54 protein-coding genes, 2 tRNA genes, 1 rRNA gene and 2 pseudogenes are annotated in these 57671 nt (G+C 53.4%); 34 read left to right on the top strand and 25 right to left on the bottom strand.

Going from position 1 to position 57671, the window contains the following annotated elements:
* Positions 1-36: 36 nt before the first annotated feature.
* Positions 37-894, bottom strand: a complete 858-nt coding sequence (locus AYI96_RS11445) for a 23S rRNA (adenine(2030)-N(6))-methyltransferase RlmJ (RefSeq protein ID WP_101096259.1) — start codon at positions 892-894, stop codon at positions 37-39.
* 152 nt (positions 895-1046) lie between these two features.
* Here AYI96_RS11445 and AYI96_RS11440 point away from each other — a divergent pair, with 152 nt between their 5' ends.
* The 3 genes and pseudogenes from AYI96_RS11440 (at position 1047) to AYI96_RS11430 (ending at position 2995) form a co-directional block, all read left to right on the top strand.
* Positions 1047-1784, top strand: a complete 738-nt coding sequence (locus AYI96_RS11440; RefSeq protein ID WP_373297508.1) for a class I SAM-dependent methyltransferase — start codon at positions 1047-1049, stop codon at positions 1782-1784.
* A gap of 130 nt (positions 1785-1914) precedes the next feature.
* The gene (locus AYI96_RS11435) at positions 1915-2439 is read left to right on the top strand and encodes a DUF2937 family protein (protein ID WP_144361640.1); all 525 of its coding nucleotides are present in this window, start codon (positions 1915-1917) and stop codon (positions 2437-2439) included.
* A gap of 81 nt (positions 2440-2520) precedes the next feature.
* A pseudogene (locus AYI96_RS11430) lies at positions 2521-2995 on the top strand (peroxiredoxin).
* 7 nt (positions 2996-3002) lie between these two features.
* Here AYI96_RS11430 and AYI96_RS11425 read toward each other — a convergent pair.
* From AYI96_RS11425 to modA, 6 genes are all read right to left on the bottom strand, one after another.
* Positions 3003-4928 (bottom strand): methyl-accepting chemotaxis protein, encoded by a 1926-nt coding sequence (locus tag AYI96_RS11425; RefSeq protein WP_144361639.1) that lies wholly within the window; start codon positions 4926-4928, stop codon positions 3003-3005.
* An 80-nt stretch (positions 4929-5008) separates the two neighbouring features.
* Entirely contained in the window at positions 5009-6325 is a 1317-nt protein-coding gene (gene envZ, locus AYI96_RS11420; RefSeq protein WP_100143228.1) for a two-component system sensor histidine kinase EnvZ, read from the bottom strand.
* Positions 6322-7047, bottom strand: coding sequence for a two-component system response regulator OmpR (gene ompR / locus AYI96_RS11415; protein WP_025010803.1), 726 nt, complete (start codon positions 7045-7047; stop codon positions 6322-6324). The genes envZ and ompR overlap by 4 nt, the downstream gene beginning before the upstream one ends.
* Positions 7048-7182: 135 nt before the next feature.
* Positions 7183-8271: a molybdenum ABC transporter ATP-binding protein ModC gene (modC, locus tag AYI96_RS11410; RefSeq protein ID WP_039035341.1), complete on the bottom strand. Its 1089-nt coding sequence runs from the start codon at positions 8269-8271 to the stop codon at positions 7183-7185.
* Positions 8265-8957, bottom strand: a complete 693-nt coding sequence (gene modB, locus AYI96_RS11405) for a molybdate ABC transporter permease subunit (protein ID WP_028780857.1) — start codon at positions 8955-8957, stop codon at positions 8265-8267. The genes modC and modB overlap by 7 nt, the downstream gene beginning before the upstream one ends.
* A 16-nt stretch (positions 8958-8973) precedes the next feature.
* A complete protein-coding gene (gene modA, locus AYI96_RS11400; RefSeq protein WP_039035340.1) occupies positions 8974-9741 on the bottom strand; it encodes a molybdate ABC transporter substrate-binding protein in 768 nt (255 codons plus the stop codon).
* A gap of 160 nt (positions 9742-9901) precedes the next feature.
* Here modA and AYI96_RS11395 point away from each other — a divergent pair, with 160 nt between their 5' ends.
* The 4 genes from AYI96_RS11395 to AYI96_RS11380 all read left to right on the top strand — a co-directional run bounded on the left by AYI96_RS11395 (position 9902) and on the right by AYI96_RS11380 (position 11984).
* The gene (locus AYI96_RS11395) at positions 9902-10687 is read left to right on the top strand and encodes a TOBE domain-containing protein (RefSeq protein ID WP_144361638.1); all 786 of its coding nucleotides are present in this window, start codon (positions 9902-9904) and stop codon (positions 10685-10687) included.
* 127 nt (positions 10688-10814) lie between these two features.
* Positions 10815-11309, top strand: a complete 495-nt coding sequence (gene greB / locus AYI96_RS11390; protein ID WP_039035338.1) for a transcription elongation factor GreB — start codon at positions 10815-10817, stop codon at positions 11307-11309.
* Positions 11310-11381: 72 nt separating this feature from the next.
* A complete protein-coding gene (locus tag AYI96_RS20705) occupies positions 11382-11744 on the top strand; it encodes an NINE protein (RefSeq protein ID WP_039035337.1) in 363 nt (120 codons plus the stop codon).
* 9 nt (positions 11745-11753) lie between these two features.
* Positions 11754-11984 (top strand): TM2 domain-containing protein, encoded by a 231-nt coding sequence (locus AYI96_RS11380; protein ID WP_039035336.1) that lies wholly within the window; start codon positions 11754-11756, stop codon positions 11982-11984.
* Between the two features lie 39 nt (positions 11985-12023).
* Here the strand turns inward: AYI96_RS11380 and AYI96_RS11375 are convergent, their stop codons facing one another.
* The gene (locus AYI96_RS11375) at positions 12024-12263 is read right to left on the bottom strand and encodes a hypothetical protein (protein ID WP_039035335.1); all 240 of its coding nucleotides are present in this window, start codon (positions 12261-12263) and stop codon (positions 12024-12026) included.
* A 285-nt stretch (positions 12264-12548) separates the two neighbouring features.
* Between AYI96_RS11375 and AYI96_RS11370 the strand changes: the two genes are divergently transcribed.
* Positions 12549-13523, top strand: coding sequence for a ribonuclease T2 family protein (locus AYI96_RS11370; protein ID WP_186300056.1), 975 nt, complete (start codon positions 12549-12551; stop codon positions 13521-13523).
* Between the two features lie 6 nt (positions 13524-13529).
* Here the strand turns inward: AYI96_RS11370 and AYI96_RS11365 are convergent, their stop codons facing one another.
* The 4 genes from AYI96_RS11365 to plsB all read right to left on the bottom strand — a co-directional run bounded on the left by AYI96_RS11365 (position 13530) and on the right by plsB (position 18761).
* Complete coding sequence (locus AYI96_RS11365; protein ID WP_039035334.1) at positions 13530-14327, bottom strand: VOC family protein; 798 nt, start codon at positions 14325-14327, stop codon at positions 13530-13532.
* A gap of 588 nt (positions 14328-14915) precedes the next feature.
* Positions 14916-14989, bottom strand: a tRNA-Gly gene (locus tag AYI96_RS11360).
* A 98-nt stretch (positions 14990-15087) separates the two neighbouring features.
* Positions 15088-16335, bottom strand: coding sequence for a tryptophan permease (gene mtr / locus AYI96_RS11355; RefSeq protein WP_039035333.1), 1248 nt, complete (start codon positions 16333-16335; stop codon positions 15088-15090).
* The gene (gene plsB, locus AYI96_RS11350) at positions 16335-18761 is read right to left on the bottom strand and encodes a glycerol-3-phosphate 1-O-acyltransferase PlsB (RefSeq protein WP_144361636.1); all 2427 of its coding nucleotides are present in this window, start codon (positions 18759-18761) and stop codon (positions 16335-16337) included. The genes mtr and plsB overlap by 1 nt, the downstream gene beginning before the upstream one ends.
* Positions 18762-19023: 262 nt before the next feature.
* Between plsB and lexA the strand changes: the two genes are divergently transcribed.
* The 6 genes and pseudogenes from lexA (at position 19024) to AYI96_RS11320 (ending at position 24790) form a co-directional block, all read left to right on the top strand.
* Positions 19024-19644, top strand: a complete 621-nt coding sequence (gene lexA / locus AYI96_RS11345) for a transcriptional repressor LexA (RefSeq protein WP_039035332.1) — start codon at positions 19024-19026, stop codon at positions 19642-19644.
* Complete coding sequence (locus AYI96_RS11340) at positions 19641-20132, top strand: cell division inhibitor SulA (protein ID WP_052248213.1); 492 nt, start codon at positions 19641-19643, stop codon at positions 20130-20132. The genes lexA and AYI96_RS11340 overlap by 4 nt, the downstream gene beginning before the upstream one ends.
* A gap of 470 nt (positions 20133-20602) precedes the next feature.
* Positions 20603-21724, top strand: a pseudogene (gene coxB, locus AYI96_RS11335) (cytochrome c oxidase subunit II); the annotation flags it as partial.
* Between the two features lie 18 nt (positions 21725-21742).
* The gene (ctaD, locus tag AYI96_RS11330) at positions 21743-23353 is read left to right on the top strand and encodes a cytochrome c oxidase subunit I (RefSeq protein ID WP_144361635.1); all 1611 of its coding nucleotides are present in this window, start codon (positions 21743-21745) and stop codon (positions 23351-23353) included.
* A 1-nt stretch (position 23354) separates the two neighbouring features.
* Positions 23355-23918 (top strand): cytochrome c oxidase assembly protein, encoded by a 564-nt coding sequence (locus AYI96_RS11325; RefSeq protein WP_028780846.1) that lies wholly within the window; start codon positions 23355-23357, stop codon positions 23916-23918.
* A complete protein-coding gene (locus AYI96_RS11320; protein WP_144361634.1) occupies positions 23915-24790 on the top strand; it encodes a cytochrome c oxidase subunit 3 in 876 nt (291 codons plus the stop codon). The genes AYI96_RS11325 and AYI96_RS11320 overlap by 4 nt, the downstream gene beginning before the upstream one ends.
* Here the strand turns inward: AYI96_RS11320 and AYI96_RS11315 are convergent.
* Positions 24787-25005 (bottom strand): DUF2909 family protein, encoded by a 219-nt coding sequence (locus AYI96_RS11315; RefSeq protein ID WP_025010819.1) that lies wholly within the window; start codon positions 25003-25005, stop codon positions 24787-24789. The two genes, AYI96_RS11320 and AYI96_RS11315, sit on opposite strands and share 4 nt — an antisense overlap.
* Between AYI96_RS11315 and AYI96_RS11310 the strand changes: the two genes are divergently transcribed.
* The 12 genes from AYI96_RS11310 to AYI96_RS11255 all read left to right on the top strand — a co-directional run bounded on the left by AYI96_RS11310 (position 24977) and on the right by AYI96_RS11255 (position 36833).
* Positions 24977-25723, top strand: a complete 747-nt coding sequence (locus tag AYI96_RS11310) for an SURF1 family protein (protein ID WP_144361633.1) — start codon at positions 24977-24979, stop codon at positions 25721-25723. The genes AYI96_RS11315 and AYI96_RS11310 overlap by 29 nt on opposite strands.
* A gap of 51 nt (positions 25724-25774) precedes the next feature.
* Positions 25775-26317 (top strand): hypothetical protein, encoded by a 543-nt coding sequence (locus AYI96_RS11305; RefSeq protein ID WP_039035328.1) that lies wholly within the window; start codon positions 25775-25777, stop codon positions 26315-26317.
* Positions 26317-27300, top strand: coding sequence for a COX15/CtaA family protein (locus AYI96_RS11300; protein WP_144361632.1), 984 nt, complete (start codon positions 26317-26319; stop codon positions 27298-27300). Before AYI96_RS11305 ends, AYI96_RS11300 begins: the two co-directional genes overlap by 1 nt.
* Positions 27301-27313: 13 nt before the next feature.
* A complete protein-coding gene (gene cyoE, locus AYI96_RS11295) occupies positions 27314-28219 on the top strand; it encodes a heme o synthase (protein ID WP_039035326.1) in 906 nt (301 codons plus the stop codon).
* A gap of 3 nt (positions 28220-28222) precedes the next feature.
* Positions 28223-28870 (top strand): SCO family protein, encoded by a 648-nt coding sequence (locus tag AYI96_RS11290; protein WP_039035325.1) that lies wholly within the window; start codon positions 28223-28225, stop codon positions 28868-28870.
* Positions 28871-28975: 105 nt separating this feature from the next.
* Positions 28976-29293: an STAS domain-containing protein gene (locus AYI96_RS11285; protein WP_028780840.1), complete on the top strand. Its 318-nt coding sequence runs from the start codon at positions 28976-28978 to the stop codon at positions 29291-29293.
* Positions 29271-29633, top strand: a complete 363-nt coding sequence (locus AYI96_RS11280) for a response regulator (RefSeq protein WP_025010825.1) — start codon at positions 29271-29273, stop codon at positions 29631-29633. Before AYI96_RS11285 ends, AYI96_RS11280 begins: the two co-directional genes overlap by 23 nt.
* 21 nt (positions 29634-29654) lie before the next feature.
* Positions 29655-31760: a chemotaxis protein CheA gene (locus tag AYI96_RS11275; RefSeq protein WP_144361631.1), complete on the top strand. Its 2106-nt coding sequence runs from the start codon at positions 29655-29657 to the stop codon at positions 31758-31760.
* Positions 31761-31772: 12 nt separating this feature from the next.
* On the top strand, positions 31773-32324 hold the full coding sequence (locus AYI96_RS11270) for a chemotaxis protein CheW (protein WP_144361630.1): 552 nt from the start codon (positions 31773-31775) through the stop codon (positions 32322-32324).
* Positions 32325-32342: 18 nt separating this feature from the next.
* The gene (locus tag AYI96_RS20670) at positions 32343-34928 is read left to right on the top strand and encodes a methyl-accepting chemotaxis protein (protein WP_144361629.1); all 2586 of its coding nucleotides are present in this window, start codon (positions 32343-32345) and stop codon (positions 34926-34928) included.
* 10 nt (positions 34929-34938) lie between these two features.
* Positions 34939-35811: a CheR family methyltransferase gene (locus AYI96_RS11260; protein WP_039035321.1), complete on the top strand. Its 873-nt coding sequence runs from the start codon at positions 34939-34941 to the stop codon at positions 35809-35811.
* 2 nt (positions 35812-35813) lie between these two features.
* Positions 35814-36833 carry a chemotaxis response regulator protein-glutamate methylesterase gene (locus tag AYI96_RS11255; RefSeq protein ID WP_039035320.1) on the top strand — a complete coding sequence of 340 codons (1020 nt, stop codon included), beginning with the start codon at positions 35814-35816 and terminating at the stop codon, positions 36831-36833.
* Here AYI96_RS11255 and AYI96_RS11250 read toward each other — a convergent pair.
* Positions 36823-37878 carry a polysaccharide deacetylase family protein gene (locus tag AYI96_RS11250; RefSeq protein ID WP_144361675.1) on the bottom strand — a complete coding sequence of 352 codons (1056 nt, stop codon included), beginning with the start codon at positions 37876-37878 and terminating at the stop codon, positions 36823-36825. The genes AYI96_RS11255 and AYI96_RS11250 overlap by 11 nt on opposite strands.
* A gap of 19 nt (positions 37879-37897) precedes the next feature.
* Between AYI96_RS11250 and AYI96_RS11245 the strand changes: the two genes are divergently transcribed.
* Positions 37898-39238: an MATE family efflux transporter gene (locus AYI96_RS11245; protein ID WP_039035318.1), complete on the top strand. Its 1341-nt coding sequence runs from the start codon at positions 37898-37900 to the stop codon at positions 39236-39238.
* 58 nt (positions 39239-39296) lie between these two features.
* Here the strand turns inward: AYI96_RS11245 and nfuA are convergent, their stop codons facing one another.
* Together nfuA and AYI96_RS11235 are read right to left on the bottom strand one after the other, a co-directional pair.
* A complete protein-coding gene (gene nfuA / locus AYI96_RS11240) occupies positions 39297-39875 on the bottom strand; it encodes a Fe-S biogenesis protein NfuA (protein ID WP_039035317.1) in 579 nt (192 codons plus the stop codon).
* 194 nt (positions 39876-40069) lie between these two features.
* Positions 40070-40606, bottom strand: a complete 537-nt coding sequence (locus tag AYI96_RS11235) for a ComF family protein (RefSeq protein WP_233962971.1) — start codon at positions 40604-40606, stop codon at positions 40070-40072.
* A 226-nt stretch (positions 40607-40832) separates the two neighbouring features.
* Between AYI96_RS11235 and bioH the strand changes: the two genes are divergently transcribed.
* A complete protein-coding gene (gene bioH / locus AYI96_RS11230) occupies positions 40833-41612 on the top strand; it encodes a pimeloyl-ACP methyl ester esterase BioH (protein ID WP_144361628.1) in 780 nt (259 codons plus the stop codon).
* 37 nt (positions 41613-41649) lie between these two features.
* Entirely contained in the window at positions 41650-42150 is a 501-nt protein-coding gene (locus AYI96_RS11225) for a hypothetical protein (RefSeq protein WP_144361627.1), read from the top strand.
* On the opposite strand, the gene AYI96_RS11220 is transcribed toward AYI96_RS11225, so the two are convergent.
* Both AYI96_RS11220 and AYI96_RS11215 read right to left on the bottom strand, forming a co-directional pair.
* Positions 42102-44096 (bottom strand): LTA synthase family protein, encoded by a 1995-nt coding sequence (locus AYI96_RS11220; RefSeq protein ID WP_071475754.1) that lies wholly within the window; start codon positions 44094-44096, stop codon positions 42102-42104. The two genes, AYI96_RS11225 and AYI96_RS11220, sit on opposite strands and share 49 nt — an antisense overlap.
* Positions 44097-44434: 338 nt before the next feature.
* Entirely contained in the window at positions 44435-46777 is a 2343-nt protein-coding gene (locus AYI96_RS11215) for a Tex family protein (protein ID WP_144361626.1), read from the bottom strand.
* Positions 46778-47076: 299 nt separating this feature from the next.
* Here AYI96_RS11215 and AYI96_RS11210 point away from each other — a divergent pair, with 299 nt between their 5' ends.
* Complete coding sequence (locus tag AYI96_RS11210) at positions 47077-49227, top strand: TonB-dependent receptor (RefSeq protein WP_071475745.1); 2151 nt, start codon at positions 47077-47079, stop codon at positions 49225-49227.
* A gap of 183 nt (positions 49228-49410) precedes the next feature.
* Here the strand turns inward: AYI96_RS11210 and gpsA are convergent, their stop codons facing one another.
* From gpsA to AYI96_RS11195, 3 genes are all read right to left on the bottom strand, one after another.
* Positions 49411-50427 (bottom strand): NAD(P)H-dependent glycerol-3-phosphate dehydrogenase, encoded by a 1017-nt coding sequence (gene gpsA, locus AYI96_RS11205; protein ID WP_071475746.1) that lies wholly within the window; start codon positions 50425-50427, stop codon positions 49411-49413.
* Between the two features lie 7 nt (positions 50428-50434).
* A complete protein-coding gene (gene secB / locus AYI96_RS11200) occupies positions 50435-50920 on the bottom strand; it encodes a protein-export chaperone SecB (protein WP_025010842.1) in 486 nt (161 codons plus the stop codon).
* A gap of 205 nt (positions 50921-51125) precedes the next feature.
* A complete protein-coding gene (locus AYI96_RS11195; protein ID WP_144361625.1) occupies positions 51126-51560 on the bottom strand; it encodes a rhodanese-like domain-containing protein in 435 nt (144 codons plus the stop codon).
* Positions 51561-51788: 228 nt separating this feature from the next.
* On the opposite strand from AYI96_RS11195, the gene gpmM reads away from it, so the two are divergent.
* From gpmM to AYI96_RS11175, 4 genes are read left to right on the top strand one after another with little or no spacing between them, the layout of a single operon-like run.
* Positions 51789-53330, top strand: coding sequence for a 2,3-bisphosphoglycerate-independent phosphoglycerate mutase (gene gpmM / locus AYI96_RS11190; RefSeq protein WP_144361624.1), 1542 nt, complete (start codon positions 51789-51791; stop codon positions 53328-53330).
* Positions 53331-53340: 10 nt separating this feature from the next.
* Entirely contained in the window at positions 53341-54477 is a 1137-nt protein-coding gene (locus AYI96_RS11185) for a murein hydrolase activator EnvC family protein (RefSeq protein WP_144361623.1), read from the top strand.
* Between the two features lie 32 nt (positions 54478-54509).
* On the top strand, positions 54510-55715 hold the full coding sequence (locus tag AYI96_RS11180; RefSeq protein ID WP_039035307.1) for a S41 family peptidase: 1206 nt from the start codon (positions 54510-54512) through the stop codon (positions 55713-55715).
* A 14-nt stretch (positions 55716-55729) separates the two neighbouring features.
* Complete coding sequence (locus AYI96_RS11175; protein WP_039035306.1) at positions 55730-56479, top strand: divergent polysaccharide deacetylase family protein; 750 nt, start codon at positions 55730-55732, stop codon at positions 56477-56479.
* Here AYI96_RS11175 and AYI96_RS11170 read toward each other — a convergent pair whose 3' ends face one another.
* The 4 genes from AYI96_RS11170 to rrf form a co-directional block, all read right to left on the bottom strand.
* A complete protein-coding gene (locus AYI96_RS11170) occupies positions 56480-56932 on the bottom strand; it encodes an Rrf2 family transcriptional regulator (RefSeq protein WP_039035305.1) in 453 nt (150 codons plus the stop codon).
* A 9-nt stretch (positions 56933-56941) separates the two neighbouring features.
* Complete coding sequence (locus AYI96_RS11165) at positions 56942-57196, bottom strand: YkgJ family cysteine cluster protein (RefSeq protein ID WP_039035350.1); 255 nt, start codon at positions 57194-57196, stop codon at positions 56942-56944.
* 241 nt (positions 57197-57437) lie between these two features.
* Positions 57438-57514, bottom strand: a tRNA-Asp gene (locus tag AYI96_RS11160).
* 37 nt (positions 57515-57551) lie between these two features.
* Positions 57552-57667: ribosomal RNA gene (gene rrf / locus AYI96_RS11155) — 5S ribosomal RNA — on the bottom strand.
* Positions 57668-57671 lie beyond the last annotated feature (4 nt).

Genomic DNA, 57671 nt, shown 5'->3' with positions numbered 1-57671 from the left:
GTGACCCGGCCAAAAGTTTTTATGATGGAACCGAGCTTACTCGCCCACTTCCCAGGTAACAGTGACGCTGCCGCCACCCTGATTGAGCCTGGGGTGAAGCCATTCCAGCAGCTCTTCGGCCTGGGTATCCAACTGCCAGGGCGGGTTGATGACCCACAGACCCGCCGCCGTCATACCGAATTCATCCGAGTCAGGCTTGATACTCTGCTCTATCCGTAACTGCCGCCGAATGCCGCTGTCTTTCAGCTTCGTCAGCATGGCTTCGGTCTGGGCCCGATTGACGACCGGATACCAGAGCAGATACACCCCGGTGGCAAACTTGCGATGGGCCTTGATCAGGGTATCGGCCACATCCTGATAGTCACTCTTGAGCTCATAGCTGGGATCCACCAGCACCAGTGCCCGACGCTCCAGTGGCGGCACGGCGGCCAACAGGCCCTGCAGACCGTCGCCGTGAACCAGCTTCACCTGACGGGCACCTTCAAAATACTCCTGCAGCAGTTCGACATCGGTATTGTGCAGCTCGTGCAGCAGCATTCTGTCCTGCTCTCTAAGGTGCATATCCACTATCGCCGGAGATCCGGGATACCAGGCCAGCTCGTCCGTGGCCTGCTCCTCATTGCCTTCATTGAAATGGCGCACCGCCTCCAGATAGGCAGTCATCGCCTGCGGCACAGTCGTTTCCTGCCAGAGCTTGCCTATACCTTCCAGATATTCCCCTGTCTTTTGGGCAAAATCATCTTCCAGCGCATAGCCACCGGCACCGGCATGGGTATCGATATAAACCAAAGGTTTATCTTTCTTCTGCAACAAGCTCAGCGCCTGCAACAAGATGGAATGTTTGAGCACATCGGCATAGTTGCCGGCATGAAAACCGTGACGGTAGCTGAGCATGGGTTCCCCAATGACTGACGGGTAAATGACCGCGGCATTATAGCGGCTCTGCCTGCGAGTTGCAGCTGAACGTATTCAGTCAGGTTGGCATTTGGCATAATGGCGCCAATTCAGCCAAGGACTCAAACACAGTGAAGCAGCCAAGCCATAGCATTTATTTTGATACCCGGGAGCCGCGTCTGTGCGCCATTGCCGAGCGCTGGGGCCTGAAGCATGATGAAGACTCGGTGTTTGCCTTGGGGTTTGAGCAGGAAATGCTGACCCTTTTCAAGCGTGACGAACCCAAGCTTGGCGGTATCTGTGTCGATTTTGTCGGCGGCGCCGTGGCCCACAGACGTAAGTTCGGCGGCGGCCGTGGCCAGGCCATAGCCAAGGCGGTCGGCCTCAAGCAAGGCGCCTGCCCCTCAGTGGTAGATGCCACGGCCGGTCTTGGCCGTGACGCCTTTGTGCTGGCGAGCCTTGGTTGCCAAATGACTCTGATTGAACGTAACCCCTTGGTGGCAGCGCTACTGGAAGACGGTCTCAGCCGCGGTTATCGGGACAGCGAAATCGGCCCCTGGATGCAGCAAAGAATGGTGCTGCTGCACGACTCCAGTCTGGAGGCGTTGAGCCAGATAAGTCCGCGACCGGATGTGGTCTATCTGGATCCCATGTATCCTCACAGAGACAAGTCGGCACTGGTAAAAAAAGAGATGCGGGTATTTCAGACCCTGGTCGGCGCAGATACCGATGCCGACGGCTTGCTGGCCCCGGCGCTGGCACTGGCGAGCAAGCGGGTAGTGGTCAAACGGCCGGACTATGCCGAAGACCTTGCCGGGGTTAAACCCAGCACTGTTATCGCCACCAAGAAAAACCGCTTCGATGTCTATGTCAAAGCGGCGATGAACTGAGTCGACAAGGAACATAGAGCAGCCATTTGGGTTGCAGCCCTGTGTGCTATGGGCGACAAAGCCAGAAGCGGTCAGTTAAGATACAGGGCGGCTGCGGCAATCTGGTTTGGCCGGAACTCAGGGAGGCATGATGCTTAGAACCATACGCGACTATCTCAGACTGCTGCTGTTCTTTGTGGGGGTACTGGCGGGGATCCAACTCCCCGGCTTTGTCGATCAATACGGCAAGAGCCTACAGGCCCACCTGAGCGAGATCCAAACCCAATTGGCCGGGTTTCAGCGCGATGCTGACCGTTTCTTCGATGGCGATCTGGATAAGCTTATCGCCCACTATGTAACCAACAAAGATCCGGTATTTACCTCCGGCGGCGACAAGCTCAACGCCATGGTAGAACGCCGCTCCGAGTTGCAGCAGGCCTTGGCCCACTTCCGCGAGAGTCTCTACAGCCCCTACCTGCAACTGGCGTTTGCGCCACAGGCGGATATCCGCCGCGAAGTCTGGGACAACTACAGCCACAATATTCTGCTCAAGGGCGATGCCATTGCCATTGGCCTACTCAGTGGCCTGCTGCTTGCAGCCTCGGCAGAACTGCTGCTCAGCTTATGTTGGCTGGCGTTACGGGCGCTGTTTCGGCGCCGGCCGGCTGCCGCCTGATTGCCCCTGTAGAATGTCTGTGTTTGTCCATTCCATTAACGGCTATGATGGTTTGTAATTCCCACTGAAAGGACAAATACCATGATTGCACAAGGTCAAACTCTGCCAGATGCCACTCTGAGCCAACTCGGTAAAGAGGGCATAATCAACCACAAGGTTAAGGAACTGTTTGCCGGCAAGAAGGCCGTGCTGTTTGCTGTTCCCGGTGCCTTTACCCCCACCTGCTCCGAGGCTCACCTGCCGGGTTATGTGGTGCTGGCCGATGAACTCAAGGCCAAGGGCGTTGATATTATTGCCTGTGTATCGGTCAACGATGCCTTTGTGATGAAAGCCTGGGGGTGAAGCCCAAAACGCCGGTGAGATCATGATGTTGGCCGACGGAGATGGTGCCTTCACCAAGGCGCTGGGGCTGGAAATGGACACTGGCGCCTTTGGTGGCTTACGCTCACAGCGTTATGCCATGGTGATAGACGATGGCGTGGTTTCTTTGTTGAATGTGGAAGCGCCCAAGACTTTCGAAGTCAGCAAGGCCGAAACCATACTGGCGAGTCTCTAATAGCGACTCAGGCGGCTTTAATGCCGAGATTCTGTTCTATCTCGGCGACACCTGCAGCCACCTGAGAGGCGATTGCCTGCCCTTGCTCTGAGGCGGTGATCGCCTGGCTGCGCAGCTGTTCCATGGCACTGGAGAAGGATTGCAGATGCGCCAGCTGTGACTGGGCATACTCGGTACCCTGCTGAGTCCCGCTCGCCATGGCAAAAGCCTGCTGTCTCACCTCCTGCGCCAGTTGTTTCAGGCTCTCGGCTCTCTGTCTCTGCCTGTCGCTCGCCTCGGCTATGCCATCCATACTCTGCCCCAGACTCTTGTTGGCATTGGTGAGCCGATTGAGAATGGCACCTATCTCATCGAGCGAGCTCTGGGTGCGACTGGAAAGGCTGCGCACCTCATCGGCCACCACGGCAAAGCCTCGACCCTGCTCACCGGCACGGGCGGCTTCTATGGCGGCATTGAGCGCCAACAGATTAGTCTGCCCGGCAATATTACCTATCACGTCGATAATTCCCGCCACGGCCGCCACTGAATCATCCAGACTGGCAAGCGCTTGATGACACTCGGCAACGGCGGTGCGGGTTGAATCTGTGGCTTCCAGCATCTGCTGCGCTTCGAGTTCACTCTGGTGCATCTGCTCGGCGGTATTGCCGGCACGGGAGGCCAGCGCAGCTGAGCTGTCACTCACCAGTCCGGCCAATTCACTGAGCTGCAGCGTTTGCTGCCGGGCCTGATCCACCACTTGTTGGGTCTCACGGGTACTGCCGGCCATTTCACTGATTTTTTGCACCAGCGCCGATAGGCTTTGGGAGATACGTGCCAATTGCTGCCGCTGCTGTTCATCCTCGGACTCGAAACGATTCAGCAGAGCATTGAAGTGGGCGGCTATCTGGCCGGTTTCACAACGGCGACTGATATTGAGGCGCTCGCGGGTATTGGACTCACTCAGTTGACTAAAGGCGGTGTTGAGCAGCTGCAACGGCTTCACCACCCTGAGCTGCTGCAAAATCAAATAGGCCACGGCAAATAAGGCCAGCACAGCCAAAGCCAGATAAAGCCACAGCTGTAGCTCGTGTTTGAGCTTGTCGGTACGTTGTTGCTGCTCAGCGGCCATGGTCAGCAAGTTCTGCTGCAACTTGTGCATATCGGCGCGCAGCGCATCCTGCATCTGACGGTTATCCAACAGTTGCTGCTCGGTATTGGTCACTTCCTTGGCGTAGCGACTGCTGAGACTCAGAAGTTCGGCGCGGTAGCTCTCGCCTATCTCCTCGCGCTCGGGTTCATCGTCACCCAGGGCAAATTCATCGGCCTCTACTGTGCGATAGAGACCAAGTAGTGGCAAGGCGCTGAGTCTGTCATGCCAGTCGGCCAACTGGGTTATGGTGCTGTCGAGGTAAGGCTTGAGTCTTTGCTCCCGTCCGAGCAGGTAATCCTGGGTCAGCTGTGACAACTGGTAAACCAGTGGCGGAAGCTCCCGACTGAGCTGCAGATATTCATGCGCTGCTTGTGGCGCCGTTGCCAGCCCTTGATCGCCGTAATCCGCCAGGCGCTTGTTGTTATCCAACATTTCGGTTTCGGCATGGGCCAACAGCTGCCTGGGATTTCCGGCCAACTTGCCGGCGGCGCGGTATTTGCCATCCAGAGCCGTCACCAATTGCGCCAGCTCCTGTGCCAACTGTGAATCTACCGGCAAACGGTCATGAATATCATTGAGCTGGGCTCTGGCCTGCTCCAATCGCCCGGCATCGCCACTGGCGAGATACTTATCCAGATTGGCACGGATATCTACCAAAAACTCTTGCTGCAAGCCTTGAAGCGTCTGGCTCTGCAGTTCTGCCTCTTGTCTCTGTTCACTGCTCCAGAGCACCAGAGAGGCGAGCAAGGCCGCCAACAAGAGCAACAACGCCGAAGCGCCGAGAGAAAGGGTGGAAATCTTCATGGCAAACTGCGCCCAATTGATTGAACTGAGCGCAGTTTATGACTGGAGCATGACAGTTGAATGACAGACAGCGTCTATGGCTAGTCCCTTGGCAACCACACCTGAGCGTGCAACCCACCCTGAGGGCGATTGCTGAGAATGACCTTGCCTTGATGCCTGTCTATGATGCGTTTGATGATCGCCAGTCCCAGCCCTGAGCCGACGCTGCCGCGGGCGCTGTCACCTTGGGTAAAGGGCTGAAACAGCTTGGGGATCTGGCTCTCGGCAATACCCGGGCCATTGTCTTCCACACTGAAACCTATGCGGTGTTTTTCCACCTGGGAAGCGATACGGATCCAGCCGCGGCCATAGCGGAAGGCGTTTTCCACCAAATTGCCGATCACCCGCTTGATGGCCAGGCTCTGCATCGGCACTTCGGGGCATTCGGCCAGTACCAGCTCTATCTCACCGACTCTGTTGCTCTCGGCCTGGGCCACTTCGCGGATTAAACGGTTGATCTGCTCCGGCTCGCGAATGCTCTCCTGATCCTGGCGAATATAGGCGATAAACTGATTGATGATGGCATCCATGTCTTCAATGTCTTTGACTATGCCCTCCTGCAGGTAGGCATCGTCGTCCACCATCATCTCGGAAGCCAAACGAATTCGGGTCAGGGGCGTTCTCAGGTCGTGGGAAATCCCCGCCATCAGCAGTGCTCTGTCCTGCTCCAGCTGTTTCATACTCTGAGACATACGGTTGAAGGCATTGGTCACTTCGACGAGCTCACTGGAACCGGTCAGCGGCAGCGGGTCAGGGAAATTACCTCTGGAGACAGAGATAGCCGCCTTTTGCAGCCGCCGCAGCGGCCGGTTCTGTTGCCGGGCAAACCACCAACCACCGGCGACACTCAAGGCGCCTATCACCAGCAGATAGAGGTTAAGGGGCGACAGTACATTTTCGTTCCAACCATTGAGGGGAACCTTAATCCAGATGGAAGGAGCCTGAGGTGGGCGGATCCAGATCTGCAGCAGATTGCTCTGGGCAATACGCACTTCGGCCGGGCCACCGAGATATTCCGACATCTGGGCTGAGAGGAAACCATAGTAGGTCGCCCGCTCGATACCGGCTTCCCTGGCCTGCTTCTGGTTATAGACATGCATGCCATCATCGCGCACCTTGGCATTAAGGGCATCCACTATGGTGAGGTGTTCCCGGCCCACCTCGACCCCATCGACAAACAACAGATTGATCTGGCGGGCGATAAGCTGGTTGATCTGCTGGTAGCTGGGCTTAATGAAATAAACCGTCACAGTCAAATAGGAGACCAGCTGATTGATCAGCAGCAGGCAGCCTATCAGCATGACTGTTTGGCTGAAGGCACTCCTGGGCAACAGGCGTTGCCACCAGCGCAGCTTCATTTACGGGCGGCACCATCTGGCACAAACACGTACCCCAGGCCCCAAACCGTTTGGATATAGCGCGGGTTGGCGGGATCTTTTTCAATCAGCCGCCTAAGCCGGGAAACCTGAACGTCGATGGAACGCTCCAACGCCGAATAATCGCGGCCACGGGCCAGATTCATCAGCTTGTCGCGGGACAAAGGCTCCCTGGGATGGGTAACCAACACCTTGAGCACGGCAAATTCACCACTGGTGAGGGCGATGGACTCTTCGTTGTGGTACATCTCACGGGTGGCCAGGTTGAGGCTGAACTCGCCGAAACTGACCATCTCTTCCTGCTGCGAAGGCGCGCCGGGGATCTCCTGCACCTGACGGCGCATTACCGCCTTGATCCGTGCCAGCAATTCTCTGGGGTTGAAGGGTTTTGGCAGATAATCATCGGCGCCGAGCTCCAGGCCTATGATGCGGTCGACTTCATCGCCCTTGGCGGTCAGCATCACTATCGGCAGTGGGTTGCCCTGTTGTCGCAGGCGGCGACAGATGGACAGGCCATCTTCTCCCGGCAACATAAGGTCGAGCACCAGCAGGTGAAAGTTCTCCCGCTCCAGCAAGCGATCCATCTGCTCGGCATTGGCGGCGCTGCGTACCTGATAGCCTTGTTCCATCAGATAGCGCTCCAGCAAGGCCCGCAGCCTCATATCATCATCGACAACCAGAATCTTGGAGGTTTCTTGTCCCATGGGCTATTCCTCGAGTGCCAAGCCTGCAACTTGCACAATAGTATCTAAAAAAATGGCTAAATATCTTAAATTTAGCCATTTTAATACCAAAAATCACCCGAGACTTTGTAACAGTAGTTGATCTTCTGTTGTACCTCAGTGAGAACGAGCCAAGTCGGCGGCCGTGAGGCTGACCCCTTTAATCTGGGCATAGAGCGACATTCCGGGCTGCAACGCCAGCTCCTCAAGGGCCCAGCGGGTAATATTGGCCCACAGTGGCATACCCGCCAACCTCAACCTGAGCTGCACATAGTCGCGGTTGTCGACCCTGCTCACCTCCTCCAGAGTTACCGGCAGGATATTGCGAATACTGCTGCCGCTCGGCACCTGCAGGCACACAGAGACCTGATTGCTGTGAACCCGCACCCGTATCGGCTTATCCTGTTTGGGTAACAGTTCATTGACCCACAGGCTGTTACCGTCGGCGAGTTGCAAACGGGTCATGGCATACTCGGGATGACTCTCGGCCACTGTGGCACTCAACAGTGAGCTTTGTTCCTGAGCACTGAGCCAGGGTCTCAGCTCGTCACTGTCCCACACCTGCTCCAGCGGGCCACTGAGGACGCAGCTGCCCTTGTCCAGCACCAGCATCTGATCCGCCAGTTGCAGAATCTCATCCAGACTGTGGCTGACATAGATAATCGGCAGCTTAAGTTCGGCGGTGAGCCTCTGTAGGTAGGGCAACAGCTCGCGCTTGCGCGGCAAGTCCAGCGATGCCAGCGGCTCATCCATCAACAGAATCTCTGGACGGGTCAGCAAGGCCCGGCCTATGGCGACCCGCTGTTTTTCCCCACCGGAGAGGGTGAAGGGAAAACGGTCGAGCAGTTTCTCCAGCCCCAACAGTTGCACCACGGTATCAAACTCGCGGCTGTCTTTATCCTTGCGGCCATAGTTGAGATTGCCGCGCACTCGATAGTGGGGAAACAACCTGGCATCCTGAAACACAAAGCCGGCGTTACGACGCTCAGGTGGCAGATTGATCTTCTTTTCTTTATGAAACAGCCAGCGCTCTCCCAAGCGGATCTCTCCGGCATCCGGGGTTGCCAGACCACCGAGAATATTGATCAGCGAGGTCTTGCCGGCGCCCGAGCGGCCAAAGACGGCGCTGACCCCGGAGAGAGGTAACTCTGTGTCCACATCCAGCAGGGTTTGTCCCAGCTGTTGCCTGATAGTGATTTTCAGCATTGTCCCAGTGTCCTCTGTTGCGCCCGCTTGCTGAGCCATTGGGAAGCGATCAGCGAAGCCAGTGAAATCAATATCGCAATCACACACAGCCTGGCGGCCTCGGCCTCGGCGCCCGGGGTCTCGATAAAGGAGTACATAGCCAAGGGAATAGTGCGGGTTTCACCGGGTATATTGGAGACAAAAGTAATGGTGGAACCGAACTCCCCGAGGCTGCGGGCAAAGGCCAGCACCATGCCCGAGACTATGCCGGGCGCGGTCAGCGGCAGGCTGATGGTGAAGAAGACCTTGAGTCGGCCGGCGCCCAAGGTACGCGCCGCCTGCTCCAGACGCACATCCACCCCTTCAAGCGCCTGACGAATGGCACGAACCATTAACGGGAATGACACCACCGCGGCCGCCAGTGCAGCGCCGCGCCAGCTGAAACTAAAGCTGAAGCCAAAAGTGTCATAGAGCCAACCACCGAGAAAACCGCTGCGGCCCATGGAGACCAGCAATAAATACCCTATGACCACAGGCGGCAACACCAGTGGCAGGTGGATCAGGCTATCGAGCACAGACTTGCCGGGGAACTCCAGCCGCGCCAGCACCCAGGCACACAAAATACCAAGCGGCAGGCTACAGAGCACTGCCACAGTGGACACCTTGAGACTGAGCAGCAAGGCGGCCACTTCATAGTCGGTCAACAAGCTCAAAGTCAGGATCTCAGTTTACGCCGAAGCCGTATTTGGCAAATACCGCCTTGGCGGCGTCAGACTGCAGGAATTGATAGAAACCTTCGGCGCCTTTGCTGTGCTCTTTACCCACCAGCGCCATGGGATAGCTGATTGGCTTGTGAGTCTCTTGGGGGAATACCGCCAGCTGTTTTACCCCTTGGGCCACTTTGGCATCTGTGGAATAGACAATCCCCAGAGATGACTCGCCGCGTTCGACCAACGCCAAGGCACCGCGAACACTATTGGCTCTGGCCAGCAGAGGTTCGGCCTGTTGCCACAAACCCAAGTTTTCCAGCGCCTGCTTGGCATAGCGACCGGCCGGCACATGATCTGGATCGCCAACCGCCATCCGGCTGTTACCCAATGCCTGTTTGAGATCCCAGGAAGCCGAGATTTCAACCTGGTTCAGCGCACTGCCTTTCGGCGCGATCAGCACCAGCGTGTTACGCAGCAGAGTGACCCGACTATCACTGTCAATGGCCTTGTTTTCATCGAGATAGTCCATCCATTTCTGGTTGGCCGACAGAAACAGCTCGGCGGGCGCACCTTGGGCAATCTGCCGGGCCAGAGTCGAAGAGGACGCAAAAGAGAACACTGTTTCAGTGTCATGCTTGCGGTCATATTCGGCGCCCAGTTCATTCATGGCATTGGTGAGTGAGGCGGCGGCAAAGACGGTGACTTTTTCCTTGGCACTGACGTTAAAGGCCAACAATAACCCCAGAGCCAAGCTCAGGGCAGGACGGAACAGGGACTTCATAACGACTCCTTGGTGAAATGATTGCACTATTTAGATACTGCCAACGTTATATACATAGTTATATAACGATAAGCAAGCCTGTGAGCGCCAGTGAGTGATCCCTGTGGTCTTTATCAGCGCAATAAGGGAGAATAACCCCGACACTGATAAGGAATATGCCATGGACCTCAAAGCCCTGTTAACTCTCAACAATGCCGATAAACTGTTTGCCAATCCCAAGCGCATTGCACTGTTGAAGCAGATACGCATTACCGGCTCCATCAGCCAGGGGGCCAAACAGGCGGGCATCAGTTACAAGGCGGCCTGGGATGCAGTCAACGACATGAATCTGCAGGCTCCCCAGCCTGTGGTCAGCAGTGAAAAGGGTGGTAAAGGCGGTGGCGGCGCCAAGTTGACCGAGTTTGGCGAGCGTCTGCTGAAGCTCTACGAACTGATGGATCAAATGCAGGACATGGTGCTCAAGGCGCTGTTGGATGCGGCCGTTCCCATGGATAACCTACTAGATCTGATGGCCCACTTCTCGCTCAAGACCAGCGCCCGCAATCAACTGGCCGGTGAAGTCATTGCGCTCAAGGATGATTCACTCAATGACAATGTCAGGGTCAAATTGGCCGGTGGGCAGGAGATAGATGCCGCCATCACCCATGCCAGCACAGACAAACTGGGGTTGCATATCGGCAAGAAGGTATTGCTGCTGTTCAAGGCTCCCGCCGTCAGTATCCACTCGCTGCAGCAGCCCCTCAGCAGTGGCAATCGCCTCAAAGGCCAATTATTGCAAATCAAACGCGATCCCCAGCGCAGCGAAATTACCCTGGATATCGGCGGCAACGACCGCCTCTACGCTTCGGTATACAACGACAGCATTGAGGGCTTGCCATTGACTCTGGGCGATCATCTGCAGGCCTGCTTTGAGCCGGGGCAGACACTCATCGCCTGCGTAAAATGACATGCAAAGGCATCCTGTTTATCCCATTGGCAGAAAGGCGCACTTGCAAGCACGCCTGAGTTCTGTAAATCTTCAGCACTATTGGCATCGGCGCCTGGCGCCAACAGCAAGTTGATCGAATAAACCGATGAAAGCCCATTTGATTACCCGTAAGGGCTGGGAAGCCCTGGACAAAGAACTCAAATATTTGTGGAAGGAATACCGCCCCGAGATCACCCTCAAGGTACAAGAGGCCGCGGCTCAAGGCGACCGCTCCGAAAACGCAGATTACACCTACAACAAACGCTTACTACGGCAGATAGATCGCCGGATCCGCTATCTGGTTAAACGCCTGGAAGAGCTGAAAATAGTCGACTACTCACCGCAGCAGGAAGGAAAGGTGTTTTTCGGCGCTTGGGTCGAACTGGAAAATGACCAGGGCACTGTGGTGCGCTACCGGATTGTCGGCAAGGACGAGATAGATACCAAGAAAGGTTATATCACCATAGACTCCCCCATGGCGCGGGCTCTCATAGGAAAACAGGTTGATGATGAAGTCCAGGTGCAAACCCCATCCGGGATCAAAGAGTGGTACATCAATGTGATCCAATACCAGGCGTTTGAAACAGATGTGTCAGAATAATCTCAATTTAACAATTTGTTATTGAAAAAAATCCCAGGAAAAAGGTAGACTTCCCACGTTTGGCTCGAAGATGTGCAGGGAGATGCCTGCCGGGCCGGACGACTCAGCTTTCAACATAGGAACAAGGAAGTGCAGACTCTCAAAAAATCCGATAAGAGTTATGGCGTAGCCGTGTGCCTTTCAGGCATTTTCGGCATCTTGGGCATACACCATTTTTACTGTGGGCGTATTCTGCATGGCCTGTTTGATCTCGGTCTGGCAATAGTAGGTATTACGCTGATTTCGACAGATGATCCTACCTTGGTATTCACCGGAATAGCTGTACTGGCGGTCGATATTATCCACACAGTGATAATCACTTTCATGTTACTCGTAGGAAGCTATAAAGATGGGCAGGGTAGGCTGATCACTTACCCGGGACAAAAGTTAACTTAAGGACAAACAATGACAATCGAAAATGAGCAATTGAGCGACAAGGGTTTCGTACCTACTCTACTGCTGTGCTTCTTCCTGGGCAGCTTCGGCGTGCACCGTTTTTACACAGGTAAAATCGGTACAGGTCTGCTGATGTTACTGACCCTGGGTGGCCTGGGTATTTGGACTCTGATCGACTTTGTTCGTATCGCCATCGGTAGCTTCCGTGATGCCGAAGGTCGCCAAATCAAAGCAGCCTGATCCCTGTATGCCAGTGGCACCAGCCACTGGCATCCTTACTCACTCCTTAGAAAGCACCCTTCCATTACGTAACATCTCTTCCGCTTCTAAGCGCTCTTGCTCCCTTTGTGCCTGAGTGGTACATCTTCTTATCGGCATCCTCGAACCTGTCACTGTAACTTTTTCACAGTGGTAACCATCACTGCGCTCCACATCTGCCTGAGCCTGCTGCGATTCATCAGTACTACTACAAGCTCCCAGACACAACACCATAACTACCGAGGCAACACATCCTTTCATTCACTTTTTCCTGTAAAATTCTGCTGCATTGCCAAGCTACACAACTAATTGACAAGTAACAATTGCGCTTCATTTGCTCAACAAACACAAAGATACAAATTGGCGCCATTTATCTGCGGCCAAAAAGTCGGATATTCCGGCTATGGTGCATCAGCTCTGAGCCTTGAAGCCAAAGTTTAAGATCATCTATTTAACATAAGTTGCACTTCAAACCGATACAGATACAAAGTGTCACATGGCAAAACAAAAATCTGCATGATGACAATTTCGTCAAAGAGGAACCTTATGACCCGCTTACTGATATTATTGCTGTGGCTGTTACCTGTCGGGATCATGGCAGCCCCCTTTTCCGGTGAGTTGCTGATAGACAAGACCTGCCCGCTGTTTCAATCGAAGAACAAGGGCACTAATCCCGGGCAGCTTTACAGCAACCCCGGACAAAGGCTGGAGATAGTTGAGCGCCTCGGTCACGACACGCCCACCTGGTTCAGGGTCAAGACCTCGGCGACACAATCACCTCTGCGCTGGATTGCCGCCGATTGTGGTCAGCTGCAAGCGGGCGCACTGCCTGCTGAACCTCAAACCAAAAACGCCTGTAACCTGGCCGATAAATACGATAGCCATCTGCTGGCTCTGTCATGGCAAAACGCCTTTTGTGAGTCAAAAGGTTCCAGCAAACCCGAATGTCGCTGCCAAAGCGCCGACCGCTTCGATGCCAGTCATTTCAGCTTGCACGGCTTATGGCCCAATAAGCGCTCTTGCGGCATCAGCTATGGCTATTGCGGCAAGGTCAAACACAAGCCCGATAACTTCTGCGCTTATCCCGCCATTGAGTTGAGTGAAGCCGTATCCGAGCGCCTGGCTCAGATGATGCCCAGTCACGCCTATGGCAGTTGCCTGGAGCGGCACGAATGGTGGAAACACGGCAGTTGCAGGGATGAAAATGCCGAAACCTACTTTTCATTGGCACTCAAACTGACCACAGAGGTTAACCAGGCAACGCCTCTGCTCAACCTACTGCAACAAAACATCGGCGCCAAGATAGCGACCGATTCTTTAAGACAAGCGTTTCAGCAAAGCTTTGGCCCTTCGAGCGAACACAAGCTGAGCCTTAAATGTCACCGGGGGATGTTGACCGAAATTCAGCTCAGTCTTCCCGAAAAGATAGATGACAGCGACCTAAAGACTCTGCTGCAACAGGCACCCAGAATTGCTCCCGGCAACTGTGGTAGCCAAATCCGCATCGATGCGGCCAACTGAGAGAAATTAGAGCGCCATGGTCAGCCGAATAATACTGAAAACAGCCCCTTGCGGGTCGTTGATCACCGCAAAACGCCCCACATTGGGGATATCTGTAGGTGGCACACAAACCTTGCCGCCCAATTCGGCCGCCCGACAAGCCATCACATCACAGTCATCAACACTGAAATAAATCATCCAGTGGGGCGGCACGTCACCCCACTGCTCGGTCATTTGCAGCATACCGCCAATGCCTTCATCACAGCTGTCGCTATTGAGAAACCATTCTGTATATTCAAAATCGACAGCATTCTCACTGCGACGCATCTGCCAGTTGAACACCTTGGGATAAAAGATCTTGGCCGCTTCAGGTTGCCGACAGGCGAGCTCAACCCAGCATAGAGTGTTGGCTTCCCACTTACGCCCGGCACCGGGATGTTCGATACCCTGCCAAACCGAAAAATGGGCCCCTTCGGGATCGGTAAATAGCGCCATCTTACCGGCACAGCCAACCTCATGGGGGCCCATCAGAAGCTGACCGCCGGCGGAGCTGATGGCCTCAATACAGTGGTTAATATCCTCCACCGCAAAGTAAACCGCCCAGTGACTGGGAACCCCCTGCTGCTGTAATTCAGTAGGCAATTGATAAATGGCACCTATATCTTCATGCGCCTGCTTCAACATGGTATAGGCGCCTTCCGGCATGGGGATATCTTCAGCTTGCCAACCAAAGAGACGACAATAAAAGTGCTTGGCACTGTTCCAGTCCTGCGTCCCCAGTTCTACCCAACAGGGCTCGCCATGTCTGTATGCTGTAATCTTCATTATCCGGTTTCCAATTCTGTGTTGCGCAGTGGAGGCTGATGAAGCCGGTTCCATTTACGTTAAACACTAATAGAAATTATACCAGACTGTATAGAAAATATACGATGGCAATATCGAATTGAGAATATAAGGGTTTGACGATATACAGAAGAAAAAAGGCCGTAGCCTGTTGGTTAGCACAAACTTTCCTTGTCACGCTTCCCTATGCTGCACAATGTGCCAAACAACAGACTACGACGGAACAATGAGATGCAAAATCTCATACATAAAAAGGATGCAGGGCAATGGACACAATCCCTTTATGCGTAAGTAATACTGGCTTATCGAGAGCAGGATAACTATCAGACAAATCCCAAGAGAGTTTGGCACCCTTCCTAAAGGGGCGCTATTTAGACTCAGAAGGCCAAAATGACCCGATCCCCTTTGAGAAATATATTGCCTTTCAGTTTATTGGCTTTTACGGATAGAAAAACGAGACCGGCACCTGTGTAACTTAAATAGTCATAGGTTGCGGATAAAGCCCAGTGCAAAAAACGAATATTGATTCATGAGCTACTGGGAGCAAGTATCAACTATGACGAAACTAATTGGAGCGGGTGATGGGAATCGAACCCACGTATGCAGCTTGGGAAGCTGCCGTTCTACCATTGAACTACACCCGCACAAAACACTCGGCATGGACGATATAAATTACTGACTTTTATAGTCTTGTCAAGAAGCCGCTCTTTCATTCCTTTGAAAAAGAGAGCAGCTTCTCGCTTCAGGAATACTTAGGCAGTATACCAGCCATGGCCAACAAATGGCAGGCAGCCGTCAGTAATCCAAACAGCACCACTATGGCTATCAAAGGTGTACCGCCCGGCACACGAAAGCCCTGGCTATCGGCAAATTGTTGTCTTGAACGCCAAGCCATCAAGGCCGGCACTATGACGGCCCAAACTGTAGCCGCCAGGGCAGCAAAGCCGATAGCGACCAGGAAGCCATCGGGAAACAACATACCCAATAAAGTCGGAGGCAGGAAAGTCACCAAGGCGGTCTTGGCCCTGCCACAGCGACTGTCGTCAAAACCAAACAGATCTGCCAAATAGTCAAACAAGCCCAAGGTCACCCCAAGAAATGAAGAGGCTACCGCCAGATTGGCAAACAGAGTGAGCATGGTGTTGAGCAGCGAGTTATCCATCACCTTGGACAAGGCGCCAACCAATACGCCCATATTGCCGCCCTGAGCAATAATAGCGCCGAATTCGCCGCGGGAAATATTACCCATGGTCGCCACCAACCAACACAGGTAGATAGCCAAGGCGATAAAGGTACCTAAAAAAATCGCCTTGATAATAGTGCCCGGTTGCTTGCCGTAGTATTTCACCAGCGACGGCACATTGCCATGATAGCCAAAACTCGCCAGCCCGAAAGGAATGGCCGCCCACAGATATGAGCCATAAGAGTTCTCGCCATCAGGTAGTAACAACTTGCTGGTGTCTATGCCGATCAGCAGATTGCCTATCGCCAGAAAGAAGCTGATAATCATCCCGCCCAGCATTATAGTGGTGATCCGATCCACGGCCTTGGTACTTATCAGCACCACCAGTGCCAGCACCAGGGCAAACACCAGGGCGGCAAAGCTCTGCGGCAGGCTGATATCCATCCCTTCCAGGCTGTGATTGACTATGGAGCCGCCGCCACTGATATAGGCGTAAGTAAGGATATAGAGCACGAAGGTTATCGAAGCGCCGTTAAGCACCCGCCAGAATTGCCCCAAAGTTTCCTTGGTGAGGGTGTCAAAGCTGGCGCCGGGCTCAAAATGGAGATTGGTTTCCAGCAGCAGTAGCCCGGACATGAACATGCAAAACCACACCCCCAGCAGCATAAGCACAGAGTAGCCAAACCACATGCCGGCACCTTCTACCGGCAGCGAAAACATGCCGGCACCGACTGTGGTCCCGGCGATGATCATGGCGCCGCCCAGCAAAGACGCCTTGGCAGGCGCCGCATTCATATGATTGGCCATCAGGCCTCCTGTTCGGCGGCGACGCTGTCAACTATGGTTTGCTTGACCTGAGGACGCAGTAGCTGGTTGGCATAATCCCGGGTTCGCTCTATATCATGGCGGGTATCTTCCTTGGTGAGATACCCAAGCTCTTTGAGCTTGATACTCAAGATGCCGTAGAGTTTCTTGTCGTAAAATTCAGGGGCAGTAATCCCATGCAGCGCGCCAAGACGACTGGCCAACTTGTGGCTTTCGCGCTCCAAATCGCCACGCTCAATACCCGGGTGCGCGGCCAGCAAGTTAAAGATGATGGCGTAACGTTGAAGGGTTTCGCTCATGGTTTCGGCCAGCAACGCCAGCGGATTGATCCTGGCTTCCAGCACTCGGAAGCCATTGACTTCTTCGGCCACCAAACCTTTGGCAATGAAACGATCCAGCAGTTGATCGGCATAGGCTCTGACATCGGCCTTACCCATAAACAGCTCGGCCTGCAGCAAAGGATAGAAATCCTCAAGCACCGCTTGCATCCGAGATCGGCAGCACTGCTCTTGACGCACCAGGCAGCTGGCCAGCAAAGAAGGCACCATAAATAGGTGAATGATGTTGTTGCGATAGTAAGTCATGGTTACCGCAATCGACTCGTCGATTGAGATGATATCGCCCAGTTCATCTTCCTGAACCGTAAACTTATTCAGCTCCAGACCTTGTTGCAGCAATTGCTTACCGTCACCTTCGGCCACCGAGATGTACTGGGTGTAAGGCACTTCCTTGAGCAGATCCAAATACAAGTCCAACTGACGTTCCAACTGGTTTCGTTCCAGCGCATTCTGCTCTGAGGACAATAGTACCAAGCTGGTGAGGGTCACTGCGCTGGCAGCAGCAGCATCGTTGATATGAGTCATGACCCGATTGGCCAGAGTATTGACAGCCGGAGTCAACCAGCTGGGTTTCTGCTCGGGATCGGCTGCCACCTCTTCGCGCCAGTTAGGTGCCGCCTCACTGAGGAAATTCTGCAGCGTCACGGGCTCACCAAAGTTTACATAACCCTGACCAAAATTACCCAACTTACGCAAGGCGCCAACCACTTGCCAGACAGATTCTTTTTGCTTCTTCTTGCCGCTGAGTTCTTTGTGATAAGTGGCCACTTCCATAACGTGGTCATAGCCCAGGTACACAGGCACCAAAGTCACTGGTCGCTCAATACCCCGCAACACAGAGTTGACCGTCATCGCCAGCATCCCAGTCTTGGGCGACAACAACCGCCCGGTACGGGAGCGGCCACCTTCGGTGAAGTACTCAACCGAATAGCCTTTGGCAAACAGCTGATCCAGATACTCACGGAACACTGCAGTATAGAGTTTATTACCGTTGAAACTGCGGCGGATAAAGAAGGCACCACCACGGCGGAATATAGGCCCGGCAGGCCAGAAGTTCAGGTTGATACCAGCGGCGATATGAGGCGGAACCATACCCTGAAAATAGAGAATATAGGAGAGCAGCAAATAATCCATATGACTGCGATGGCAAGGTACATAAACTATCTCATGTCCATCATGATGCAGCTGGCGTATCTGCTCGGCGCCCTTGATGTTGATCCCCTTGTAGAGCTTGTTCCATAACCAGGTGAGGATCCGCTGGGCAATACGCACCAGGCTGTCTGAATAGTGGGCAGCAATCTCATCGAGATATTCCTCCGCCATTTCCCTGGCCCTGGCCTCGGGGATCTTCTTGGCTGCGGCTTCCTCTTTGATAGCCTTTTTAAGGGTTTCCGAACGCAACAGTTCATTAAACAGCGCTTGACGGTTGGGCAGTAATGGCCCGGTCATCACCTTACGCTGACGGCGGAAATGTACCCTGGCCACTCGCGCCAACTTATGGGCAATAGCTTTATCGGTTCCATGTTCATCGGCCATCAGCCGCAGCGAGACCGCATTGGAAAACTGCACAAAGTTGTCTCGCCCCAGGAACAGGATCATTAGAAACTTGCGCAACCAAGTGGGGTTTTCCCGCTCAAATACGGCGGCGCGCATGCTGTCATCTTCCTTACCCGGAGTTCGGCCCCAATAGAGACTCACTGGCACCAATTGAATATCCAATTCAGGATTGGTCTGATGCAAATGAAGCAAAGAGGTGAAACAGCTGAGAAAAGGTTTATTGCCCTTGCGCTTGCCGAACAGGGGCTTTGCACCTTCCAGGCAGACGACTCTGGGAACGGTAATATCATCAACCTTGAGCGTCTCATAAGGGCAAGGCAAACCAAATTTACGGGTGACTTCCGCCAACGCCGCGATATCACTGACAGACTCCGTCTTCATCACGTAGGCCATCGGCTTGGCGAGATCCAGGTTCAAATCAGCGAAAGGATCCTGAGGCACCACAGTGGTATGCACCAGCTTGCTTTGGAGCCAGCGAAGTGATTTAAACCAGAATGAATCTTGTTTGGACATGTTTTTCAGTGTCTGAGCCACAATCAATAACCCAATAGAATACCAGAACTTCCTGAATCTTAGCTAGGGAAGGTGCGAACCGGTCCCGGCAGCTCCTCTGGCAAATTCCTTGAACTCCACATAATTCGTAAGCCTGACTGTCCAAATCTGCCACAGGTTAAAACATTTACCCTCCCCTAAACGTTTCAATTTTGGTTAATACTTGCGCTGATCAAAATACTGTATATACTGACAGGTACTGTATGAAAAAACAGGAATCACCATGAGACCACTGACACCGCGCCAGGCACAGATTCTGGAATTGATTAAACGCAATATAGCCGACACCGGCATGCCGCCAACCCGGGCTGAAATTGCTACCCGGTTAGGCTTCAAGAGTGCCAATGCCGCAGAGGAACACCTCAAGGCACTGGCAAAGAAAGGCTGTATTGAGATCATGCCAGGCACCTCTCGTGGTATTCGCTTGTCACATGATGAACAAGCGGAGTCAGAAGCAGGTCTGCCCTTAATAGGCCAGGTCGCTGCCGGGGAACCCATACTGGCACAGGAGCATGTTGAGCAGTATTACCAGGTCGACCCTGGCATGTTCCATCCCTGCGCCGACTTCCTACTGCGGGTACGCGGCGACAGCATGAAGAACATAGGCATTCTCGAAGGTGATCTCCTGGCGGTTCACAAGGTACAAGAAGCCCGTAACGGTCAAGTCGTGGTGGCCAGGGTTGAAGACGATGTAACAGTGAAGCGTTTTGAAAAGAAAGGTAATGTGGTTTATCTACATGCCGAGAACGAGGCTTACTCCCCAATCAAAGTCGACCTGACTTTCCAGCCATTGACCATTGAAGGACTGGCGGTAGGCATAATACGCAATGGAGACTGGCTATGAGCATAATGACGGGCAACGCCCCAAGACACCCAGGCCTGTGGACAGACACCAGTATTGCCGGCAATCAGCCTTGGCAACATACCGGCATCTCCAGCTTGGCCAGCCATAGCCAGGGACGTCAGGAATTATTACGCCTCTGCCCTCAATTGGCGCAATTGAGTCAACAGGGACGCTGGATAGTCTTGATTAACGCCCCTGCCAACATAGGTTACAAGGAAACCTTAGCAAGGGCCGGTGTCAGAATGGATAGAGTTCTCTTGGTGCGCACCAAGGATGAAATCGAAGCCCTGTGGGCAACGGAAAGAGCCTTGACCAACGGCACCTCCAGTGCAGTGATCAGTTGGATAAACAGCCTGGATGCCCGTGATAACCGTCGATTGCAGCTGGTTGCCCGTAACGCCAGAGCCATGGGAATAGTGCTGGAAACAGGACGGCAGGCGAAAGAGATGGATAACCGCCTCAACGAACTTACCCGCTCCATCCATTAATTGTATGAATAAAGGCCATTCCTGGGATGGCCTTTATTCTGTGCCTTTTGGGTGCAATACCTTTCCTTGTAAATCGACGCAAAGCCGCGCTGGTCAGCCCCTCACGCAGAATTCACCTCTAGATTAACAGACGCTTTTCTTTCATACAGTTAGAAAATATCGTGATCTTGATCAATATTTAATCTACAAGTAATGTAAGAACAACGATTGTGTTATCTCCATGCAATTCGTCGTAGGTTGAACGTCCCATTTCGCTTTATAGCGAGTAAGGCCGTCGCCGGAAATGCTGAGTATATTCAGCGGTAAGTGCAACAGTGGTTACCACCTGTATACCTAGATCTAAGTGAAACCGCCGCCGCACTTTGAAGTCATCGTTGCTTTTTTGGGAACTGAAGAGTTTGCATAGAGCAAAGACTTACTGTGTGACTCTTCTTTGTAGTTGCGAATGCAATTGACAGAGGAGATGTCTTGTGAAGCAATGGCTGTGTGTTTTGCTGACCTTGTTGTGCGTCAGCTTGTTGTCTCCAGGTGCTCAGGCAGATATGCCCTTGAATATGACTCAAGGGGTAACTGAGATCAGTGGCAAGGTGTATCACCTGCACATGATCATTCTTTATATCTGCTGCGCCATAGGTTTGGTCGTATTCGGCGTGATGATCTACGCCATGATCAACCATAGAAAATCCAAAGGGGCAGTCGCGTCCCAATTCCATGAAAGTACCAAGGTAGAAATTGCCTGGACGCTTATCCCCTTCTTAATCCTTATCCTGATGGCAATCCCCGCAACCAAGACGCTGATTGCCATGGAGGATCCCAGTGATGCCGACCTGACGGTCAAGATCACCGGCTCGCAATGGAAATGGCACTACAGCTATTTCGGCGAAGACATCGACTTCTTCAGCATATTGGCAACGCCGAGGTCCCAGATAGAAGGCCAGGAAGCCAAGGGCGAGCACTACCTGCTTGAAGTCGACAAGCCGTTGGTATTGCCCATCAATCGTAAAGTCCGATTCCTGATGACCTCAGATGATGTGATCCACTCCTGGTGGGTGCCCGCCTTTGCCGTCAAAAAAGACGCCAATCCCGGTTTTATCAACGAAGCCTGGACCCGGGTGGACAAGCCGGGGATCTACCGCGGCCAATGTGCCGAGCTTTGCGGTAAAGACCACGGCTTTATGCCGATTGTGGTGCAGGTACTGGCAGAAGATGAGTTCGACGCCTGGATGGCAAAGCAGAAACAAGCCGCGGCTACAGCCGCCGAAGAAGCTCAGGCGGCCCTCAGTGAGACCATGAGCCATGATGAAGCCATGGCGCTTGGCGAACAGATCTATATGGCGCGCTGCGCCGCCTGTCATCAGCCAAACGGCGCCGGACTTCAAGGGGTGTTCCCGGCGCTCAAGGGCAGTGCTATTGCCATAGGCCCAATAACAGCCCATCTGGACATAGTGATCCATGGCAAGACAGGCACCGCCATGCAAGCCTTCGGCAAACAGATTACCGCCAAGGAACTGGCCGCTGTGGTGACCTATGAGCGCAATGCCTGGGGCAATAACACAGGCGACACAGTGCAAGCCGCCGACGTCAATAACCACGGGCAGTAGGGGAAGAAGATGAACTCATTCAGTCAAGATGCGAAAGCCGGTGTTCAGGAAGTCACTGAACAGGAACACCAGCATCATCACGCCCCCAAGGGGATCATGCGCTGGTTGCTGACCACCAACCATAAAGATATAGGCACACTCTATCTCTGGTTCAGCTTCATCATGTTCCTAATCGGGGGCGCCATGGCCATGGTGCTCCGTGCTGAATTATTCCAGCCCGGTTTGCAACTGGTCGAGCCCAATTTCTTTAACCAAATGACCACAGTACACGGTCTTATCATGGTTTTTGGTGCCGTGATGCCGGCCTTTACCGGCCTGGCCAACTGGTTGATCCCCATGATGATAGGTGCGCCGGATATGGCGCTGCCGAGGATGAATAACTGGAGCTTTTGGATTTTACCCTTCGCCTTCTTAATCCTGCTTAGCTCATTGTTTATGGAAGGCGGCGGCCCCAATTTTGGCTGGACCTTCTATGCGCCATTGTCGACAACTTATAGCGCAGACAGCACAGCCTTGTTTGTTTTTTCAATACATATCATGGGGATAAGCTCAATCATGGGGGCGATCAACGTGATAGTCACCATAGTGAATCTGCGCGCACCTGGCATGAACTGGATGAAGCTGCCCCTGTTCGTCTGGACCTGGCTTATCACCGCCTTCCTGCTGATAGCCGTCATGCCGGTATTGGCCGGGGCCGTGACCATGGTACTCACAGACAAATTCTTCGGCACCAGCTTCTTCGATGCCGCCGGCGGTGGAGATCCTGTGATGTTCCAGCATATTTTCTGGTTCTTCGGCCACCCCGAGGTGTACATAATGATCTTGCCGTCATTCGGCATCATCTCGGCCATCATTCCGGCATTCAGTCGCAAACCTTTGTTTGGCTACGCCTCAATGGTCTACGCCACCGCCAGCATCGCGATCCTCTCCTTCCTGGTGTGGGCACATCACATGTTCACCACAGGTATGCCTGTCTTTGCCGAACTCTTCTTTATGTACTGCACCATGCTGATTGCCGTGCCAACCGGGGTCAAGGTATTCAACTGGGTTGCCACCATGTGGCGGGGATCCATCAGCTTTGAAGCCCCTATGATGTTCGCCTGTGCCTTTATTATTCTCTTCACCATAGGCGGCTTCTCCGGCCTGATGTTGGCAATCACCCCAGCCGACTTCCAATACCATGACACTTACTTTGTGGTTGCCCATTTCCATTATGTGCTGGTCACCGGCGCCATCTTCTCCATCATGGCCGCCGCCTATTACTGGCTACCCAAGTGGACCGGGCATATGTACAGCGAGACCTTGGCCAAGTGGCATTTCTGGTGCTCGGTCATTTCGGTCAATGTGTTGTTCTTCCCGATGCATTTCCTCGGGCTGGCCGGTATGCCCAGACGCATCCCCGACTACTCGGTGCAGTTTGCCGATGTCAATCAGATTGTCTCCATAGGCGGTTTTGCCTTTGGCCTGTCACAGCTGATATTTCTGGTACTGGTGATCAAGTGTATTCGCGGCGGCACCCAGGCTCCGGCCAAACCTTGGGAAGGTGCCCAAGGACTTGAGTGGACACTCCCAAGTCCGGCGCCTTATCACACCTTCAGCACTCCGCCGGAGATTAAGTGATATGGCAGACTCCCGCCCCGACAACCGTAAACTGGTACGCCTGCTGCTACTTGGCGCCGTAGCCATGTTCGGCTTCGGCTTTGCCCTGGTGCCGCTCTATGACGTGCTTTGTCAGCAGTTGGGGATCAATGGCAAGACCAACACCAGCGCCGCCACTTATAGTGCCCAAGTGGATAACAGCCGCTTGGTCACTGTGGAGTTTATCTCTCAGGTGGCCAAGGGAATGCCGTGGGAGTTCAAGCCGGAAGTGACCCGTATCAAGGTGCATCCCGGCCAGTTGACCCATACCCGCTTTCTGGCCCGCAACCTGTCACACCAATACAAGATAGGTCAGGCGATCCCTTCCGTTTCACCGGGACAAGGCGCCGCCTACTTCAATAAAACCGAGTGCTTCTGTTTCAATCAGCAGCCGCTGGCTGCCGATGCCAGTGCCGAGTTGCCACTGGTGTTTTACGTGGATCCGGACCTGCCGGACTCCATCAGCACTCTGACCCTCTCTTACACCCTCTATGACATCACGGATAGACAGATATCCGATGCCCTGGAGCAAGGAGCAGCGAAATGACCAGTAAACATGAACACTATTATGTTCCGGCTCAAAGCGCCTGGCCGATTGTCGGCGCATTGGGGCTTTTCCTTATCGCCTATGGTGCCGGTACTTATGTATCCCAGCTCAAGTCTGACGGTGGCCACGGCAGCTACGTACTGCTGACAGGAATTGCCGTCATTCTGTTCATGCTGATTGGCTGGTTCAGAAACGTGATCCATGAATCCATGAGTGGCCTCTATTCGCCACAGATGGACAGGTCATTTCGGCAGGGAATGAGTTGGTTCATCTTCTCTGAGGTGATGTTCTTTGCGGCCTTTTTCGGCGCCCTCTTCTATGCCCGTATGGTGGCAGTGCCTTGGTTGGGTGGTGCATCCAACAATGCCATGACCAACGAAGTGCTCTGGCCTGGATTCAGCGCAGGCTGGCCCTTACTGAAAACCCCGGACGGCACTGAAACCCAAGCCATGGGTTGGAATGGTTTACCCCTTTTCAACACCATTATTCTGCTTACCTCCTCTATTACCCTGCACTTTGCCCACCTGGGGTTAGAGAAAGGCAAACGCACCGCCTTAACCCTCTGGCTTGGAGTCACCATCTTGCTGGGACTGGCGTTTTTAATCTTGCAGGGAGAGGAATATGTCCATGCCTACACTGAGCTGGGGCTGACGCTGCAGTCCGGCGTTTATGGCAACACCTTCTTCCTGCTGACAGGTTTCCACGGTATGCATGTGACTCTGGGCACGCTGTTCCTGTTGGTGCTGTTTTTCAGGGTTTTAAAGGGGCACTTCAGCGCTGAGCGTCACTTTGCCTTTCAGGCCGGCAGTTGGTATTGGCACTTTGTCGATGTGGTGTGGCTATGCCTGTTTGTTTTTGTGTATGTGCTTTAGTAAGGCCGGGGATTAGGGGAAATAATCCCCAGCGCCAATGCCAGCAGCAACAAAAGAACCACCAACGCCGAAAACAGCACCCGGCGGCCAAGAAAACGGCTCATGGGAACAGATGAATCGCCGCGCACCATGATCCACAGGGCGCGACCAAGGTTGAAAATGATGAACAGCAGTAGCAGTACCAATATGACTTTAAAGAAAAAACTGACTGACATTCACTCTCCCATCCCTTGGGGGCGTTACCTTGCACTGTTATTTACTTTGGGGCTGTTTCTACTCATGGTCAAGCTGGGATTCTGGCAACTGCAGCGCGCTGAAGAAAAGCAACTATTGGCCCAGGAGATTGCCGCCAGAGCGGATGCGGGGCCAAGCAGCTTTTCAGCTCTGCTGAGGCGAGACCCAGACACCCGACTCACAGGGCAGAAACTGCAGCTGAGCGCCAATGTATTGAGCGGTAAGCAATTGCTGCTGGACAACCAGGTGTATCAGGGACGCGTGGGCTACCTGTTGCTGCAACCTTTGCAAGTTGAGCCGGAGCAACCCTGGCTATTGCTGGAGCTGGGGTTTATCCCAGCCGCAGAAAAACGCAGTGAACTGCCAGAGATATTGCCATTACCGCCACGCCTCACCCTCGAAGGCCGATTGTGGCAAAAGGGCAGTAATCCACTGAGCCAGGAGCTCTTGGCCGAAGCCGGTTGGCCCAAGCGAATACAAAATCTCAACTGGCCGCAGCTCGAGCACTTGCTTGGGCACAAACTGATCCCGGCCGTGTTGCAGCCGGTTCAGCTGGAAGGTGTGGACTTGCCAAGACCCTGGCAGCCATTGCCCATGCCGGCTGAAAAACACCTGGGTTATGCCCTGCAGTGGTTTTCCATGGCTGCCGCCCTGTTATTACTGCATGTCTGGTGGCGCTGGAAACTGAATCGACACTAACCATAGGGCGAGCTGAATTCAGAACGCCCAATTACAGCAAGAGGAGCCAGGATGAACTCCCGAACCCAAAGACCACTCTTGATACTACTGCTGGCCTTTGCCCTGCCTGTGATACTGGCAAAACTGGTACTGAGCTTCGAGCTGTATCAAGGCGGAGCCACCAATAAGGGCCAGTTGCTGCCGGCTAATCTGGGTTATCAACAACTTGGGCTAGACAACCCGCTTCCCGGCCGTTGGCAAGTCCTATACCTGATACCGGCCAACTGCGATGAACTGTGCCAGGAACGACTCTACATATTACAGCAGAGCCATACGGCGCTGGGCGCCGAGATGGACAGGGTCGACACCCTGATTTTCATCAACCGGGAAAGCGACACGGAAGCTCCGCTAAACAAGGACTTTCATCGAGTCACTCTGGATAAACCTCTGACCGCCGAGAATCCATTACAGCAGCAGATGTTGGTGATAGTCGATCCTCTGGGCGCTTGGGTGTTGGCCTATCCTGTGATAGTGGGTCACCAGGGCCAACTCTTGCAGGGCAAGGCCTTGGTCAGCGACCTGCGCAAGCTGTTGAAACTCTCGAGGGTGGGCTGATGAAACTGAACTTGCTACTGAAGATGACCCTGATCTGCACTCTGACGGTCATCCTGTTGGGCGCCTACACCCGGCTGTCGGATGCCGGCCTTGGCTGCCCCGACTGGCCCGGTTGCTATGGCCATATCAAAGTGCCTTCCCAGGCCCATGAGTTGGCTCATGTCGAACGCCACTTTCCGGGACAAGAAATCGAACCCAAGAAAGCCTGGCTGGAGATGATCCACAGATATGTGGCCGGCTCGCTGGGGATTCTGGTATTACTTATTTTGATCCAGAGTTGGCGTGGCAGCGCAACCCCGAAGAAGCTACCGGGACTGATCGCCGCACTGATAGTATTTCAGGCGCTGCTGGGAATGTGGACTGTGACCATGAAACTGATGCCCGTCGTGGTCATGTCTCACCTGCTCGGGGGATTCACCCTGTTTTCGCTGCTGTTGCTGCTGTATCTCAGGCTCAGGCCTCTGCCAATCCCGGATGGCGATCCCCAAGCCCGCACCTTGGCGCCTTTGGCCATGGTGGCGCTGGCCATTGTGGTACTGCAAATTATGCTCGGCGGCTGGACCTCCTCCAACTACGCCGCCCTGGCCTGCACAGAGTTGCCTATCTGCGAAGGTGACTGGAGCAGCAACCTACGTCTGGCAGATGCCTTCTCTCCTTTTCAGGGGCAGCATCCCAGCTTTGAGTTCGGCGTATTGGATTATCACAACCGGATGACCATACATATTGCCCACCGAATAGGTGCCCTGCTGACCGCGATAGTGGTACTCACCCTGGCATTGATGCTCTGGCGCAGAGCCGACTCGAGCATGCTGAAACGCTCGGCTCTGGTACTCACCTTGGTGCTGGGATTACAGCTGTCATTGGGCCTGGCCAACGTATTGCTGCATCTGCCGCTGCCGGTGGCGGTTGCCCATAACGGCGGCGCAGCCCTGCTGCTGCTGACTTTGGTATTCATCAACTATGCGCTTTGGCGTAAAGCCTAAAGAGGGACTGTTTATGGCCAAACTACTCTCCATAGCCCAGGACGCGACCCGCACAGAGATCTCCTGGCGCGATTACCTGGAAATGACCAAGCCCAAGGTGGTAGCGCTGATGCTGCTCACCGTCCTGGTGGGCATGTGCCTGGCGTTGCCCGGTGCCGTCCCCCTACAGCCTTTGCTTGCCGGGCTAATGGGAATTGCCATGATGGCGGGCTCGGCGGCCGCCTTGAATCACCTTATCGATCGACGCATCGATGGCCTGATGGCCCGCACTTATAACCGCCCCTTACCCAAGGGACGAGTGAGCGTGAGCCGGGCCTTGAGCTTTGCCGTCTTGCTTGGAGTGGCGGGCTTTACCCTACTCTATTGGCTGGTGAATCCACTCACCGCCTGGTTGACCTGTGCCAGCCTGATTGGCTACGCCCTTATCTATACCGCCTATTTAAAGCGGGCAACCCCCCAAAATATCGTGATAGGTGGCCTTGCCGGTGCCATGCCGCCACTGCTGGGTTGGACGGCGGTAACCAATGACTTTCACGGCCACGCCTGGCTGTTGGTGATCATTATTTTCACCTGGACTCCGCCTCATTTCTGGGCCTTGGCCATTCACCGTCAAAAAGAGTACGCCAAGGTGGATATCCCCATGCTGCCTGTGACTCACGGGGTGGAATTTACCAAGACCTGTATTCTGCTCTACACCCTTCTGCTGGCCATCGCCTGCTTATTGCCGGTTTTGGTTGGCTTGAGTGGCCCCGTCTATCTGCTGGCTTCCACCATTCTCAGTTGCCTGTTTATCTACAAGGCCTGGCAACTCAAGTTTGCCGATCGTCCCGGGCTGGCGATGGCCGTGTTCCGTTTCTCTATCTATCAGCTGATGCTGCTGTTTATTGCCCTGCTGGTGGATCATTACCTCTGGAGTTGAATCATGAAGAAACGCATCTTGGTGGCGGGGATTTTGCTCATAGGTCTTGGCGGTTTGGCCAGTGTACAGCTGTTTCACCGACCTTCGTCTCAGCCGCCGCAGGCATTGCAAACCAGCTTTCAATATGAAACCCCAAGACCACTGCAACCTTTTGAGTTGCAGGACCAAAACGGCCATCAATTCGATAATGACAAGCTAAAACAGCAATGGAGTCTAATTTTCGCCGGTTACACCTCCTGCCCGGACGTATGTCCCACCACCCTTGGCAAACTCAGTGCCGTCTACCCGAAACTGGCACAAGTGGCACCAATACAGGTGATACTGCTCAGTGTCGACCCTGAGCGTGACAGCCAAAGCAAACTCAAGGATTACCTGGCCTTCTTTAATCCCGAGTTCATAGGTTTGCGAGCCGAGCACCCGGCATTACTGCCCTTCAGCCGCGATCTGGGCCTGGTGTATTCACTGGTCGGCGATGGCCCTGACTACCAAGTGGATCACAGCGCCTCTTTGATCCTGATCTCGCCCGACGGCCGCCGCTACGCCACCATCAAGCCCAGTTCACAGACACCCGGACAACTGCCGCAAATCCGCAACGATGAACTGCTGGCCGACTTTCGCACTCTGGTTACTCAGTATCAAGGGCCTCACTAACCCCCTAAAGAGCCTAGTCATTCATATACCATTTTTTCTTTTGAAAAGAGGCAGAAGTGAAATTTGCCGACTATCTTTTGTGTGTTGGGAAAACAGGGAAGCACTATGTCCATCGACACACTGGCACTGGGTTCAGAGATCAGCATTCGCAATATTCAGCCACTCTACCAAAAACTATTGGAGCTCTTGCATCGGGTCGATGAATTGATCCTGGATGCCGGTGAGTTGCACAAGGTGGATACTGCCGGCGCCCAGTTGCTGTACCTGTTTGCTCTGAGTTGCGACAAGCGAGGGTTGAAACTGTCATGGCAACAGGCTCAACCCACCTTTATCGCTCAACTGACGCGCCTGGGGATCAGGATCCCGACACTCGATTCGGATTTTGAAAAGGAAACGCTCAATGAAGACAATCCTCGCAGTTGATGATTCAGCCTCCATGCGGCAAATGGTGAGCTTTACTCTCAAGACAGCAGGTTTCGACGTGACCGAAGCCAACAATGGCGAGGAAGCGTTGAAAGTAGCCCAAGGCAGAGAGTTTGACCTGGTGATATCGGACGTCAACATGCCAATTATGGATGGTATCGAGCTGATACGTAACTTGCGCGAGCTGCCCAACTACAAGTTTGTGCCCATGTTGATGCTGACCACAGAGTCGACCACAGACAAGAAGCAACAGGGACGAGCCGCCGGAGCCACCGGTTGGATAGTCAAACCCTTCAACCCGGATCAGCTGTTGGCCACGGTTCGCAAAGTATTGGGTTAGCCTCCGGCAAGGAGCGGATATATGGACATAGATCTGAGCCAATTCACCCAGGTGTTCTTTGAAGAAAGCCTCGAAGGCCTGGAGGTCATGGAATCTGAGCTGCTGAAACTGAACGTGCAGCAACCGGATCCGGAAACCATAAATACCATTTTTCGTGCCGCCCATTCGATTAAGGGAGGCAGCGCCACTTTTGGTTTCAACCAGGTCGCCGGATTCACCCACTTGCTGGAAACCCTGTTGGATGAAATCCGTGATGGCCGCCGGGAAATGACCGCCAATCATCAGGATATGTTGCTCTTGTCGGTGGATCTGCTGCGCAACATGCTGCAGGCCTTGATGGCAGGTCAAAGCTTTGAATCGCCCCAGCAACAAGAGCTGGAAAACCGCTTCAATCAGGAGCTGTCCGAAGTTGCCGGGGTCGAAGATGCGCCGGATAACGCCAGCCAAAACAGTGAAAAGTCAGCAACCAAAGCATCAGAAACCAAAGATTCTGAAACCAAAGAGTCTGAAACCAAAGATATTGGGCTCAGCTGGCAGATAGATTTCCATGCCGGCGCCGACATTCTCAGATGCGGCAACGACCCCATTTTGATGTTCAACGAACTCGCCGAGCTGGGTGAGCTAAAAGTCAGCCTGCCAGCGCAGGAACTGCCAGAGTTTGAAGACCTGGACCCCGAATCCTGCCGTCTGTATTGGCAACTGCAACTCAACACAGAGGCGCCACTTGAGCGGATAAAAGAGGTGTTTGAGTGGGTCGAGGACGACTGTGAAATCCATTATCAGCAGTTGCCCGCCAAGACACAGCTTGTCGAAGGTGTCTCACCGCAGGAACAAGCCCCTATCTCGACTTCTGCCCCAGCCTCCCAAGAAACACAGGTCGCAGCCACCACAGCCAAAGTGGAGTCCGGCAAGGCTGTTGCCAAAACGGCGGAAACCAGTTCTATCCGGGTCAGCACCGACAAGATAGACATGCTGATCAATATGGTGGGTGAGCTGGTGATCACCCAGGCTATGCTGGGGCAGATAGGCCAACAGGAACGCATTGACGATAACGCTCTGCTGTCACTGCAACAGGGGTTGGAGCAATTGGCCAATCACACTCGGGATCTGCAGGAAAGCGTGATGCAGATCCGCATGCTGCCTATCAGCTTCGCCTTCAACCGTTTTCCCCGCTTGGTACGCGATATAGGTCAGCAGCTGGGCAAGAAGGTTGAGCTGATCCTCAAAGGTGAGGAGACAGAGCTGGACAAGACTGTGATGGAGAAAATTGTCGACCCCATGGTGCATCTGGTACGTAACTCTTTGGATCACGGCATTGAATCCCCTGCCGTGCGCAGTGCCAAGGGTAAACCGGAAACCGGCAGGATCACCCTCAACGCCTTCCATCAAGGCGGCAATATCGTCATAGAAATAACCGATGACGGCGCCGGATTGGATACCGGCAGAATTCTCGCCAAGGCCAGAGATAAAGGCTTGGTCGGCGCTGAAGAGGAACTCAGCACAGAGGCGATTCAGCAACTCATCTTTAAACCCGGCTTTTCTACCGCCGACAGCGTCTCCGACCTCTCTGGCCGGGGCGTGGGTATGGATGTGGTCAGACGCAACATTCAAGCACTCAGCGGCAGTGTAGAGCTGGCCTCGACGCCCGGCAAGGGTAGCCGTTTTACCATTCGCTTGCCTTTGACCCTGGCCATTCTCGACGGCCAGTTGGTGAGGGTCGGCGAGCATACTTATGTGGTGCCGCTGGTCTCCATCTATGAGTCGTTGCAAGTGGAAAGCAGTAAGGTCAACAAGCTGTCTGAAGAACACGAAGTGATCCGCCTGCGAGACGAGTACCTGCCGGTCATCCGCGTTTATCAGCAGTTCAATCACCAGGCTCAGGCCAAAGAGGTCAAAGAGGGGCTGGTGATGGTGGTGGACAACAACAACCAAAAAGTCGGCCTGCTGGTCGATGAGTTACTGGCGCAGCAACAAGTGGTGATCAAGAGTCTGGAAGACAACTACGCCAAAGTGCCCGGGGTGTCCGGCGCCACCATTCTCGGTGACGGCCGGGTGGCACTGATAGTGGATATTCCCGGACTCGTAGCCATGTCTGGCCTCAATCAAACTCAGGAACATGCAGCCTAGAAGGGAAGCGCAATGACAGAATCCAACCCTGCAACATCGGCAGCTGCGGAAGATCATTCACAGCAATACCTCACCTTTATGATGGCCGATGAGGAATATGGTGTCGATATTCTCTCGGTGCAGGAGATCCGTGGCTGGGAAGCAACCACGGTGATTCCCAATGCACCGCCCCATGTCAAAGGGGTGATCAATCTGCGCGGCACCATAGTCCCCATCATAGATCTGCGCCAAAGATTCGGTATCAAGACCCTGGCATATGGCCCAACCACAGTAGTGATAGTGCTGAAGGTGCGCCTGGATAAACAGCACAAGGTGATGGGCATAGTGGTGGATGCCGTTTCCGATGTTTTCAGTATCACCCAGAGCGAGATCCGCAGTGCGCCCGATTTTGGCCAGGACACGGACATGCGTTTCATCCATGGGCTCACCTGTGTGGCCGATAAGATGGTCATACTATTGAATATCAATATGTTACTCGGTAATGAAGTGCTGCCGGATGCATCACAACTTTCCAGTTTGCTGCAGCAACTGGACTTGGAACAGCCTCAGGCTACCAACCTTTAAGACATCGAGGAAAGAAGAATGGATGCCGCCAATGCCAACATAATCAACAGTAATCCCTGGAATCTGCTTGGCTTAATCACGGGCATCGCCGTGATGGCGCTCATGCTGCTAGGCCAGGATCCCAATATCATTATTATTCTGCAGGGCGTCACCCTGGTTTGCATACTGCTTGGGCTATTGCACTCACTCAAGCACAAAGGCACCCTGGATAGCGCCATCAACCAACTGCAGCGGTTGCTGAAAGACGGCACGCAGCAGTTTGCCGAGCTTGATCTTCCGGGCTGGAAGCCACTGCTGGACGAGCTCAGCCGTTGGCGTCAGAGCCAACGACAGCAGCAAGCCATTCTCAAGGCTCTGGATATCTGCCAGGCCAATGTGATGGTGGCCAATCCTGCCGGTGACATTCTCTACTTCAACCACTCGCTGCAACAAACCATGCAGGACGCCGAGGCCGACATTCAAGAGGTGTTGCCCAAATTCCAGGCCGACAAGCTGCAGGGTGCCAATATGGATGTTTTCCACCGCAACCCTGAGCATCAAAGGAAATTGATCGCCGGCTTGGAGCAGGTCTACTCGACTCAAATCAAGGTAGGTCGTCGTACCTTCAGCCTGATAGCTTCGCCGGTATTCGACGAAAACAAGCAACGTATTGCCACTGTGGTCGAATGGCAAGATCTCACCGAAGCCCTTAGCAAACAACAATTGGAGCAGCAAAGCGCTACAGAGAACACCCGCATCAAGCAGGCCCTCAATGTCTGCCAGGCCAATGTGATGGTCGCCGATAGCGACTACAAGATCATCTACCTGAACGACTCACTAAATGAAATGCTGGCCGGCAATGAGCAAAAGCTGCAACAGGAGTTGCAGACCTTCAACATGAGCAAGCTGATTGGCAGCAATATCGATATCTTCCATCGCCATCCTGAGCATCAGCGACAATTGCTGGACCAGCTCACCGACAGCTATAACACCCGCATCAAGGTGGCCGGGCTGACATTCAACCTGATTGCCACCCCGGTATTTGAACAAGGCAAGCGTACCGGCACAGTTGTGGAGTGGCAGGATATCACCGCCAGCCTGGCCAGAGAGCAGCAGGAAAAACAGCTGGCGGCCGAAAATGCTCGCATTCGTCAGGCATTGGATAATGTCAGTTCAAATACCATGGTGGCGGATAACGACGGCAATATCATCTACCTCAACCAGGCTGTGCAGCAGATGTTTCAAGCAGCCGAGAAAGATATTCTTCGCGATCTGCCCAAGTTCAATGCCGACAAACTGCTGGGACAAAATATCGATGGTTTCCACAAGGTCCCCAGTCACCAGCGCAATATTCTCGCCGGATTAACCGAGACCTACGACAGCCAGCTGCAAGTCGGTGGCCGTACCTTCAGAATCATTGCCAACCCGATACTGGACGCGGAACAGGGACGAATTGGCACTGTGGTTGAATGGGCCGATCGTACCGATGAGGTAGCCATAGAGCAGGAGATTGATGCCATTATCACGGCGGCCAACGACGGTGATCTGAGCCGCCGCCTGGATATTCATAACAAGGAAGGCTTCTTCCTTAATCTTTCCAACGGCCTTAACCGCTTGGTCGGCATCGCCGACAATGTCATTTCCAAAGTCGCCGATATCTTCGATGGCCTGGCCAAGGGGCAACTGGATCGTAAACTCGACGGCGAATATCGGGGTCAGTTTGCCAAGCTGCAGCAAGATGCCAACGCCACCATCAGCAAGTTGACCGAAGTGATTGGGGGTATCAATGACTCGGCCAATACCGTCACCTCTGGAGCCGAAGAGATAGCTCAGGGCAACGCCGACCTTAGCCAGCGTACCGAAGAGCAGGCCGCCTCCCTGGAACAAACCGCCTCCAGCATGGAGCAGATGACGGCCACTGTGAAACAAAGCGCCGAAAATGCCAATCTAGCCAACAACTTAGCCCAGCAGGCCAGCGAGAAGGCTGGCGAAGGTGGCAAGGTAGTCAAACAGGCCGTTAGTGCCATGGAGGAGATCAACACCTCGAGCAAGCGCATTGCCGACATCATCAGCGTGATAGATGAAATCGCCTTCCAAACCAACCTGCTGGCGCTGAATGCTGCGGTCGAGGCAGCCAGAGCCGGAGAACAGGGCCGTGGTTTTGCAGTTGTGGCCGGAGAGGTACGTAACCTAGCACAGCGCAGCGCCGGTGCTGCCAAAGAGATCAAAGAACTTATCCGCGACAGCGTCAACAAAGTTACGGATGGCACCCAGTTGGTCAATCAATCCGGTGAAACCCTGCAGGAGATAGTGCAAGCCGTCTCTAAAGTTGCCGACATGATCAACCAGATCAGCATAGCCGCCGAGCAGCAATCAGTTGGGATCCAGGAGGTCAATAAGGCTGTGTCGCAGATGGATGAAATGACCCAGCAAAATGCCGCCCTGGTGGAGCAGGTCTCGGCAGCCGGTGATGCCATGGCCGAACAGGCCAGGAGCATGAAGTGTCAATTGGGCTTCTTCAATACCGCTAATCTGGAAAAGGGCGCCCATAAGCCCCTGACCCTGATCGCCGGGGATAAGTCTCCCAAGATCCGTGTCAGTTCAGAAGAGTGGAGCGAGTTCTAGGAGACACTGATTGAGCTTCGATGAAGAGAAGGCATTCCCGATGACAGCAGCGGACTTTGGTATTATCCGCGAGCTGGCCTATCAACATACAGGGATAGTGTTACCCGAGCGCAAGCGTCATATGGTGTATTCCAGGCTCAGCCGCCGACTGCGACTACTGCGGCTGACCAATTTCGGCGATTATTGTCTCAAGCTACAAAGAGACCCTCTGGAACTGGCGCCCTTTATCAACGCGCTGACCACCAATCTGACCGCTTTTTTCCGGGAGCGGCACCACTTCAATTTTCTGGAAACCGAGCTGGTGCCCTATTGGCAGCAACGCAAACAGCGCAGGCTGAGAGTTTGGTCGGCGGCCTGTTCCAGCGGTGAAGAGCCCTACAGCATAGCCATGACCTTGGCAGAGCACTTTCCCGCCGCCTCGGGCTGGGATCTGAAAATATTGGCAACCGATCTCGATACCAATGTGTTGGCCAGAGCCGAAGCCGGAGTTTATCCCCTGACAGGGCTGGAGGCCATCCCCAAGCGGCAGCACCATTATCTGCAGAGCAGAGCGGAAGAGTTCAGCATTAGCAGCCAGATAAAAAAACTGATCTTCTTCAAACAACTCAACTTACTGGAACCCTGGCCAATGCAGGGCCCGTTCGATGCTATTTTCTGCCGTAATGTGCTGATTTATTTCGATCAGAGTACCAAGCAGAAGATAGTGGCCGGTTTCAGAAAACTCCTGGCCGATGATGGCGTGTTGTTTATCGGCCACTCGGAAAGCCTGACCAATATCTCCCGTGAGTTTGAAACCGTCGCCCAGACCACCTATCGCCTGCGGCATCAGAACTCAATTCTGCCGCGACAGTCCCACGCATCAGGAAGTAAGGAGTCATATTGATCATGGTAAGAGTACTGGTTATCGACGACTCGGCACTAGTGCGCCAGTTGCTGAGTCATATGCTCAGCCAGGCCAAAGACATTATGGTCGTCGGCTGCGCCGAAGACCCCTATAAAGCCAGAGAGATGATTAAAGTACTGCAGCCGGATGTGTTGACCCTGGATGTGGAAATGCCCAAGATGGATGGCCTGGCCTTTCTACGTAACTTGATGCGTCTAAGACCCATGCCTGTGGTGATGGTGTCGTCCTTAACCGAGCGCGGCGCCGATGTGACCTTAGAGGCCTTGTCCCTCGGGGCGGTCGACTTTATCGCCAAACCGAAACAGGACTTGACCAACAGGCTACTGGACTATCAGCAAGAGCTGATCGATAAGGTGCATCTGGCCGCCGCCAGTCATGTCACCCCGCAATATGGCAGCTCGGCGCCGCTCAGCAGCGATGCCAAACTCAAGCACCGCATCATAGCCATAGGCGCTTCCACCGGCGGTACTGAAGCCATTCAACGGGTAGTGGCGCCGCTGCCGGAAAATACCCCCCCCATAGTCATAGCCCAGCATATTCCCGCGACCTTCAGCGCTTCATTTGCCCGCCGCCTCAACCAACACGCCAGAATGGAAGTGATAGAGGCTCAGGGCGGGGAAAAATTGACTCAGGGCGTTGCCTATCTGGCACCGGGCCATGCGCACTTGGTTGTTGAACGTCGCGGTGCACATATCTACACCAGACTGCTGGACACAGAAACCGTCAACCGCCACAAACCCTCGGTGGACGTGCTGTTCAACAGCATTGCCGAGATTGCCGCTAAGTCGGCGATAGGGGTGATTCTCACGGGCATGGGTAAAGACGGTGCGGCCGGCCTGCTGAAAATGTGTCAAGCGGGAGCACACACCATAGCCCAGGATGAGGCCAGTTCCGTGGTATGGGGTATGCCGGGCTCGGCAGTGGCACTCAATGCCTGCAACGAGCAGTTGCCACTGGCGAATATCCCGGCCAGGTTGTTGCAATTACTGACTACTCCTTGACCCAGCTGCCGTCATCCTTTGGCCTAACCCATGCCTGGGAAAACCAATAATAGCTACCGTGACGTTTACTGGGAGCAGTACAGTTGTATCTGGATCGCCCCGGCGGCAAGTCCAGTTCAGCCTGAATTCGGAAACGATTCGCCGACAACCATTGAGGTTTCTTGGCGCCCTGCCCCTGCACATAACACATGAGCTGCGACTGATTGATATCGCTCATGTCCAGAGTCACCTCAAGTTCAGGCCGCCACTGGCCCATGGGTAACTCAGGGTTACTGGGGGAGATGGCCTGCACCGGCATATTCAGGCTATGCAGTTTCACCTTGAGAGCATTCATATCGGCATAGGCGCCGGCCACGGGGAATCGCGGCAAAGAGGTCAAAGCAGAGTGAAGGCCTGCCGCACCGGACTGCTGCCCCAAGCCAACAAATCCCAGTCGCTGCAACAAGGCCTCCAACTGGCTGTTATATTCGCCGTAGGGATAGGCGATTATCTTCAGATTGTCGCCGGTTTCTTTGGCAATTTGGGCCTCGGTCGCCAGTAGATTGGCTTCGATTCTCGCCAGCCACTGCTCCTCGGTTTCGGTGGCATAGCGGCGGATCAGATGCTCATGCCCCCAACTGTGATTGGCAATCTCGGCGCCTTCTGCCGCCAGTGTTCTGAGCTGCTCCCAGCCCATCATCTCACGATAACCCTTTTCTATCGGTTCTATTGCCACAAACAGTGTGTAAGGAAAACCAAACTCTTTCAGTATTGGGTGCGCCGCCTCGGCAATACTGAGGTAACCGTCATCGAAGGTGATGGCAACCGTTCTCGGTGCCAGCGCTTGGGACTGACGAATCGCCTCTATCACTTGGGTCAGCGGCACCACGTTGAAATCATGATCAGCCAGATACTGCATCTGTTCCCGAAACTGGGCCGGAGTCACACTGGTACTGGCCGGCGAGCTGTCAGAAACATGGTGATACTGTAGAATGACTGCCGCCAGGGTGGGCGAACTTATCAGCCCAAGACAACTGCAGAGCAAAAAGCACAGCTTTTTCAACATCATTAACCTCTGAGAAATTATGACCACCAGCATTGGCCTGTTCGACAGGCAAAAAAACCGCCAGCTGTTTGCACTGGCGCTTCCAATGATACTGTCCAACATCACAGTGCCGCTACTGGGTCTGGTGGATACGGCTGTCATAGGGCACTTGAGTGACGCCTATTATCTCGGGGGCGTCGCCGTTGGTTCGACCATTATAACACTGCTGTTCTGGTTGCTGGGGTTTCTGCGTATGGCTACCACGGGCCTGGTTGCCCAAGCCTATGGCGCCGATGACAAACCACGGCAACTGCAGCTGTTGTTGCAAGCCGGCTCGCTGGCACTTTTCCTCGGCTTGATGGCTCTGCTGTTGCAAGGGCCGATACTCAGCCTGGCCGCCAGTTTCTCCGATGCCAGTGAGCAAGTCAGCCACTACGCTGCCAGCTACTTTTCCATTCGTATCTGGTCGGCCCCGTTTGCACTGCTGAACCTGTCTCTACTTGGCTGGCTGCTGGGCCGTCAACAACCCAAGGCCGCCATGTGGCAGTTGATCATCGCCAACTGCGCCAATATAGCTCTGGATCTGCTGTTTGTTATAGGTTTGGGTTGGGGCGTGGAAGGCGCGGCCCTGGCATCCGTCATCGCCGATATGACAGCCTGTGCCGTAGCCTGTACTATGGTGTTGCGCCAGTTAAAACAGTTCAATGTGCCGCCTATTGCTGAGCTACTCGGGCAGTTACATCCCCGCGACTTTAGTCGCCTCTTGAGCCTGAATCTGGATATCTTTATCCGCAGCTTGTGTTTGCAGGCCACCTTCGCCTTTATGACCTTCAAGGGAGCCGGGCTCGGCGATGAAACTGTCGCAGCCAATGCCGTGTTATTGAATATGTTGCTGCTGATTTCTTACGCTTTGGACGGTATTGCCTACTATGCAGAGGCCGAAGTGGGCCGAGCTATGGGACAAAAACACTTGGATGCACTCAGGCAAGCGGTCGCCTTGGCGTTTAGCTGGTCGGCCATCATAGCCCTGGGCTTCAGCGGCTGTTTCTGGATTTTCGGTGAGCAGCTCATCGGCATGCTGACCAATATTCCCGAGGTTCGCCACACCGCCGTGCTCTACCTGCCATGGCTTATCGTCCTGCCGCTGCTGGCATTTGCTTCCTATCTATTTGACGGTGTCTATATTGGTGCCACCAAGGGTAAAGTGATGCGTAACAGCATGATTTTCGCCAGCTTGGCAGTATTTTTCCCGGTCTGGTTCATACTGCAACCTCTGGGTAACCATGCTCTATGGGTTGCGATGAGTGCCTTTATGCTGGCGCGTAGCCTGAGTCTCGGGCTGCACTTTCTCTGGCGCCAACACCACTTTATCCAGGCCTGATGGCAATAAAAAAGGACAGTTCAATACTGTCCTTTTCTTTGGCAGCCAAATACCAGAATTACTGGTAAGAATGGTCGCCATGTTGGTGATCAGTTACATCACGAACACCGGTTAATTCACCGGGGAAACGCTCCAACAGCTGAGTCTCAATACCGTCTTTCAGGGTCACATCGACCATGGAGCAACCGTTACAACCACCGCCAAACTGCAGTACCGCCACGCCGTCGTCCGTGATCTCCACCAACATGATGTGACCGCCGTGGCTGGCCAGCTGGGGATTAATCTCGGCCTGGATCATATACTCCAAGCGCTCGGTCAGTGAAGCATCATCAGACACTTTACGCATCTTGGCGTTGGGCGCTTTCAGAGTCAGTTGTGAGCCCAACTGATCGGCTACCAGGTCAATACTGGCTTCTTCCAGGAAAGGGGCGCTCTTTTCATCGACCATGGCCTTAAAGCCATTGAATTCCAACTCGATATCGTCGGCTTCAACCGCATCCGGTGGGCAATATGAAACGCCACATTCGGCCTGAGGAGTCCCAGGGCTGATAACAAAGACCCGAATATGAGTGCCTTCCGGCTGACCATCCAGGAGTTTAACAAAGTGCGCCTGAGCTGCTTCGGAAATGGTAATCATGACAACCTGCTCCGTCAGGGTAAACCTGAGTAAATTAGTAAGAATTAGCGATATCATACTCCGACTGTCATGCGCTTTGTAGTCCCGAAAGCGATAGAGCTGAGTTTTTTGTTGTCGGGATCTCGATTTTATCTTCCACAATTTCAAGTCGAATCTTGATATTTAGCTGACACATACTTACCACCTTTAGCCGCTCAGGAGCTATGACTCAATCCGGGCGCTTCTGCTCTGGCCAGGCACCACACCTGTATGTCCGGTGACCAGGGAGCCAGAGCCCTGGCAGCTTCCCGGATAGTGGTGCCTGTCGTCACCACATCATCCACCAACACCAATCGTTGCCACTGTAACTCTCCGCTCACGGCAAACGCCTTGGCCAGATTACGCCTGCGAGCCTTGCCACTTAGACCGGCCTGGGGTGCGGTATCTGCTACCCGCAGCAGCAAAGAGTCCACCAACGGCAACGCCAACTCTTGACTCAACATAGATGCAATCACCCAGGCCTGATTAAAGCCCCGCTGTTGCAACCTCGCCGGATGCAAAGGAACAGGCACCAAGACCTGGGGCCAACAGATAAGTCCGGCGGTCGCCAACGTCCTTACTCTGCAAGACAAGGCCCGAACCAATGCCGGCAGCGGGGCAAAATCCTGCTGGTATTTGACTCGGCCGACAAGTGGCCCCAATGCCGAGTGGTAGCTGGCCGGAGCCACCACAGGGATAGGATTGTGTTTCATACAAGAACCACAATAGCGACCAATAACAACCAACTCCCGACCACAGCCGAGGCAGATAGGTTGTCGGTAGCAACTGGCAGCAAGACAACAGGCACACAACCCCTGACTAGATGATGGGATCTGCTGATGACACAAGAGGCAACGGTTGGGTAAACTGGCGGCCAATAGGGCCCGGCATCCTGCCAATAGAGGGCTCCACATAACGAATCTTCCATGAGGTGTTTCAGTGAGTCTGCATATCGAAAGCCAGGGACAGGGACGGGATCTGATCTTGCTCCACGGTTGGGGCGTCAACAGTGCCGTTTTTCATCCCCTGCTGCCTGGGTTATCTCAGTATAGAGTCCACAGTGTCGACCTGCCGGGATTTGGTTTTAGCCAAACCATTGACGGGGAACTAGACGACTGGGTGGACGCCCTGGTGGCAGCTCTGCCCACACAGGCAGTATGGTTGGGCTGGTCGCTTGGTGGCTTGGTGGCCACCCGGGTAGCTCAGCGCTTTCCAGAGCGAGTTACCAGGCTTATCACAGTCGCCTCTTCTCCCTGCTTTATGGCCAGGAGCGATAACCAATGGCCTGGAATAGCACCTAATGTGCTGACTCAGTTTGCCGAACAACTGCAACAGGATCTGCAGCGAACCATAGAAAAGTTTCTGGCGATCCAAGCTATGGGCAGCGATAGCGCCCGCGACGATATTCGCACCATTCGCGAGCTGGTTCTGGCGCGGCCGCTACCCAATGAACAGGCTCTGACGCAAGGCTTGGAGATGTTGGCCAAGGTGGATCTACGCCCCGGACTGGAACGGCTCACCCTTCCCTGGCTCAGGGTTTGGGGAAGATTGGATGGGCTGGTGCCCAGAAGAGTCGCTAACCTATTGCCGGGTAACGCATCAACCACAGATTTACTGCTGTCCAAGGCATCACACGCCCCCTTTATTTCCCATCCTCAGGAGTTTATTGAAGGGCTAAATAGCTGGCTAACAGAGAAAGACTTTAATTCCTTGCCCTAATTGACTATTATTTGGTCAGCAATGTAAGGAATGCCCTATGCAGCTCGTCTCACACTATCCACAGGTACCGATCGCGACCAGTAATCCCGCGACCGATGTCGCTCGGGTAGAGAGTCAGCAACGACCGCCGGTCATTCCGCCGCAGCAACCCAGTAAAGGCCATGAAGAAAGGGCCTTCAACCCGCAGCACGAACGCACGGCAGACTCGGCGCAGCAACAGGCCAGACTGGCCGACAGAGTCCAGGAGCGCCAACAACAATCCGGTCAACAACAGCAGCAAGAGCAAAAGCGGCGCCAAGGCAGTAAGCCTCTGCTGCTGAATCTACTCAGCAAGCCGGCTCTGGATCGCCGCGATATACGTAACCGTCAGTTTGAAGCTTCTACGTATCTCAAACCCACAGTTGTATTAAATAATGGGCCTCACCCCATGCCGAATGAAGCACCGCAGTTTTATCGCGAGCTGGGGCAGAGAATCGATACCTTCTACCATCAATGCACCGAGCCTATGCCTGCAGCCGGTATCTCTGCACTGGCTTGATCCATGGGCGGCAGCTTATACAAACCTTCCTGATACGCCACGCTACCCCATAGTGCCAACCCAAGCGCCGTGCGAGCCATTGATTCAGAGAGTGGCGCGGCGTGCAGTTGCTCCCTAACTGGATCGTAATCAAAGGTCGCAGGCGCTTTCTCCGGCTGCAATATAGTGACTTTGTTATCCTGCATATAAGCAAAGTTTTTGTTGTACTGCATCAAGGCCCTGCCCGGCCAGTTATCGGGCATCTTTGACAAATCTCTTCCCAACATGGGGTAGGTGGCATCGATGCCGGCCAAAGACAACAGCGTTGGCGGCAGATCTATCTGACTCACTACCCGCGGGTCCCGCTTAGCCGTTATCCCTTCACCCAATAATAAGCCGGGGATCCTGAATCTGGGCACTGGCACCAAAGACGCCCCGGAAACCCGACTGTCATGATCGGCCACCACCAGAAACAGGGTATCACGCCAATAGTCAGCCTCTTTCGCCAGTCGAAAAAACTCACCTATGGCGTAATCGGCATACTTGGCAGCATTGTTGCGGGTCTGTTTTGGCTGTTCATACAGTTCGATACGGCCATCAGGGAATTCAAAGGGATCATGATTGCTGGAGCTGAACACCAGGCTAAAGAAAGGTTTGCCCTCGGCATGAAGGCGCTTGAACTCAGAGTCGGCCTTGCGCATTAGATCTTCATCTGAAGCCCCCCAGGAGCCGACAAAGGCAGGTTTAGGATAGTCTTTCTGGTCGACTATGGTGCTAAAGCCATTGCCGAGAAAAAAGCTGCGCATATTGTCAAAATGGCTTTCACCACCGTAGATAAAGGAGGTGGAATACCCTTGAGCCTGCAGCAATGCAGCAAGACTAAAGAAACCACTTTGACTCTTGCCGAGTTTCACCACAGAACGCGCCGGCGTGGGGGTAAAACCAGTGGTCACCGCCTCTATGCCTCGAACTGAACGTGTCCCCGTGGCATACAGACTCTCGAAATACCAGCCTTCATTGGCCAAGGCGTCCAGATTGGGTGTCAGTGGTAAGCCCCCCAAACTGCCAACGAAACGAGCACCCAGGCTCTCCTGCAATATGATGACTATATTCTTGGGTTTACCACGATAGCTGGCCTGGTTCTGACTCAAGCTGGGATACTGGTCTGATATAAAGTCAGCCGGCGCACGACCAGTCTCCTGGCGAATTATTTGATAGATCTCCTTTCTGTCCATATCGCCATAGATCCACGATGTGTCGGCCTCGTTATTCATTTGGCTGATAGCAAAAGCCAGCGAGTAACCTGAATTGACCACCAACGAGTTAACGAGTGGATCATCGGCGAAGGCCACCATGGCCGGATTCAAAGGCCTGTGACCAAGAGTGGATCTGGCCCCCGCCAAGGACAAGACAATGATCAGCACACCAAGTACCGGACGCCAATACCACTTGGGGAAACGACAATTGCGACAGAGGTAACCTGAGAGTTTCCAACCGCTCCAAAGGATGGCTCCAGACAAAACCACGGAAAGGATCAACTCCAGCTTGCGGCCACTCCAAAGCATGGAAAGCACTTCTTTGGGGTAAATAAGATACTCAACATAGAGGCGATTTGGCCTGACACCATACTCTTCAATAAAAGAGGGTGTGGACAACTCCAAGAACAGCAAATACCAAAGCCCGAGAGTCAACCACAGACGCTGTATCCAAGACCAGCAACGTCCGAGCCAATGTTCGCCGCCAAACAAGGCTGTACCCAGTGCCACAACACCCCAGAGCCAACAAAGCATGGCCACATCTACCCGCAGCCCCTGCAACAACAGATGAGTCCAACCACCAACGGCTGCTACCCGTTCATATTGCCAAAGCCCCAGCCCAATTCGACTCAACATCAGGCATAACAGAGCCAATAAACTGAAAGTCAGTACACTACGAAACGGTCCAGTAAATTTAAAACGAGAAAACATCATTTCCAGGGTTCCTCACCACTCTTTTGCCTTGGCGTTTGTTAAAAAATTGACGATTTACCGCACGCCAACCCCCAGAAAGAGCCGATTTGCCGCGCAATTATGACAGAAAGGATAAGATAAAGTTTCATTAACATTTGTTTGTTATTGGCTATAGCACCAGAGGGTGAAGCCGTTCGCAAAAGATGGGGAAAAGTGTCAGAACTCATGGTTAGCGGGAAACGACATTATTGGTTCGAGTACTAGCAACAGAAAATCGCGTATAAAAAAATCCCCCGATAATTATCGAGGGATTCATCAACTGTCGGACTGTTAATAGGTATTCAACAACTTGTCGATCAGTTTTTCTTCAGCTTGGCAAAGGCATCGGCAAACGCATTGCCCATGGCGGCATTCACTGGCTGTGGCTTGGCGGCAGGACGTTGTTTGCCCTGACCAGATTTATTGCCCTTGGCCTGCGGCTTACCTGCTCTTTGTTGTGGCTTGCCTGGCTCAATCTTTTCGTCCAGGCGCATCGACAGTCCTATACGCTTACGCTCAATATCTACCTCCATGACCTTTACCTTGACCACATCACCGGCCTTAACCACGGTATGAGGATCGCTGACAAACTTGTCGGTCAATGAAGAGATGTGCACCAGTCCATCCTGATGCACGCCGATATCGACAAAGGCACCAAAGTTAGTGACATTGGTCACCACGCCTTCGAGGATCATCTCAGGTTTGAGGTCCTTTAGCGCCTCAACCCCATCTTTGAATTTGGCTGTCTTGAACTCGCCTCGGGGGTCACGTCCCGGCTTATCCAACTCTTTGAGGATATCCGTTACTGTCGGCAGACCGAATGCGTCTGTGATGAATTCGGCCGGATTGATACTGTTCAGCAGATCGCTGTTACCTATCAGTTCAGCAACCGGTTTACCCTTAAGCTTGGCGATATTTTCCACCAGCGAATAGGCTTCGGGGTGAACGGCCGATGCATCCAGCGGGTTACTGCCTTCACGGATCCGCAGGAAGCCGGCGGCCTGTTCGAAGGCCTTGGGCCCCAGACGTGGCACCTTGAGTAGTTCTTTACGGTCGTTGAAGCGGCCGTGTTCGTCGCGATATTCCACCAGATTTTTGGCTAAGGTGCGGTTAAGACCGGCCACCTGGCTCAGCAGCGGCATGGAAGCCATATTCACATCGACACCGACGCCGTTTACACAGTCTTCAACCACGGCTTCCAAAGAAGCCGACAGCTGACTTTGGCTGACATCATGTTGATACTGACCCACACCAATGGACTTAGGTTCAATCTTAACCAACTCCGCCAGCGGATCCTGCAGCCGTCTGGCGATGGACACGGCGCCGCGCAGTGAAACATCGAGATCAGGAAACTCATTGGCCGCCAACTCAGAGGCCGAATAGACAGAGGCTCCGGCTTCACTGACCATCACCTTAGTGATGCCGGGGTTGCTGTCTTTGACCATGGCAATCACTTCAGCGGCCAGCTTGTCGGTTTCACGGGAAGCCGTGCCGTTACCTATGGCGATCAGCTCCACCTTGTGCATATTGACCAGATTAGCCAGAGTGCGTATCGACTTGTCCCACTGGTTTTGCGGCGCATGAGGGAAGATAGTGGTATGGCCCACCAGCTTGCCTGTGTCGTTGACCACCGCCACCTTAACTCCGGTACGCAGCCCGGGATCCAGTCCCATGGTGGCCTTGGCTCCGGCGGGAGGCGCCATCAGTAAGTCGCCCAGGTTACGGGCAAAGACTTTAATCGCCTCGGTTTCCGCCGCTTCGCGCATTCTGGCGATAAACTCGGTTTCCATCTGCAGGGCGATTTTGATCCGCCAAGTGGCTGTGACAACCGTCTTCAGCCAGTTATCCAGAGCGCTGTCACTCAGCTTAAGACGCAAGTGCTCAGCGATAATCACCTCACAATAGCTCCCCGCTTTGGCTTCTGCCTCAGGGTCGGCATTCATCGACAGACTCAACACGCCTTCATTGCGGCCGCGCAGCATAGCCAGCGCCCGGTGAGAAGGCACAGAGCTGAGTTTTTCAGTGTGCTCAAAATAGTCGCGGAACTTAGCGCCTTCCTTCTCCTTGCCGGAGATCAGTCGGCTTTCAATGACAGCCGACTGTTGCAGGTGGTTACGCACCTTGGCCAGCAGCTCGGCATCTTCGGCGATCCGCTCCATCAGGATATAACGGGCACCATCCAACACCGCCTTGGCGTCGGTAAAACCGGCTTCCGGATTGAGATAGGCCTCGGCGGCCTGCTCAGGATCCATGGCGGCGCTGCCGGCGGCGGCATAGAGGGCATCGGCCAAGGGCTCAATACCGGCTTCAATAGCAATTTGGCCCTTGGTACGACGCTTGGGTTTATAGGGCAAGTACAGATCTTCGAGCCGGGTCTTGCTGTCGGCTTCATTGATGGCGTGCTTCAGCTCGGCGGTCAGTTTTCCCTGAGCATCAATCGAGGAGAGGATCACCTGACGCCGATCGTTAAGCTCCCGTAGATAACCTAGACGAGAGTGCAGGTTACGCAGCTGGGTATCATCCAGCCCCCCCGTCACCTCTTTGCGGTAGCGGGCAACAAAAGGCACTGTTGCACCTTCATCCAGCAAGCTGATGGTAGCAGCAACCTGCTGCTCACGAACATTCAGCTCCTGGGCAATAATCTGAGCAATATTATGCATAGTAAGGATCTGTTGGATTGACAAAATTCAGATGCGCCAACCATACCACAGGCAGCCTGAAAGTTTCATAGCCGGAGAGCGAGATTCCAGCCTTTAGTCAGCTAATCACATCCCAGGTTTAGCTCCTTGACACTCTTTACAAAAATTCATCACAGCTATGGACAGAGAAAACCAGCCTATTTTATACTCCTTAGCCGTTATGCAAATAACAATGATTTGTATTTATCAACTTGGCAAGGAGAGCCGGAAACCGCAAACCAATAAGCCGTCTTCCAAGATGGCAAACATTAGGAATAACGATGAAATTCACTCGCTCCCTCGTCGCTCTGTCAGTCCTTTCCGGGCTGGCTGCCCAGGCGGCTTACGCCAAAGAGCCCCAAATGGAAACCATGGTCATCACTTCCAGTCGGATGGAAAAACCACTCAGTGCCATCCCCAATACTGTGACCGTCATAGACCAGGAACAGCTCAAGCAACAGTTGGCCACCACCCGGGACTTGTCGACCATTTTGGGCAACCTGGCCCCCAGCTTCTCCCCCAGCCGCCAGAAAATGACCAATACCGGCGAAACCCTGCGTGGCCGCGCCCCACTCATCATGATAGATGGCGTGCCTCAGTCAAACCCTCTGCGCAGTGGTGGTCGTTCAGGCCAAACCATAGATCCCATGATGATAGAACGAATTGAAATTATCCATGGAGCCAACGCCATGCACGGCCTTGGTGCTCAGGGCGGCATCATCAACTACATCACCAAGAAACCCAGCGGCGACAACGAAAGTCGGGTAAGTTTTGATCTGTCCACCCCCACCAGCTTCGAGTCCGATAGCCTGAGCTTTGGTGCCAACTATGCCTTCTCCGGCCAAAGCGGTAACCTGGATATGCTGGGTTCAGTGGGATACCACAGCAATGGCGTTTACTATGATGCCAACGATGATGTCATAGGTGTCGACACCACCCAGGGCGAGTCGATGGACAGCCAGAGCAAGGACTTCTTCCTCAAGTTGGGCTATGAGTTCAGCGAGTCGCGACTGGAGCTGATGGTCAACCACTACGATATGGACAACAATGGTGACTGGATGCCGGTCAAAGGTAATGTCGCCACAGATACTCCAACGTCGGCGGTGAAACAGAAACAACCCTGGCAGGCTGCCAACAACAAGGTCACCACCAGCAGTCTCACCTATAAGCACCGCAACATCGCCGGGCAGCAGTTGGAGCTGCAACTGTTCAACCAGAACTTCAAGGGTGTCTATGGCGGTGGCTGTTTCGGCAGCTTCTATGATCCGGCCTTCGAAGGTGCTGCGAATCTGACGACCTGTGATACCGGCGCCAATGGCGAGCAGTACTTCTATGATCAGTCACGCAACAAGTCCAACAAGTGGGGCCTCAAGGCATCGATGATCGCTAATAATCTCGCCGACAGCGGTGTGGATCTGGCCTATGGGGTAGACCTTTTCAGCGATACCACAGAGCAGGATCTGGTACAGACCGGACGCTCCTGGGTACCCGAGACCCGTTACGACAATATCGCCCCCTATGCCCAGTTGAGCTTCTCACCTTTGGATGCCCTGACTATTTCCGGCGGCGTTCGTTATGAATATGCCAAACTCAAGGTCGATGATTTCCAAACCCTATGGGCCTCTGGCCACAAACAGGTTGCCGGTGGCGAACCGGATTTCAATGAAACCCTGTTCAATATAGGTGCCAGTTATAACTTCAGCTCAGCGCTGCGCCTCTATACCAGTTACAGCCAAGGTTTTGGTATGGCCGACATAGGACGAATTCTGCGTGACGGCAACAGCTTCCCGGATCAAAACCCCAGTGTGGAAGGCTCCTTGACGCTGGAGCCCGTGGTCACAGACAACTATGAACTGGGCTTGGACTATCAAGGCGAGTTGTTGGCAGCCAAGCTGGCCCTGTATCGCTCCGAGGCCAAACTGGGTGCCCGTTTAGCCCTGAATGAAGACGGCTTCTACAATGTGAAACGGGAAAAGAGCGTGATCCAGGGACTGGAAGCCAATGTCACGGCTTACCTGGGTAATGACGACGATCTGGGGCTGAACCTGGCGCTGCAACAAGGGGAGTATGACTCCAATAAAGATGGCAGCACAGACACAGATCTCGACGGCGCCAACATAGCACCCAATCGTCTCAACCTATTCTGGGAACACAGGTTCGATGCCGAGATGAGTGGGCGGATTCAGGCCAACTACTATATGGACCGTAGCTTCAAAAAGGCCAATGGTGAAGAGTACGCCGAGTTTGACGGCTATATCACGGTTGATGCCTCCTTCTCTATGCCCTTATACCAAGGCACTTTGACATTGGGGCTACAGAATCTGCTGAATAAAGACTACTACAGTTACTACTCACAGACCATGGCTAACAACAATCGTTACTTCAAGGGCATGGGCCGTACTGTCAGCATAGGCTTCAGCTTGCCGTTTTGAGGAAACTTTCATCAGGGTTACTGTCGGTAGCCCTCATAAAAAGCCAGTTCAATAACTGGCTTTTGCTTATAATCGGGTACTGCGCCAGCAGCTTTGGGCTGCATGTTAAGTCGTGCTCGCTGGAAGCGAGAACCATAAAAAAAGGACGCTGTTCTAGCATCCTTTTCCGGGATTGGAGATGACTCAGTCTGCCGAGGTTTCCGACTTTTTCTCTCTGGCCAGCAGTTCTTTGGCCGCATCAATAGGCGATTTGCCCTGATACAACACTTGATAGATCTGCTCGGTGATCGGCATCTCGACTCCCAAGCGCTTGGCCAGAGTGTAGACCTCTTTAGTGTTGCGGTAACCTTCAACCACCTGACCGATTTCAGCCTGGGCAGTATCGACATCACAACCTTTACCTAATGCCAAACCAAAGCGACGATTACGCGATTGGTTATCGGTACAGGTCAGCACCAGATCCCCAAGACCCGCCATTCCCATAAAGGTAGATGCATGAGCGCCCAAGGCTTCCCCCAGACGGCTCAACTCCACCAAACCACGGGTGATCAGGGCTGTACGGGCATTGGCACCAAAGCCTATACCGTCGGACATGCCGGCACCTATAGCGATGACATTCTTGACCGCGCCACCGAGCTGCAGGCCAATAAAATCGTCATTGGCATACACTCTCAGACGTTTGGGGCTGTGCAGCAGTTCCACCAGATCCTGGGTAAACTCGGCATCAGTACCGGCCACTGAGATGGCGGTTGGTAAACCTGCCGCCAGCTCTTTGGCAAAAGTCGGTCCGGACAATACCGCCAGCGGATATTTCTCCCCCAGCACATCGCGGGCAACATCCTGCAACAGGCGGCCACTTTCCGGCTCCAGCCCCTTGGTAGCCCAAATGATGCGGGCATCATCACGCAGCAGAGGCTTGGCCTGAGCCAGCACTTCGGCGAAGACATGACTTGGCACCACCACCAGAATATTTCGCGACGCCGCCAATGCTTTGGCCAGATCGGCCTCCATCACCAGGGAGTCGGGAAAGGCTATTCCGGGAAGAAAGGCTTGGTTACTGCGCTCGGCAGCGAGTTTAGCCACATGCTCGGGCTCATGCCCCCACAACAGGGTACTGTGTCCATTGCTGGCCAAAGAAATGGCAAGGGCGGTGCCATAAGAGCCCGCCCCCAATACCGTTATTTCGGCAGTGTCTTTCATCGGCTGATTACGCGTTTGCTTCTTCGGCCGGAGCTTGCTCGGCGGCGGCTTGACGCTGCTGCACATACTGAGCGAACAGGGCGTCGAAGTTCACAGGTGCCAGGTTCAGCTGTGGGAAAGTACCACGGGATACCAGGCTGGCCACGGTTTCACGGGCATAAGGAAACAGGATGTTAGGGCAGTAAGCGCCCAGAGAATGAGCCAGTTGAGGATCGCTCAGACCAGAGATAGAGAAGATACCGGCTTGTTGTACTTCACACAAGAAAGCTGTTTCTTCACCATTTTTGGCGGTCACAGTCAGTGACAGTACTACTTCAAAAACGTCGTCGGCCAACTTGGCGCTACGGGTATCCAGATCCAGCTTAACTTCAGGATTCCACTCTTTCTGGAATACCGCTGGGCTGTTAGGAGTTTCGAAAGAAACATCCTTGATATACACACGTTGAATGTTGAACTGTGGGGCTTGTTGTTCGTTGTTTGCTACTTCAGCCATAATTCCTACCTATCCATTTAGTCTCGGCTTGCAATGAGCCGGTGTTTAGGGTGTATGTTACTCGGGTCGATTGCGACTCCCAGTCATCATCCCTGCTATTCATCTGTTCAGCGCCGGAACAGAACTCAGGATGCCGGTTGCCACTTCAGTATGGCCACTCTACTAACAGAGCGGCGCCAAATGCAATGACAACCGCCGACACTCATTATCTTTTGCTTTTGGATACAGGCATATTTGCTGCCTGCCAATCACCCATACCACCTTTGAGGTTAAAGACTTTTTCAAAGCCTTGCTTAACCAAAATCTGAGCCGCTTGAGATGAGGTCATGCCAGCGTTGCATACCAGTATAATGGGTGTGGTTTTGTACTTTTCAAGGTTGGTAGTCTGATTATTTTTGATATCGGCCATAGGCACATTCAAAGCATTGAGAATGTGTCCCTTGCGAAAATCGTCCTTGGCTCGCACATCGACCACCTTGGCGTCTTCCTTATTCATCAAGAAAATCGCCTGCTGATGATCTACGCTTTTAACCTTGGAAAAACCGGATTTGAACAGGGTGACAATCACGGCGATAAACAAACCCACCCAGGCCAGGCTTAGCATGGGGTGGGCTTTAAAAAACTCTACATATTCCTGCATTTTTAACTGCCTGTTATCTATTGAGCCATTTCGGACAAGCGCAGAGTATACCCAGAGGCCAGGCAGATTGCAGCTGTTTCGCCGCAGTTTTGCCCCTTGAATCGGCGTTAAACCGCGGTCCGCCCTATTGTCACAATCGGGGTAAATGGCTTTTGCCCTCAGGGCAGACGTAGTAATATTTAACCAATTTCAGATTTGACCGATTCTTTCAACTTTACAGGTATCAACATGAAGACAAGCAAACGTCCTTTGGCACTGCTGATTCTGGACGGCTGGGGTTATCGTGAAGGCACGCATATGAATGCCGTACATCATGCCAACACTCCGGTTCTCGACAGACTCAACGCCGAATACGCCCACAGTTTGATTTCCGGCTCAGGTAAAGATGTAGGTTTGCCTGACGGGCAGATGGGTAACTCTGAAGTGGGTCATATCAATATTGGTTCCGGCCGTATCGTTTATCAGGAACTGACCCGCATCAGCAAGGCCATTGAAGATGGCGAATTTGAGCAAACTCAAGCACTGATCGAGGCTGTCGACGCCGCCATCAAAACAGACGGCGCAGTGCACATCATGGGGTTGTTATCACCCGGCGGTGTTCACAGCCATGAAGATCATCTTGAAGCCATGTGCCGCATGGCCGTCAAACGTGGTGCCAAGCAGGTTTACCTGCACGCCTTCCTCGATGGGCGCGATACCCCGCCACGCAGTGCTAAAGCCAGTCTGGAACACTTCGACAAGCTGTTTGCCGAATTAGGCCGAGGTCGCATAGCCTCCATCGTTGGCCGCTACTACGCCATGGACAGGGACAATCGCTGGGACCGAGTCTCCCAAGCCTACGATCTGATCACTCAAGGTGAGGGTAACTACAGTGCCGACTCTGCCGTAACCGCATTGGAAGCTGCCTACGGCCGCGATGAAAACGATGAGTTTGTTGCCGCAACAGCGATTCTGGATCAAGGTAAGGCCACAAAGCTGCACGATGGCGATGCGCTAATTTTCATGAACTTCCGTGCCGACCGCGCCAGACAGATCACCCGCGCCTTCGTCAATCCGGACTTCAATGGTTTTGAACGCGCAGTGACGCCCAAGGTCAACTTTGTCATGCTCACAGAGTATGCCGCCGATATCAAGGCTCCGGTAGCCTTCCCATCGGAAGACCTGGTCAACACCCTGGGCGAGGTACTGCAGAATCGCGGTCTGACCCAGCTGCGTATTTCTGAAACCGAGAAATATGCCCACGTAACCTTCTTCTTCAACGGCGGCAAAGAACAACCATTCGAGGGTGAAGACCGTATTCTGATCAACTCGCCCAAAGTCGCCACCTACGACTTGCAACCCGAGATGAGTTCGACAGAACTGACAGATAAGTTAGTTGAAGCTATTGAATCAACTAAATATGATGTCATTATCTGTAACTATCCCAACGGTGACATGGTTGGCCATACCGGCAAGTTTGATGCTGCGGTCAAGGCTTGCGAAGCTGTAGATGCCTGCATAGGCCGAGTAGTGGACGCACTGGCCAAGGTAGATGGTGAGTGCATCATCACTGCCGACCATGGCAATGCCGAGCAGATGGTGGACGAAACCACGGGCCAGGCTCATACCGCCCACACCAGTGAGCTGGTGCCCTTTATCTATGTCGGCCGCAAGGCCACAATCGATGAAGGTGGCCGCCTGAGTGATATCGCCCCAACCATGCTGACACTAATGGGACAGAGCATTCCTGACGAAATGACAGGGCGTCCGTTAATCCATACAAAAGAGTAACACTGACCCGGTGCAGAAGCGTATTTTAGCCAAAGCCAGCATACTTGCTGGCTTTCTCGTGTTTTCCTCTCAGCTGCAGGCATCCGATCTGGAGCGGCGTCAGTCCGAGTTAAAGGCACTGCAATCCCAGATCACCGCTCAGCAAAATGCCCTGAGAGACACAGGCAAACAACGGGAAAAACTGCTGCAACTGCTGAAAAAAGACGAACAGGCTATTGCCGATGCCGCCCGTAAGGTCAACCACACAGAAAATGCCCTCCGCGATACCGAAAAACGCCTTGCAGACCTGAAACAAAGAGCCGTACAACTGGACAAGCTCAAAGAAAGCCAACAGCAAACCCTGGCCCAGCAACTGACCAGCGCCTATCTCGCCGGGAATCATGACTACAGCAAGATGCTGCTCAACCAGCAAGACCCGGCCACCATAGAACGAATGCTGGCTTACTATGAATACCTCAACAAGGCCAGAATGCAGGCCATAGAACAACTGAAACAGACCCGTCAGGAATTATCGGCAGTACAGCAGAGCGAGCAGCAGGAACGCAATAGACTCAACCAGCTGGTACTGGATCAGAAGGCTCAATCCAAACGCCTCAATCAAGAACAGGATCAACGACAGCAAACACTGAAGGAACTGCAACGCACCATCAGTAGTAAGGCCTCGGAGCTGGAGCAACTGCAGATAGAAGAAGCATCACTGAAGCGAGTTGTCGAGCAAGCACTGGCCGCTATGCGCGATAGCCCCAGCATGGAAGGGTTGGCCAAGTCCCGTGGCGCCCTCAACTGGCCCACCAAGGGCAGGATCAAAAACAGCTTTGGCAGTCAGCGCTCCGGCAGTGTGCGCTGGAAAGGTGTCATTCTGTCTGCTCCAGAGGGCCAGTCTGTCAGTGCCGTAGCCGCAGGTAAGGTGATCTATGCCGATTGGCTGCGCGGTTTTGGTATGGTGCTGGTTGTCGACCACGGCAAAGGTTATATGAGCCTTTATGGCCACGCCCAGGCATTGCTGAAAGATGCAGGCGATTCAGTCAAGGCCGGCGAAGCCGTGGCACTGGTAGGAAGTTCCGGAGGACAAACCGAGCCTGGCCTATACTTTGAAATAAGGCATAAGGGGCAAGCTGTCGACCCGGCAAATTACTGTCGGCGCTAATCATCAGCCCCCGGTACTTCAAAGGGGGCAACATGGGCAACTCTATTCGCAACCTGCTGTATATCGGCTTGGGTATCATCATGGGAGTCTCTCTCAGCCTGGCCAGCCACGAAAACTTTCCCAAACCCAGTCACACCCACGAGCTTTCATTATTGCTGGATGTGATGGATACAGTGGAAACCTACTACGTCAGGGATATCAGCCGCAAAGAGCTTGTCGATGCCGCCATTGAAGGCATATTCCAACATCTCGACCCTTATTCCGGCTTTCTGAAACCGGAGCAGATGAGCAGCCTCAGAGACAGCAACCGTGGGGAATACTTCGGCTACGGCTTTGAAGTGTCCACCGAAGGGGAAAAGCTCAGAATTATCGCGCCCTTTCCCGGTTCTCCGGCCGAACAAGCCGGGATCATGGCCGGCGATATTGTTACTGCCGTCAATGGTGAGAGTATTGCCAAGCAGTCTCTGGAAGAGGTGCTTAGCCAAATAAAGCAATTCAGCAGCAGCAACCGTGAGTTATCACTACAGCTGCATCATGCTCACTCGGATGTCAGCTTTGAAGTCAGCCTCAAACCGGCCACTATCAGCATCCACTCTGTGCTTGGGAAAATGCTCACTAACGACATTGGCTATATTCGCCTGGCAAGTTTTCAGGAAGATTCGACCCGCGACATAGTCCACCAGTTGAGCGAATGGCAACAGCAGTCACTAAATGGTTTGATTCTGGATTTGCGCAACAATCCCGGAGGCTTGCTGGATCAGGCGATTCGGATAGCGGATCTATTTCTGGATAAGGGCCGCATAGTCGCTACCGAAGGACGCTTTTTCGATGCCAACTCAGATTACTATGCATCTCCGCAAACCATGCTTGCCGGCGTGCCCATATTAGTACTGATCAATCGCGGTTCAGCTTCAGCATCCGAAGTACTGGCCGCAGCGCTGCAGGAGAACAACCGTGCCAAGGTGATAGGTGAAACCAGCTTCGGTAAAGGCACAGTACAAAGCCTGATCCCAACACTTATCGATGGTAATACCATCAAGCTGACCATAGCCCGATATACCACACCCAAGGGCCAGGATATTAACGCCAAAGGGGTGGAACCCGATATAAAAATCGCACCCAATACTGTTTCCGATAACAAAACTGTGCCTATAATCGACCTCATATCTCCCCATGCAGATACCGCCAGCGATAGAGCCATCAACTCGGCGGTGGCATGGATACAATCAAATAAATAAAATTAATATAAAACGTGCGCTATTGTTTCTACTTACTACTGCTGGTCGTAAGTTGCTCTCCCGCGTGGGGAGCCAGACTGGCAATCGTCATCGATGATATTGGCTACCGCCATACAGATGAGGCCGCCCTGTCCTTGCCTTCAGCCGTGACCTTGTCTGTATTGCCACATACCCCACTCGGGCAACAACTGGCTCGCCAGGCTCACAGCAAGGGCCACGAAATCATGGTGCACCTCCCTATGCAGGCGCTTAACGGCAAGGCCATGGGGCCTGGTGGACTCAACAACCAGATGTCAGAAACCGAGTTTAAAGCAACTCTCAAACAAGCCTTGCAGAGTGTGCCCTTTGCCAGGGGAAGTAACAACCATATGGGGAGTTTGTTGACTCAACTCGAGCAACCTATGGGCTGGTTAATGGAAGTATTGCTACAGGAAGAGCACTTCTTTATTGACAGTGTTACTACCCGCTACACTAAAGCTGGCGAGAAGGCCGATGCCTTGGGTGTTCCGCTGCTGAGACGTCAGGTATTCTTGGATAATCAACTAACCGAACAGGCTTTCGAAAGACAGTTGGACTTGGCAATAGCCAAGGCCCAAAGCGAAGGTGAAGCCTTGATGATAGCTCACCCTTACCCAGAGAGTATGCAATTCCTCAAGAAGAGACTGCCAGAGCTGGCAAAGATAGGAGTCACTCTGGTGCCTGTATCTAACTTACTGCCAATCTCTTTGGCCCAGAAGCAGAATACCAGCGGTGAAAAACTCTAATCAGAGTTGTAATACAGGGATTTCCAGATCCGGCAGCAAGGCTCGCAGCTCCTGTTGGTTACTGACAATGTCTGCCAGGGTATAACGGTCGAGCACAGCCAGATAGGCATCCACAGCTTGAGCCAAGACCCCTTTCAACTGACAAGCAGGAGTCAGCCGACAATAAGGCTTGCTGCAATCAATAGGCGCCAGTGAATTTTCCAGTGCCCGCACCAGCTCGCCGACATTGATCAGCTCCGGAGTCATCCCCAAACGAAAACCACCGCTCTTGCCGCGTATTGTTTGCAAATATCCCAGCTTACCCAGGTGATGTACTATCTTGGAGACATGATTAGGTGAAAGATCAAAAACCTCTGTGATCTCTGCGATTCGAAATAAAGTCTCACGCTCCGGTTGAATTGCCAGATACATAAGAGTTCTTATTCCAAAATCTGTATAACGCGTTAACTGCATCTTTCACCTTCAGAAAGAGGTTTCCACCTCTAAAGAGCCTATCAGCCAGAGCGCCTCTTCGTTGCTGTTACCACATACATCTACCGATGCGGAGAAATCACTACACACATCGGGACGTTCAGGGGAACCAAAGAGGCGACATAGATTGTTGTCATCAAGTTGCACACAACGAACCCCTGCAGGTTTACCTTGCGGCATCCCAGGAATGGCACTGCTGATGGAGGGTGCAATACAACAGGCACCGCAACCGATACGACAATCCACAATCATCACCTGTAATAGAATATGACTATTATAACGACAAAAAAATTTCGGTTAAGTACCCAAGTCACAGACTCAAACGAATCCTACAGCCAAAGCGAATATAACGATAGCACTTATGCATTCTCAATCGTCAACCTCAAGAACCGGGATATTCCTGACCTATAAGGATGACTCTGTAAATTTGCAGAAAAGAATCAAAACGAAAAAAGCCTCATCTTTCGATGAGGCTTTCTCTTTAAGTTGGCGGAGCGGACGGGACTCGAACCCGCGACCCCCGGCGTGACAGGCCGGTATTCTAACCAACTGAACTACCGCTCCTTTAGTATCACGCCTTGGCGCACTACTAAAATTGGGCGTCTGGCGATGACCTACTCTCACATGGGGAGACCCCACACTACCATCGGCGCGATTGCGTTTCACTTCTGAGTTCGGGATGGGATCAGGTGGGACCACAATGCTATTGTCACCAGACATA

Source organism: Shewanella sp. MSW (assembly GCF_007636515.1).
In the GTDB taxonomy this organism is placed as follows: domain Bacteria; phylum Pseudomonadota; class Gammaproteobacteria; order Enterobacterales; family Shewanellaceae; genus Shewanella; species Shewanella indica.
Note: the sequence above shows the minus strand (reverse complement) of the source record. Positions and strands in the feature narration are given on the sequence as shown.

What these genes read in the sequence shown, in the direction of transcription:
- AYI96_RS11445 (WP_101096259.1), bottom strand. Translation starts at nt 894, where the DNA reads ATGCTCAGCTACCGTCACGGTTTTCATGCCGGCAACTATGCCGATGTG.
- AYI96_RS11435 (WP_144361640.1), top strand. Translation starts at nt 1,915, where the DNA reads ATGCTTAGAACCATACGCGACTATCTCAGACTGCTGCTGTTCTTTGTG.
- AYI96_RS11425 (WP_144361639.1), bottom strand. Translation starts at nt 4,928, where the DNA reads ATGAAGATTTCCACCCTTTCTCTCGGCGCTTCGGCGTTGTTGCTCTTG.
- envZ (WP_100143228.1), bottom strand. Translation starts at nt 6,325, where the DNA reads ATGAAGCTGCGCTGGTGGCAACGCCTGTTGCCCAGGAGTGCCTTCAGC.
- ompR (WP_025010803.1), bottom strand. Translation starts at nt 7,047, where the DNA reads ATGGGACAAGAAACCTCCAAGATTCTGGTTGTCGATGATGATATGAGG.
- modC (WP_039035341.1), bottom strand. Translation starts at nt 8,271, where the DNA reads ATGCTGAAAATCACTATCAGGCAACAGCTGGGACAAACCCTGCTGGAT.
- modA (WP_039035340.1), bottom strand. Translation starts at nt 9,741, where the DNA reads ATGAAGTCCCTGTTCCGTCCTGCCCTGAGCTTGGCTCTGGGGTTATTG.
- AYI96_RS11395 (WP_144361638.1), top strand. Translation starts at nt 9,902, where the DNA reads ATGGACCTCAAAGCCCTGTTAACTCTCAACAATGCCGATAAACTGTTT.
- greB (WP_039035338.1), top strand. Translation starts at nt 10,815, where the DNA reads ATGAAAGCCCATTTGATTACCCGTAAGGGCTGGGAAGCCCTGGACAAA.
- AYI96_RS11380 (WP_039035336.1), top strand. Translation starts at nt 11,754, where the DNA reads ATGACAATCGAAAATGAGCAATTGAGCGACAAGGGTTTCGTACCTACT.
- AYI96_RS11375 (WP_039035335.1), bottom strand. Translation starts at nt 12,263, where the DNA reads ATGAAAGGATGTGTTGCCTCGGTAGTTATGGTGTTGTGTCTGGGAGCT.
- AYI96_RS11370 (WP_186300056.1), top strand. Translation starts at nt 12,549, where the DNA reads ATGACCCGCTTACTGATATTATTGCTGTGGCTGTTACCTGTCGGGATC.
- AYI96_RS11365 (WP_039035334.1), bottom strand. Translation starts at nt 14,327, where the DNA reads ATGAAGATTACAGCATACAGACATGGCGAGCCCTGTTGGGTAGAACTG.
- mtr (WP_039035333.1), bottom strand. Translation starts at nt 16,335, where the DNA reads ATGGCCAATCATATGAATGCGGCGCCTGCCAAGGCGTCTTTGCTGGGC.
- plsB (WP_144361636.1), bottom strand. Translation starts at nt 18,761, where the DNA reads ATGTCCAAACAAGATTCATTCTGGTTTAAATCACTTCGCTGGCTCCAA.
- lexA (WP_039035332.1), top strand. Translation starts at nt 19,024, where the DNA reads ATGAGACCACTGACACCGCGCCAGGCACAGATTCTGGAATTGATTAAA.
- AYI96_RS11340 (WP_052248213.1), top strand. Translation starts at nt 19,641, where the DNA reads ATGAGCATAATGACGGGCAACGCCCCAAGACACCCAGGCCTGTGGACA.
- ctaD (WP_144361635.1), top strand. Translation starts at nt 21,743, where the DNA reads ATGAACTCATTCAGTCAAGATGCGAAAGCCGGTGTTCAGGAAGTCACT.
- AYI96_RS11325 (WP_028780846.1), top strand. Translation starts at nt 23,355, where the DNA reads ATGGCAGACTCCCGCCCCGACAACCGTAAACTGGTACGCCTGCTGCTA.
- AYI96_RS11320 (WP_144361634.1), top strand. Translation starts at nt 23,915, where the DNA reads ATGACCAGTAAACATGAACACTATTATGTTCCGGCTCAAAGCGCCTGG.
- AYI96_RS11310 (WP_144361633.1), top strand. Translation starts at nt 24,977, where the DNA reads ATGACTTTAAAGAAAAAACTGACTGACATTCACTCTCCCATCCCTTGG.
- AYI96_RS11315 (WP_025010819.1), bottom strand. Translation starts at nt 25,005, where the DNA reads ATGTCAGTCAGTTTTTTCTTTAAAGTCATATTGGTACTGCTACTGCTG.
- AYI96_RS11305 (WP_039035328.1), top strand. Translation starts at nt 25,775, where the DNA reads ATGAACTCCCGAACCCAAAGACCACTCTTGATACTACTGCTGGCCTTT.
- AYI96_RS11300 (WP_144361632.1), top strand. Translation starts at nt 26,317, where the DNA reads ATGAAACTGAACTTGCTACTGAAGATGACCCTGATCTGCACTCTGACG.
- cyoE (WP_039035326.1), top strand. Translation starts at nt 27,314, where the DNA reads ATGGCCAAACTACTCTCCATAGCCCAGGACGCGACCCGCACAGAGATC.
- AYI96_RS11290 (WP_039035325.1), top strand. Translation starts at nt 28,223, where the DNA reads ATGAAGAAACGCATCTTGGTGGCGGGGATTTTGCTCATAGGTCTTGGC.
- AYI96_RS11285 (WP_028780840.1), top strand. Translation starts at nt 28,976, where the DNA reads ATGTCCATCGACACACTGGCACTGGGTTCAGAGATCAGCATTCGCAAT.
- AYI96_RS11280 (WP_025010825.1), top strand. Translation starts at nt 29,271, where the DNA reads ATGAAGACAATCCTCGCAGTTGATGATTCAGCCTCCATGCGGCAAATG.
- AYI96_RS11275 (WP_144361631.1), top strand. Translation starts at nt 29,655, where the DNA reads ATGGACATAGATCTGAGCCAATTCACCCAGGTGTTCTTTGAAGAAAGC.
- AYI96_RS11270 (WP_144361630.1), top strand. Translation starts at nt 31,773, where the DNA reads ATGACAGAATCCAACCCTGCAACATCGGCAGCTGCGGAAGATCATTCA.
- AYI96_RS20670 (WP_144361629.1), top strand. Translation starts at nt 32,343, where the DNA reads ATGGATGCCGCCAATGCCAACATAATCAACAGTAATCCCTGGAATCTG.
- AYI96_RS11255 (WP_039035320.1), top strand. Translation starts at nt 35,814, where the DNA reads ATGGTAAGAGTACTGGTTATCGACGACTCGGCACTAGTGCGCCAGTTG.
- AYI96_RS11250 (WP_144361675.1), bottom strand. Translation starts at nt 37,878, where the DNA reads ATGTTGAAAAAGCTGTGCTTTTTGCTCTGCAGTTGTCTTGGGCTGATA.
- AYI96_RS11245 (WP_039035318.1), top strand. Translation starts at nt 37,898, where the DNA reads ATGACCACCAGCATTGGCCTGTTCGACAGGCAAAAAAACCGCCAGCTG.
- nfuA (WP_039035317.1), bottom strand. Translation starts at nt 39,875, where the DNA reads ATGATTACCATTTCCGAAGCAGCTCAGGCGCACTTTGTTAAACTCCTG.
- AYI96_RS11235 (WP_233962971.1), bottom strand. Translation starts at nt 40,606, where the DNA reads ATGAAACACAATCCTATCCCTGTGGTGGCTCCGGCCAGCTACCACTCG.
- AYI96_RS11225 (WP_144361627.1), top strand. Translation starts at nt 41,650, where the DNA reads ATGCAGCTCGTCTCACACTATCCACAGGTACCGATCGCGACCAGTAAT.
- AYI96_RS11220 (WP_071475754.1), bottom strand. Translation starts at nt 44,096, where the DNA reads ATGTTTTCTCGTTTTAAATTTACTGGACCGTTTCGTAGTGTACTGACT.
- AYI96_RS11215 (WP_144361626.1), bottom strand. Translation starts at nt 46,777, where the DNA reads ATGCATAATATTGCTCAGATTATTGCCCAGGAGCTGAATGTTCGTGAG.
- AYI96_RS11210 (WP_071475745.1), top strand. Translation starts at nt 47,077, where the DNA reads ATGAAATTCACTCGCTCCCTCGTCGCTCTGTCAGTCCTTTCCGGGCTG.
- gpsA (WP_071475746.1), bottom strand. Translation starts at nt 50,427, where the DNA reads ATGAAAGACACTGCCGAAATAACGGTATTGGGGGCGGGCTCTTATGGC.
- secB (WP_025010842.1), bottom strand. Translation starts at nt 50,920, where the DNA reads ATGGCTGAAGTAGCAAACAACGAACAACAAGCCCCACAGTTCAACATT.
- AYI96_RS11195 (WP_144361625.1), bottom strand. Translation starts at nt 51,560, where the DNA reads ATGCAGGAATATGTAGAGTTTTTTAAAGCCCACCCCATGCTAAGCCTG.
- gpmM (WP_144361624.1), top strand. Translation starts at nt 51,789, where the DNA reads ATGAAGACAAGCAAACGTCCTTTGGCACTGCTGATTCTGGACGGCTGG.
- AYI96_RS11180 (WP_039035307.1), top strand. Translation starts at nt 54,510, where the DNA reads ATGGGCAACTCTATTCGCAACCTGCTGTATATCGGCTTGGGTATCATC.
- AYI96_RS11170 (WP_039035305.1), bottom strand. Translation starts at nt 56,932, where the DNA reads ATGCAGTTAACGCGTTATACAGATTTTGGAATAAGAACTCTTATGTAT.